The 55,979-nt window shown below is 59.0% G+C and carries 57 protein-coding genes, 4 tRNA genes, 1 rRNA gene and 1 other annotated feature (1 of these 63 running past the window's edge); of the genes, 19 read left to right on the top strand and 43 right to left on the bottom strand.

Annotated features, from left to right (window positions below):
• The 4 genes from ACJ8MK_RS11325 to rluD all read right to left on the bottom strand — a co-directional run.
• Positions 1-211 (bottom strand): 16S ribosomal RNA (locus ACJ8MK_RS11325); the annotation flags it as partial.
• A gap of 511 nt (positions 212-722) precedes the next feature.
• Positions 723-3,296: an ATP-dependent chaperone ClpB gene (clpB, locus tag ACJ8MK_RS11330; protein WP_025301647.1), complete on the bottom strand. Its 2,574-nt coding sequence runs from the start codon at positions 3,294-3,296 to the stop codon at positions 723-725.
• Between the two features lie 130 nt (positions 3,297-3,426).
• Complete coding sequence (gene yfiH / locus ACJ8MK_RS11335; protein ID WP_041033370.1) at positions 3,427-4,158, bottom strand: purine nucleoside phosphorylase YfiH; 732 nt, start codon at positions 4,156-4,158, stop codon at positions 3,427-3,429.
• Positions 4,158-5,135: a 23S rRNA pseudouridine(1911/1915/1917) synthase RluD gene (gene rluD / locus ACJ8MK_RS11340; RefSeq protein ID WP_442517755.1), complete on the bottom strand. Its 978-nt coding sequence runs from the start codon at positions 5,133-5,135 to the stop codon at positions 4,158-4,160. The genes yfiH and rluD overlap by 1 nt, the downstream gene beginning before the upstream one ends.
• Before the next feature lie 131 nt (positions 5,136-5,266).
• Here rluD and bamD point away from each other — a divergent pair, with 131 nt between their 5' ends.
• The 4 genes from bamD to pheA all read left to right on the top strand — a co-directional run bounded on the left by bamD (position 5,267) and on the right by pheA (position 8,101).
• A complete protein-coding gene (gene bamD, locus ACJ8MK_RS11345; RefSeq protein ID WP_004932456.1) occupies positions 5,267-5,998 on the top strand; it encodes an outer membrane protein assembly factor BamD in 732 nt (243 codons plus the stop codon).
• A 312-nt stretch (positions 5,999-6,310) separates the two neighbouring features.
• On the top strand, positions 6,311-6,652 hold the full coding sequence (gene raiA, locus ACJ8MK_RS11350) for a ribosome-associated translation inhibitor RaiA (protein ID WP_004932457.1): 342 nt from the start codon (positions 6,311-6,313) through the stop codon (positions 6,650-6,652).
• Positions 6,653-6,774: 122 nt separating this feature from the next.
• Positions 6,775-6,901: a sequence feature (Phe leader region), on the top strand.
• On the top strand, positions 6,776-6,823 hold the full coding sequence (locus ACJ8MK_RS11355; protein WP_101428074.1) for a hypothetical protein: 48 nt from the start codon (positions 6,776-6,778) through the stop codon (positions 6,821-6,823). Its footprint overlaps the feature before it by 48 nt.
• Positions 6,902-6,943: 42 nt before the next feature.
• Positions 6,944-8,101: a bifunctional chorismate mutase/prephenate dehydratase gene (gene pheA, locus ACJ8MK_RS11360; RefSeq protein WP_442517756.1), complete on the top strand. Its 1,158-nt coding sequence runs from the start codon at positions 6,944-6,946 to the stop codon at positions 8,099-8,101.
• Between the two features lie 58 nt (positions 8,102-8,159).
• Here the strand turns inward: pheA and tyrA are convergent, their stop codons facing one another.
• Positions 8,160-9,281, bottom strand: coding sequence for a bifunctional chorismate mutase/prephenate dehydrogenase (gene tyrA / locus ACJ8MK_RS11365; protein ID WP_193168941.1), 1,122 nt, complete (start codon positions 9,279-9,281; stop codon positions 8,160-8,162).
• Positions 9,282-9,284: 3 nt separating this feature from the next.
• The gene (locus ACJ8MK_RS11370; protein WP_016929016.1) at positions 9,285-10,361 is read right to left on the bottom strand and encodes a 3-deoxy-7-phosphoheptulonate synthase; all 1,077 of its coding nucleotides are present in this window, start codon (positions 10,359-10,361) and stop codon (positions 9,285-9,287) included.
• Positions 10,362-10,868: 507 nt separating this feature from the next.
• Here ACJ8MK_RS11370 and ACJ8MK_RS11375 point away from each other — a divergent pair.
• From ACJ8MK_RS11375 to ACJ8MK_RS11390, 4 genes are all read left to right on the top strand, one after another.
• Positions 10,869-11,633: a DUF481 domain-containing protein gene (locus ACJ8MK_RS11375; RefSeq protein ID WP_004932469.1), complete on the top strand. Its 765-nt coding sequence runs from the start codon at positions 10,869-10,871 to the stop codon at positions 11,631-11,633.
• 249 nt (positions 11,634-11,882) lie between these two features.
• Positions 11,883-12,104 carry an HP1 family phage holin gene (locus ACJ8MK_RS11380; RefSeq protein ID WP_025301641.1) on the top strand — a complete coding sequence of 74 codons (222 nt, stop codon included), beginning with the start codon at positions 11,883-11,885 and terminating at the stop codon, positions 12,102-12,104.
• Entirely contained in the window at positions 12,088-12,603 is a 516-nt protein-coding gene (locus ACJ8MK_RS11385; protein ID WP_033637184.1) for a lysozyme, read from the top strand. The genes ACJ8MK_RS11380 and ACJ8MK_RS11385 overlap by 17 nt, the downstream gene beginning before the upstream one ends.
• 63 nt (positions 12,604-12,666) lie before the next feature.
• Positions 12,667-12,894 carry an ogr/Delta-like zinc finger family protein gene (locus ACJ8MK_RS11390; RefSeq protein WP_033637183.1) on the top strand — a complete coding sequence of 76 codons (228 nt, stop codon included), beginning with the start codon at positions 12,667-12,669 and terminating at the stop codon, positions 12,892-12,894.
• A gap of 143 nt (positions 12,895-13,037) precedes the next feature.
• Here the strand turns inward: ACJ8MK_RS11390 and rplS are convergent, their stop codons facing one another.
• From rplS to ffh, 5 genes are all read right to left on the bottom strand, one after another.
• Positions 13,038-13,394, bottom strand: a complete 357-nt coding sequence (rplS, locus tag ACJ8MK_RS11395) for a 50S ribosomal protein L19 (RefSeq protein WP_025301638.1) — start codon at positions 13,392-13,394, stop codon at positions 13,038-13,040.
• Between the two features lie 48 nt (positions 13,395-13,442).
• Positions 13,443-14,210, bottom strand: a complete 768-nt coding sequence (gene trmD, locus ACJ8MK_RS11400) for a tRNA (guanosine(37)-N1)-methyltransferase TrmD (RefSeq protein WP_049196873.1) — start codon at positions 14,208-14,210, stop codon at positions 13,443-13,445.
• 52 nt (positions 14,211-14,262) lie between these two features.
• A complete protein-coding gene (gene rimM, locus ACJ8MK_RS11405) occupies positions 14,263-14,811 on the bottom strand; it encodes a ribosome maturation factor RimM (protein ID WP_033637182.1) in 549 nt (182 codons plus the stop codon).
• Positions 14,812-14,829: 18 nt separating this feature from the next.
• Positions 14,830-15,078, bottom strand: coding sequence for a 30S ribosomal protein S16 (rpsP, locus tag ACJ8MK_RS11410; protein ID WP_004932501.1), 249 nt, complete (start codon positions 15,076-15,078; stop codon positions 14,830-14,832).
• Between the two features lie 214 nt (positions 15,079-15,292).
• Positions 15,293-16,654 carry a signal recognition particle protein gene (ffh, locus tag ACJ8MK_RS11415; RefSeq protein ID WP_004932504.1) on the bottom strand — a complete coding sequence of 454 codons (1,362 nt, stop codon included), beginning with the start codon at positions 16,652-16,654 and terminating at the stop codon, positions 15,293-15,295.
• Between the two features lie 169 nt (positions 16,655-16,823).
• Here ffh and ACJ8MK_RS11420 point away from each other — a divergent pair, with 169 nt between their 5' ends.
• Positions 16,824-17,615 (top strand): cytochrome C assembly family protein, encoded by a 792-nt coding sequence (locus tag ACJ8MK_RS11420; protein ID WP_033652955.1) that lies wholly within the window; start codon positions 16,824-16,826, stop codon positions 17,613-17,615.
• A gap of 41 nt (positions 17,616-17,656) precedes the next feature.
• Positions 17,657-18,946, top strand: a complete 1,290-nt coding sequence (locus tag ACJ8MK_RS11425) for an HlyC/CorC family transporter (protein WP_442517757.1) — start codon at positions 17,657-17,659, stop codon at positions 18,944-18,946.
• Positions 18,947-19,009: 63 nt separating this feature from the next.
• On the opposite strand, the gene luxS is transcribed toward ACJ8MK_RS11425, so the two are convergent.
• The 10 genes from luxS to alaS all read right to left on the bottom strand — a co-directional run bounded on the left by luxS (position 19,010) and on the right by alaS (position 26,459).
• A complete protein-coding gene (gene luxS / locus ACJ8MK_RS11430; protein WP_019455133.1) occupies positions 19,010-19,525 on the bottom strand; it encodes an S-ribosylhomocysteine lyase in 516 nt (171 codons plus the stop codon).
• Positions 19,526-19,691: 166 nt separating this feature from the next.
• Positions 19,692-21,254, bottom strand: a complete 1,563-nt coding sequence (gshA, locus tag ACJ8MK_RS11435; protein WP_033650024.1) for a glutamate--cysteine ligase — start codon at positions 21,252-21,254, stop codon at positions 19,692-19,694.
• 82 nt (positions 21,255-21,336) lie between these two features.
• Positions 21,337-21,765 (bottom strand): YqaA family protein, encoded by a 429-nt coding sequence (locus tag ACJ8MK_RS11440; protein WP_004932520.1) that lies wholly within the window; start codon positions 21,763-21,765, stop codon positions 21,337-21,339.
• The gene (yqaB, locus tag ACJ8MK_RS11445) at positions 21,762-22,328 is read right to left on the bottom strand and encodes a fructose-1-phosphate/6-phosphogluconate phosphatase (protein WP_049234766.1); all 567 of its coding nucleotides are present in this window, start codon (positions 22,326-22,328) and stop codon (positions 21,762-21,764) included. Before yqaB ends, ACJ8MK_RS11440 begins: the two co-directional genes overlap by 4 nt.
• Positions 22,329-22,507: 179 nt before the next feature.
• A tRNA-Arg gene (locus tag ACJ8MK_RS11450) sits at positions 22,508-22,584 on the bottom strand.
• Positions 22,585-22,775: 191 nt separating this feature from the next.
• Positions 22,776-22,852 (bottom strand) — tRNA-Arg (locus ACJ8MK_RS11455).
• 58 nt (positions 22,853-22,910) lie between these two features.
• A tRNA-Arg gene (locus tag ACJ8MK_RS11460) sits at positions 22,911-22,987 on the bottom strand.
• 3 nt (positions 22,988-22,990) lie between these two features.
• Positions 22,991-23,083, bottom strand: a tRNA-Ser gene (locus ACJ8MK_RS11465).
• A 310-nt stretch (positions 23,084-23,393) separates the two neighbouring features.
• Complete coding sequence (csrA, locus tag ACJ8MK_RS11470) at positions 23,394-23,579, bottom strand: carbon storage regulator CsrA (protein WP_004091602.1); 186 nt, start codon at positions 23,577-23,579, stop codon at positions 23,394-23,396.
• A 252-nt stretch (positions 23,580-23,831) separates the two neighbouring features.
• A complete protein-coding gene (alaS, locus tag ACJ8MK_RS11475; protein ID WP_033637175.1) occupies positions 23,832-26,459 on the bottom strand; it encodes an alanine--tRNA ligase in 2,628 nt (875 codons plus the stop codon).
• Between alaS and ACJ8MK_RS11480 the strand changes: the two genes are divergently transcribed.
• Positions 26,409-26,552, top strand: coding sequence for a hypothetical protein (locus tag ACJ8MK_RS11480; protein WP_162091232.1), 144 nt, complete (start codon positions 26,409-26,411; stop codon positions 26,550-26,552). The two genes, alaS and ACJ8MK_RS11480, sit on opposite strands and share 51 nt — an antisense overlap.
• 40 nt (positions 26,553-26,592) lie before the next feature.
• On the opposite strand, the gene recX is transcribed toward ACJ8MK_RS11480, so the two are convergent.
• The 3 genes from recX to pncC form a co-directional block, all read right to left on the bottom strand.
• Complete coding sequence (gene recX / locus ACJ8MK_RS11485; protein WP_047569255.1) at positions 26,593-27,105, bottom strand: recombination regulator RecX; 513 nt, start codon at positions 27,103-27,105, stop codon at positions 26,593-26,595.
• Between the two features lie 60 nt (positions 27,106-27,165).
• Complete coding sequence (recA, locus tag ACJ8MK_RS11490) at positions 27,166-28,230, bottom strand: recombinase RecA (protein WP_004932541.1); 1,065 nt, start codon at positions 28,228-28,230, stop codon at positions 27,166-27,168.
• Between the two features lie 111 nt (positions 28,231-28,341).
• Entirely contained in the window at positions 28,342-28,830 is a 489-nt protein-coding gene (gene pncC, locus ACJ8MK_RS11495; RefSeq protein WP_060422394.1) for a nicotinamide-nucleotide amidase, read from the bottom strand.
• Positions 28,831-29,073: 243 nt separating this feature from the next.
• Between pncC and ACJ8MK_RS11500 the strand changes: the two genes are divergently transcribed.
• The gene (locus ACJ8MK_RS11500) at positions 29,074-30,453 is read left to right on the top strand and encodes an MFS transporter (RefSeq protein WP_049213106.1); all 1,380 of its coding nucleotides are present in this window, start codon (positions 29,074-29,076) and stop codon (positions 30,451-30,453) included.
• A gap of 11 nt (positions 30,454-30,464) precedes the next feature.
• Here the strand turns inward: ACJ8MK_RS11500 and chbG are convergent, their stop codons facing one another.
• From chbG to ACJ8MK_RS11530, 6 genes are all read right to left on the bottom strand, one after another.
• Positions 30,465-31,226 carry a chitin disaccharide deacetylase gene (gene chbG, locus ACJ8MK_RS11505; protein WP_060423406.1) on the bottom strand — a complete coding sequence of 254 codons (762 nt, stop codon included), beginning with the start codon at positions 31,224-31,226 and terminating at the stop codon, positions 30,465-30,467.
• A gap of 148 nt (positions 31,227-31,374) precedes the next feature.
• Positions 31,375-32,223 carry a transcriptional regulator ChbR gene (gene chbR, locus ACJ8MK_RS11510; protein ID WP_033637170.1) on the bottom strand — a complete coding sequence of 283 codons (849 nt, stop codon included), beginning with the start codon at positions 32,221-32,223 and terminating at the stop codon, positions 31,375-31,377.
• Positions 32,224-32,238: 15 nt separating this feature from the next.
• Positions 32,239-33,624 (bottom strand): glycoside hydrolase family 1 protein, encoded by a 1,386-nt coding sequence (locus ACJ8MK_RS11515; RefSeq protein ID WP_442517758.1) that lies wholly within the window; start codon positions 33,622-33,624, stop codon positions 32,239-32,241.
• Between the two features lie 43 nt (positions 33,625-33,667).
• The gene (chbC, locus tag ACJ8MK_RS11520) at positions 33,668-35,029 is read right to left on the bottom strand and encodes a PTS N,N'-diacetylchitobiose transporter subunit IIC (RefSeq protein ID WP_004932557.1); all 1,362 of its coding nucleotides are present in this window, start codon (positions 35,027-35,029) and stop codon (positions 33,668-33,670) included.
• Positions 35,030-35,041: 12 nt separating this feature from the next.
• The gene (locus ACJ8MK_RS11525) at positions 35,042-35,359 is read right to left on the bottom strand and encodes a PTS sugar transporter subunit IIB (RefSeq protein WP_004932561.1); all 318 of its coding nucleotides are present in this window, start codon (positions 35,357-35,359) and stop codon (positions 35,042-35,044) included.
• Positions 35,360-35,775: 416 nt separating this feature from the next.
• Positions 35,776-36,669: a LysR family transcriptional regulator gene (locus ACJ8MK_RS11530; RefSeq protein WP_442517759.1), complete on the bottom strand. Its 894-nt coding sequence runs from the start codon at positions 36,667-36,669 to the stop codon at positions 35,776-35,778.
• A 106-nt stretch (positions 36,670-36,775) separates the two neighbouring features.
• On the opposite strand from ACJ8MK_RS11530, the gene ACJ8MK_RS11535 reads away from it, so the two are divergent.
• The 4 genes from ACJ8MK_RS11535 to mutS all read left to right on the top strand — a co-directional run bounded on the left by ACJ8MK_RS11535 (position 36,776) and on the right by mutS (position 42,447).
• Entirely contained in the window at positions 36,776-37,576 is an 801-nt protein-coding gene (locus tag ACJ8MK_RS11535) for an SDR family NAD(P)-dependent oxidoreductase (protein ID WP_237730381.1), read from the top strand.
• Positions 37,577-37,588: 12 nt separating this feature from the next.
• Positions 37,589-38,560, top strand: coding sequence for an aldo/keto reductase (locus ACJ8MK_RS11540; protein ID WP_161725456.1), 972 nt, complete (start codon positions 37,589-37,591; stop codon positions 38,558-38,560).
• Positions 38,561-38,589: 29 nt separating this feature from the next.
• On the top strand, positions 38,590-39,582 hold the full coding sequence (locus ACJ8MK_RS11545) for a Vgb family protein (RefSeq protein WP_442517760.1): 993 nt from the start codon (positions 38,590-38,592) through the stop codon (positions 39,580-39,582).
• Positions 39,583-39,891: 309 nt separating this feature from the next.
• Positions 39,892-42,447 carry a DNA mismatch repair protein MutS gene (gene mutS / locus ACJ8MK_RS11550; protein WP_197807756.1) on the top strand — a complete coding sequence of 852 codons (2,556 nt, stop codon included), beginning with the start codon at positions 39,892-39,894 and terminating at the stop codon, positions 42,445-42,447.
• Positions 42,448-42,526: 79 nt separating this feature from the next.
• On the opposite strand, the gene rpoS is transcribed toward mutS, so the two are convergent.
• The 8 genes from rpoS to ftsB all read right to left on the bottom strand — a co-directional run bounded on the left by rpoS (position 42,527) and on the right by ftsB (position 48,832).
• Entirely contained in the window at positions 42,527-43,525 is a 999-nt protein-coding gene (gene rpoS / locus ACJ8MK_RS11555; RefSeq protein WP_442517761.1) for an RNA polymerase sigma factor RpoS, read from the bottom strand.
• Positions 43,526-43,579: 54 nt separating this feature from the next.
• Positions 43,580-44,578 carry a murein hydrolase activator NlpD gene (nlpD, locus tag ACJ8MK_RS11560; protein ID WP_033652940.1) on the bottom strand — a complete coding sequence of 333 codons (999 nt, stop codon included), beginning with the start codon at positions 44,576-44,578 and terminating at the stop codon, positions 43,580-43,582.
• Positions 44,579-44,903: 325 nt separating this feature from the next.
• The gene (locus ACJ8MK_RS11565; RefSeq protein WP_033637164.1) at positions 44,904-45,530 is read right to left on the bottom strand and encodes a protein-L-isoaspartate(D-aspartate) O-methyltransferase; all 627 of its coding nucleotides are present in this window, start codon (positions 45,528-45,530) and stop codon (positions 44,904-44,906) included.
• Entirely contained in the window at positions 45,524-46,285 is a 762-nt protein-coding gene (surE, locus tag ACJ8MK_RS11570; protein WP_033637163.1) for a 5'/3'-nucleotidase SurE, read from the bottom strand. Before surE ends, ACJ8MK_RS11565 begins: the two co-directional genes overlap by 7 nt.
• A complete protein-coding gene (gene truD / locus ACJ8MK_RS11575) occupies positions 46,266-47,312 on the bottom strand; it encodes a tRNA pseudouridine(13) synthase TruD (RefSeq protein ID WP_079656229.1) in 1,047 nt (348 codons plus the stop codon). Before truD ends, surE begins: the two co-directional genes overlap by 20 nt.
• Positions 47,313-47,316: 4 nt before the next feature.
• A complete protein-coding gene (gene ispF / locus ACJ8MK_RS11580) occupies positions 47,317-47,790 on the bottom strand; it encodes a 2-C-methyl-D-erythritol 2,4-cyclodiphosphate synthase (RefSeq protein WP_004932594.1) in 474 nt (157 codons plus the stop codon).
• A gap of 10 nt (positions 47,791-47,800) precedes the next feature.
• Positions 47,801-48,508 (bottom strand): 2-C-methyl-D-erythritol 4-phosphate cytidylyltransferase, encoded by a 708-nt coding sequence (ispD, locus tag ACJ8MK_RS11585; RefSeq protein WP_033649254.1) that lies wholly within the window; start codon positions 48,506-48,508, stop codon positions 47,801-47,803.
• A gap of 3 nt (positions 48,509-48,511) precedes the next feature.
• A complete protein-coding gene (gene ftsB, locus ACJ8MK_RS11590; RefSeq protein ID WP_016929043.1) occupies positions 48,512-48,832 on the bottom strand; it encodes a cell division protein FtsB in 321 nt (106 codons plus the stop codon).
• Between the two features lie 403 nt (positions 48,833-49,235).
• Between ftsB and ACJ8MK_RS11595 the strand changes: the two genes are divergently transcribed.
• The 3 genes from ACJ8MK_RS11595 (at position 49,236) to ACJ8MK_RS11605 (ending at position 51,660) form a co-directional block, all read left to right on the top strand.
• Positions 49,236-50,006, top strand: coding sequence for a basic amino acid ABC transporter substrate-binding protein (locus ACJ8MK_RS11595; RefSeq protein ID WP_039568898.1), 771 nt, complete (start codon positions 49,236-49,238; stop codon positions 50,004-50,006).
• A 180-nt stretch (positions 50,007-50,186) separates the two neighbouring features.
• The gene (locus ACJ8MK_RS11600; RefSeq protein WP_086556831.1) at positions 50,187-50,954 is read left to right on the top strand and encodes an amino acid ABC transporter permease; all 768 of its coding nucleotides are present in this window, start codon (positions 50,187-50,189) and stop codon (positions 50,952-50,954) included.
• Positions 50,938-51,660, top strand: a complete 723-nt coding sequence (locus ACJ8MK_RS11605) for an amino acid ABC transporter ATP-binding protein (protein ID WP_049234102.1) — start codon at positions 50,938-50,940, stop codon at positions 51,658-51,660. The genes ACJ8MK_RS11600 and ACJ8MK_RS11605 overlap by 17 nt, the downstream gene beginning before the upstream one ends.
• Positions 51,661-51,712: 52 nt before the next feature.
• Here ACJ8MK_RS11605 and ACJ8MK_RS11610 read toward each other — a convergent pair whose 3' ends face one another.
• The 5 genes from ACJ8MK_RS11610 to cysG form a co-directional block, all read right to left on the bottom strand.
• Positions 51,713-52,039: a DUF3561 family protein gene (locus tag ACJ8MK_RS11610; protein WP_004932611.1), complete on the bottom strand. Its 327-nt coding sequence runs from the start codon at positions 52,037-52,039 to the stop codon at positions 51,713-51,715.
• Positions 52,040-52,123: 84 nt separating this feature from the next.
• Positions 52,124-52,813, bottom strand: coding sequence for an adenylyl-sulfate kinase (gene cysC / locus ACJ8MK_RS11615; RefSeq protein ID WP_103798960.1), 690 nt, complete (start codon positions 52,811-52,813; stop codon positions 52,124-52,126).
• The gene (gene cysN, locus ACJ8MK_RS11620; RefSeq protein ID WP_442517762.1) at positions 52,752-54,179 is read right to left on the bottom strand and encodes a sulfate adenylyltransferase subunit CysN; all 1,428 of its coding nucleotides are present in this window, start codon (positions 54,177-54,179) and stop codon (positions 52,752-52,754) included. The genes cysC and cysN overlap by 62 nt, the downstream gene beginning before the upstream one ends.
• An 11-nt stretch (positions 54,180-54,190) precedes the next feature.
• Positions 54,191-55,099: a sulfate adenylyltransferase subunit CysD gene (cysD, locus tag ACJ8MK_RS11625; RefSeq protein ID WP_004932620.1), complete on the bottom strand. Its 909-nt coding sequence runs from the start codon at positions 55,097-55,099 to the stop codon at positions 54,191-54,193.
• 22 nt (positions 55,100-55,121) lie between these two features.
• Positions 55,122-55,979, bottom strand: the 3' portion of a protein-coding gene (gene cysG / locus ACJ8MK_RS11630; protein WP_060422416.1) for a siroheme synthase CysG. Its footprint extends 573 nt past the window's final position; the window shows 858 of its 1,431 coding nt (coding positions 574-1,431); its start codon lies beyond the right edge, outside the window; it ends in the stop codon at positions 55,122-55,124.

Here is a 55,979-nt window from a genome sequence, read left to right on the forward strand (position 1 = left end):
CGAAGGTCCCCCTCTTTGGTCTTGCGACGTTATGCGGTATTAGCTACCGTTTCCAGTAGTTATCCCCCTCCATCAGGCAGTTTCCCAGACATTACTCACCCGTCCGCCGCTCGTCACCCAGAGAGCAAGCTCTCTTGTGCTACCGCTCGACTTGCATGTGTTAAGCCTGCCGCCAGCGTTCAATCTGAGCCATGATCAAACTCTTCAATTAAAAGCTTGATGTGCTTCCACTCGAGAAGCGATGCTCAAAGATTTACTGCATGAATTTTACTTCAGTTAGTCACTCTTCAAGACTTGATATTTTTTTGCATCCGAAGATGCTGGATATCGTCTTGTGGAGTGCCCACACAGATTGTCTGATAAATTGTTAAAGAGCAGTGCCGAGAAACTCATCGGCGCGGGCTGCGTATATTACGCTTTTAGCCCGGAGAGTCAAGCGTTTATTTCGCTGTCTTCTCGCTGACCCGGCGGCTTGTCAGTCGTTGTTCCCGGTCAGTGGAGGCGCATTATAGGGAGTTCTCGGCAGGCCGCAACCCCTAAATGCAAAAAACTTTTCAAGCGCTCAAATAATCACCCAAAATGCCTTTTTAGGATGTTTATTAGTCAAAAAACACCGGTTTTAGCGCAGCAATAGCGGCAAACCCTATAAATAGAGACAAATGAAGATAAAGAAAAGGGAGCGGTCACCCGCTCCCTTTTATCTTCATGACGCTTAGTTGCCGTTATTGGCGTGCAACGATATGGTCGTTTTCCACATCCAGCGTCACCAGCTTGCCGGGAATCAGCTTGCCGGACAGGATTTGCTGCGCCAGCGGGTTCTCGATCTCCTGCTGAATCGCGCGTTTCAACGGACGCGCACCATACACAGGGTCGTAACCGGTTTTGCTCAACAAAGCCAGGGCCGGTTCGGTCATGGTCACTTCGTAACCGCGTTCTTCCAAACGTTTGTACAAACGCGACAGCTGAATTTTGGCGATTGCAGCAATGTGTTTCTCGCCCAGCGGATGGAACACCACCACTTCGTCGATACGGTTGATGAACTCAGGACGGAAGTGGTGACTCACCATCTCCATCACCGACTCTTTCATCTGCGCGTAGTTCATCTGACCGAAGTGCTCCTGGATCAGATCGGAGCCCAGGTTGGAAGTCATGATCACCACGGTATTGCGGAAATCGACGGTACGGCCCTGGCCATCGGTCAGTCGGCCGTCATCCAACACCTGCAGCAGAATGTTGAATACGTCCGGGTGCGCTTTCTCGACTTCATCCAGCAGAATCACCGAGTAAGGCCGGCGGCGCACGGCTTCCGTCAGATAGCCGCCCTCTTCATAACCAACATAGCCCGGAGGCGCGCCGACCAGACGCGAAACGGAGTGTTTCTCCATAAACTCGGACATGTCGATACGCACCATGGCGTCGTCGCTGTCGAACAGGAACGAAGCCAGCGCCTTGCAGAGCTCGGTTTTCCCCACCCCGGTCGGGCCGAGGAACAGGAACGAACCGATCGGCCGGTTAGGATCGGACAACCCGGCGCGGCTGCGGCGGATAGCATTAGAGACCGCGCTGACCGCTTCGTCCTGGCCGATCACCCGCGAATGCAGCTCTTGCTCCAGGCGCAGCAGCTTGTCGCGTTCACCTTCCAGCATTCTGGCCACCGGGATGCCGGTGGCACGCGCCAGCACCTCGGCGATCTCCGCATCGGTCACCCGATTGCGCAGCAGTTTCATGCTTTTGCCTTCGGCCTGCGTGGCGGCGGCGAGCTGTTTCTCCAGCTCAGGGATTTTGCCGTATTGCAGTTCCGACATCCGCCCCAGATCGCCGACGCGGCGCGCCTGCTCCAGGGTGATTTTGGCCTGCTCGAGTTCAGCCTTGATGTTCTGGGTGCCGGAGAGCGAGGCTTTTTCCGCTTTCCACTCTTCTTCCAGCTCCGAATATTCTCGCTCTTTCTGCCCCAGCTCATCGCTGAGCATGTCCAGGCGTTTCTTGCTGGCGTCGTCAGACTCTTTATTCAGCGCCTGCTGTTCCAGCTTCAACTGAATGATGCGGCGTTCAAGCCTGTCGAGCGACTCCGGCTTGGAATCCATCTGCATGCGAATGCTGGATGCCGCTTCGTCGATCAGGTCGATAGCCTTGTCCGGCAATTGACGATCGGCGATATAACGGTGAGAAAGCGTTGCCGCCGCCACGATGGCCGGGTCGGTGATCTGCACGTGGTGGTGCAGTTCGTAACGCTCTTTCAGGCCGCGCAGGATAGCGATGGTGTCTTCCACGCTCGGCTCCGCCACATACACTTTCTGGAAACGACGTTCGAGCGCCGCATCCTTCTCTATATACTGACGATACTCGTCGAGCGTAGTCGCACCGACGCAGTGCAGCTCGCCGCGCGCCAGCGCCGGTTTGAGCATGTTGCCCGCATCCATCGCGCCATCCGCCTTACCGGCGCCGACCATGGTGTGCAGTTCGTCGATAAACAGGATAACGCTGCCTTCCTGCTTGGCCAGATCGTTGAGCACGCCTTTCAGGCGCTCTTCAAACTCGCCGCGGTATTTGGCGCCGGCGATCAAAGCGCCCATATCGAGGGACAATACGCGCTTGTGCTTCAGCCCTTCCGGCACTTCGCCGTTGATGATGCGCTGCGCCAGGCCTTCGACGATGGCGGTTTTACCCACGCCAGGTTCGCCGATCAGCACCGGGTTGTTTTTGGTACGGCGTTGCAGCACCTGAATGGTGCGGCGGATCTCTTCGTCACGGCCGATCACCGGGTCAAGTTTGCCCTGCTCGGCGCGTTCGGTCAGATCGATCGTGTATTTCTTCAATGCTTGCCGCTGGTCTTCGGCGCCTTGGTCTTCCACGCTGTCACCGCCTCTCATCTGTTCAATGGCTTTGCTGATTTTGTCGGCCGTTGCGCCGGCCGCTTTCAACAAGTCGGTTAACGAGCCGCGGTCTTCCAGCACCGCCAGCACAAACAGCTCGGAAGAAATGAATTTGTCCGCGCGCTTCTGCGCCAGCTTGTCGCACAGGTTCAGGACGCGCACCAACTCGTGGGACGGTTGAACGTCGCCACCGGTACCTTCTACCTGCGGCAAACGGGACAGCGCCTGTTCGATCTCGGTGCGCACGCGCCCGGCATCGATACCTGCGGAAGTTAATAGTGGACGAACCGTGCCCCCTTCCTGATTGAGCAGGGCGCTCATCAGATGTAGCGGTTCAATAAACTGGTTGTCGTGCCCAAGGGCTAGTGACTGGGCATCGGCGAGGGCAAGCTGGAATTTGTTGGTAAGACGATCCAGACGCATAACACCTCCAAGATGGGTCGAAATTGCTACTGGAGATTAAATGAGGTCATCCCTCAAATTTTCAAGGTTATCTCGACGCTAAATTTTCGGTACAACGCCATGCGTCGTTGGATCGTCCTAATTCAATAGGTTATATCAGCCAGATTAAACTTGCCATACGTCCGGTTATTCCATCGCGTCGATAGGAGAAAAAATGACTCTTTTCGTTAACCGTGCAGCGGTCGCCGCCGTAGATGGCCTGCACGCCTGCCCGCAACAAACGTTGGCGGGCCAGCAAGTAGATATTAGCCAAAAACTTATCGCCGTGCGGCGTAAACGCCGCCGCGGCTTCGGCGTCTTCCGCGATAAAGGCAGCGCGCACCTCCGGCCCGACCTCAAACTGCTGCGGGCCGATCGCCGGCCCCAGCCAGGCGCTGATCTGGCTCGGCGCGGCGCTGAACGCCGCCACGGTTTGCTCCAGCACGCCATGGCATAACCCACGCCAGCCGGCGTGAGCGGCGGCCACTTCATCGCCGTGCTGCGAACAGAACAGCACCGGCAGACAATCCGCCGTCATCACGGCACACACCTGCCCCGGCACGTTGCTGTAAACCGCATCCGCCCGCAGATCGGCAGGCGCTTGCCCCGCCAACGTCACCACACGGGTGCCATGTATCTGCTCGAGCCACACCGGCATCTGCGGCAAGCCGGCGACGGTAACCAACCGTTCCCGATTGCGCTTCACCGCTTGCTCCTCGTCACCGACGTGGGCGCCGAGGTTCAGCGAGTCATAAGGCGGCAGGCTGACGCCGCCGCCGCGCGTGGTGCTGCAGGCCTTAACGCCGGGAGGCAATGGCCAGTCGGGCAGAATGAGCGAGTTCATTACCAGTCCATCTGATCTTTGAATTCTTCGGTATCCGCCTTCAGCGCGTTAATCAGATCGACCATGTCCTGCGGCAGCGGCGCATGCCACTCCATCTGGATGCCGCTGATCGGATGGTACAAACGCAGCATGGTGGCGTGCAGCGCCTGGCGGTCAAAACCGCGCAGCGTGTTGATGAAGGCTTCCGAAGCCCCCTTCGGCGGACGTGGACGGCCGCCGTACAGCGGATCGCCCACCAGCGGATGGCTGATGTAAGCCATGTGCACGCGGATCTGGTGAGTACGGCCGGTTTCCAGGCGCAGACGCAGACGGGTGTGCACGCGGAAGTGTTCCATGATGCGGTAGTGCGTCACCGCCGGTTTACCCATCGGGTGCACCGCCATGTGGGTACGCTTGGTGGAATGGCGCGCTATGGGCTCTTCTACCGTGCCGCCGGCGGTCATGGTGCCAATCGCCACCGCTTCGTATTCGCGGGTGATTTCACGCGCCTGCAGCGCTTCCACCAGCCGGGTTTGCGCCGGCACGGTTTTCGCCACCACCATCAGGCCGGTGGTGTCTTTATCCAGACGGTGCACGATGCCGGCGCGCGGCACGTCGGCGATTTCCGGGTAGTGATGCAGCAGCGCATTGAGCACCGTGCCGTCCGGGTTACCGGCGCCAGGGTGCACCACCAAATCGCGCGGCTTGTTGATCACCAGGATGTCGCTGTCTTCATAGACGATATCCAACGCGATATCCTGCGGCTCCCAACGCGCCTCTTCTTCTATCTGTGCATCGATGGCGACCGTCTCTCCGCCCAGCACCTTCTCTTTCGGTTTGTTTGACGTTTTGCCATTGACCTTCACCCGATCGCCCAGGATCCACTCTTTTATGCGAGATCGTGAATAATCAGGGAACAATTCGGCCAAAGCCTGATCTAAACGTTGTCCGAGTTGAGATTCGGCCACCGTTGCGGTGAGTTGTACTTGTTGTGCCATATGCAGCTTCTTCGTTAACGTTGGGTTTTCACGGCGATGCCGTTTAATATAATGTGCTATTGTACCTGGTCTTTGTCGGGAGCTTAACGGACAGTCTCCCGGAATAACACCCTGAGGATAATCAAAACGTCATGACGCGTATGAAATATCTGGTGGCGGCAGCCACGTTGAGCCTGGCGCTGGCAGGTTGCTCCACATCCAAGGATGCGGTTCCCGACAACCCACCTTCGGAAATCTATGCCACCGCGCAGCAAAAGCTGCAGGACGGTAACTTCAAGGGCGCGATTACGCAACTCGAAGCGTTAGATAACCGCTATCCTTTCGGGCCGTATTCCCAGCAGGTCCAGCTGGATTTGATTTACGCCTACTATAAGGCCGCCGACTTGCCGATGGCGCAGGCATCCATCGATCGCTTCATGCGCCTGAACCCGACGCACCCGAACATCGATTACGTGATGTACATGCGCGGTCTGACCGACATGGCGCTCGATGACAGCGCGCTGCAGGGCTTCTTCGGGGTTGACCGTTCGGACCGCGATCCTCAGCACGCTCGCGCTGCGTTCCGCGACTTCAGCCAGTTGATTCAGCAATACCCGAACAGCCAATACGCGACCGACGCCAACAAGCGTTTGGTGTATCTGAAAGACCGCTTGGCCAAGTATGAGCTTTCGGTGGCGGAATACTACACTAAACGCGGTGCTTACGTCGCGGTCGTTAATCGCGCCGAGCAGATGTTGCGTGAATTCCCGGATACCAAAGCGACGCACGACGTGTTGCCGCTGATGGAAAATGCCTACAAGCAGCTGCAGCTGAACGGCCAGGCTGACAAAGTGGCCAAAGTGATCGCCGCCAACCCGCAATAAGCGCGCGTCGGCAACGGCAAAAAAACAAAACGGCAGCCTCGGCTGCCGTTTTCATTGGCGTGGACCTGGTTTTCACTGGAAGAATACACAAGTAAAAACACGGTGTTAGCTAGCGCTCCTCACCGGTCAACTCATCGATAATGCGCCATCCGGCGGCAACTCTCAAGCATTAGATAACCAATTCAAATGCTGAATCACAGATTGAACTAACTTTGCAAAAAGTGACAAAAAATCGTGATTTACATCACGCATTTAAACAAAAAGCGGGGTATGCTGGGTTCACCAAGACGGAAAGACAGAGAGGTAAGTTATATGACATTGAACATTACCAGCAAACAAATGGATATCACTCCCGCAATCCGCAATCACGTCGAAGACCGTCTCACCAAACTGGAAAAATGGCAGACCCAGCTGATAAACCCGCATATCGTCTTATCCAAAGAACCGCAGGGGTTTGTCGCCGACGCTACCATTACCACGCCGAACGGCCCGCTGGTCGCCAGCGCCAAACATGATGACATGTATACCGCCGTTAACGAGCTGATCGCCAAGCTGGAGCGCCAGCTGAACAAGGTGCAGCACAAAGGCGAAGCGCGCCGCTGCAATGCCAGCGTGAAAGACATCGTGCCGGAAGTGACGCAGGAACAGGAATAACCGTCCGACTGCGGTTGCCGCATCAAACGCGCCCGAGGGCGCGTTTTTTGTCGGGTATTTTTGTTGACGGGGTAAAAGCCAGCGGTTACTTTAAAACCTGTTCGCATTAACCTTAGGTAGACCATGCCACGCACACCGTTTTTCTTCGCATTCTTTTTTACCTTCCCCTGACTGGGAGGCGTTTCGTCGTGTGAGAAAGAATGCGAAGACGAACAACAAGGCCTCCTGGAAACAGGAGGCTTTTTTTATGGCTGTTATACAACGAATAAGAACTGAAGGCGGAAGCTGATTATGACTGACAACCCGTTATTGGTGCTGCGCGAGCGCATCAGCGCACTGGATTTGAAACTGTTGGCCCTGCTGGCGGAACGCCGTGAACTGGCGATCGAAGTCGGCAAGACCAAACTGAACTCTCACCGTCCGATCCGCGACAAAGAGCGCGAGCGCGATCTGCTGGATGCGCTGATCGCCGCCGCCAAGCCTTACGACCTGGACGGTTTCTACGTCACCCGCCTGTTCCAACTGATCATTGAAGACTCCGTCCTGACCCAGCAGGCGCTGCTGCAGCACCAGCTCAATCCCGTCAGCCAACACTCCGCCCGCATCGCCTTTCTCGGCCCGAAAGGCTCTTATTCACATCTGGCGGCGCGCCAATACGCCGCCCGCCATTTCGATCGGTTGATCGAATGTGGCTGCCAGAAGTTTCAGGATATCTTCGCCCAGGTGGAAACCGGCCAGGCGGACTACGCCATTCTGCCGATCGAGAACACCAGCTCCGGCTCGATTAATGAGGTGTACGACCTGCTGCAACACACCAGTCTGTCGATCGTCGGCGAACTGACCAACCCGATCAACCACTGTGTTCTGGTGGCCGGCGACAGCGATTTGAGCCAGATTGAAACCGTCTACAGCCACCCGCAGCCGTTCCAGCAGTGCAGCCAGTTCCTTAACCGCTTCCCGCACTGGAAAATCGAATACACCGAAAGCACGGCCGCCGCAATGGAGAAAGTCGCCAAGTTGAATTCGCCGAAGGTGGCGGCGCTGGGCAGCGAGGCCGGCGGCGCGCTGTACGGGCTGCAAGTGCTGGAGCACAACCTCGCCAATCAACAGCAGAACATCACCCGCTTTATCGTCCTGGCGCGTAAAGCGATCGACGTTTCCGAACAGGTGCCGGCCAAAACCACGCTGATCATGGCGACCGGCCAGCAATCCGGCGCGCTGGTCGAAGCGCTGCTGGTATTGCGCGACAACGGCATCATCATGACCAAACTGGAGTCACGCCCGATCAACGGCAATCCGTGGGAAGAGATGTTTTATATTGATGTACAGGCCAACCTGCGTGGCGACGCAATGCAAAAAGCGCTGCGCGATCTGGCGCCCATCACCCGCTCGCTGAAAGTGCTGGGCTGTTATCCCAGCGACACCGTGGTGCCGGTCAACCCATCCTGACGCGATAAAAAAAGGTTCGGCCAAGCCGAACCCTTCATTTTTATTTACCGCCGGTATTTTACTGCCGGCTGTCGTTAGCCTGCCGCAACAGCGTGCGGCTTTCCACCAGGAAGCGCTGGGCGTAATCGCCAAACCAGTGCTCCACCTTGCGGAAGCTATCGATAAACGCCTGTTTGTCGCCGTGCTCCAACAGCTTGATCGCCTCGCCGAAGCGCTGGTAGTAGCGTTTGATCAACGCCACGTTTTCCTCCGACGACATGATAATGTCGGCGTACAGCTGCGGATCCTGCGCAAACAGGCGGCCAACCATCGCCAGCTCCAGCCGGTAGATCGGCGAAGAGAGCGCCAGCAACTGCTCCAGTTGCACGTTCTCTTCCGCCAGATGCAACCCGTAGGCGAAGGTGGCAAAGTGCCGCAGCGCCTGAATAAACGCCATGTTCTGATCGTGTTCGACCGCACTGATGCGGTGCAGCCGCGCGCCCCACACCTGCAGCTGTTCAAGCAACCACTGGTAAGCCTCTGGCCGGCGCCCGTCGCAATAGACCACGACCTGCTTCGCCACGCTGCCCACGTCCGGGCCGAACATCGGGTGCAACCCCACCACCGGGCCACTGTGCACCGCCAGCATCGCATGCAGCGGACGGTTCTTCACCGACGCCAAATCCACCAGAATACAGTCGTCGGGCAACGGCGGCAGGCGGCTTATCACCTGTTCGGTCACATGGATCGGCACGCTGACGATCACCATGCCGGCGTCTGCCAACAGCTGTTCCGCCTGCGGCCAATCTTCCTGATCCAATACCCTGACCTGATAACCCGACAACGTCAGCAGCCGGTTGAACAACCGGCCCATCTGGCCGTTGCCGCCAATGATGACGATCGGCCGCAGCTGCGGGCACAGGGTTTTAAAGCCTTTATCGTTCTCGCTGACGTACGATTCGCGCATCACGCGGCGCAAGACATCCTCGATCAAATCCGGCGGCACGCCGAGGTTTTCCGCCTCTTGACGGCGCGAGGTCAGCATCGCCGCTTCGCGCTCCGGCACATAAACCGGTAAACCGTGACGGCTTTTCACCTCGCCGACTTCCGCTACCAGATGCAGGCGTTTCGCCAGCAGATCCAGGAGCGCTTTGTCCACCTCGTCAATTTGATCGCGCAACGCGGTCAGTTCTGCCACCATAACTTACTTTTCTCCCGTGCGTGCCGTCAGCGCAGCGCCGAGTTCCTGATGCATATGACGCAGCAGCGTTTCCGTGCTTTCCCAGTTGATGCAGGCGTCGGTGACGGACACACCGTAACGCATGTCTGCACGCGGCTGCTCGGAAGACTGGTTGCCCTCATGCAGATGGCTCTCCAGCATGATGCCGGTGATCGAACGGTTGCCCGCCTTAATCTGCTCCACCACGGACTCGGCCACCGCCGGCTGACGGCGATAGTCTTTATTCGAGTTGCCATGGCTGCAATCTATCATCAAGGACGGATGGAGTCCCGCCTCGAGCATCTGTTTTTCACAGGCCGCAACGTGCTCGGCGCTGTAGTTCGGGGTTTTACCGCCGCGCAGGATCACATGCCCGTCCGGGTTGCCCTGGGTCTGCAGCAGGCAAACCTGGCCCGCCTGGTTGATGCCGACGAAACGGTGCGGCATGGCGGCGGCGCGCATGGCGTTGATGGCGGTGCCCAGACTGCCGTCGGTGCCGTTTTTGAAGCCGACCGGCATCGACAGGCCGGAAGCCATTTCGCGGTGGGTCTGCGACTCGGTGGTGCGCGCACCGATCGCCGACCAGCTGAACAAGTCCCCCAGGTACTGCGGGCTGTTCGGATCCAACGCTTCGGTAGCCAACGGCAAGCCCATGCCCACCAGATCCAGCAACAGGCGACGCGCGATATGCAAGCCTGCTTCAACGTCAAACGAACCGTCCATGTACGGATCGTTGATCAAACCTTTCCAGCCGACAGTGGTTCTGGGTTTTTCAAAATAGACGCGCATAACGATATACAGCTGATCGCTCAAGTCAGCCGCCAGGGTTTTCAAACGACGGGCGTAGTCCAGCGCCGCATCCGGATCGTGGATCGAACAAGGCCCGCACACTACCAACAGGCGATGATCGCGCCCCTGCAAAATGTTGGCGATGGTGTTGCGCGCGGTGGCGATTTCATTTTCGTCGTCGGCGCTAAGCGGGAACTGGTTCTTCAGCTCCTCCGGTGTGATGAGAACCTGTTCTGCACTGATGTGTACGTTATTGAGCGCGTCTTTTTGCATGATGCTATTCCTGTCGTTTGGCGTTATGCGTTGAAGTGGAACCTTGAGCGTTTCAGGGCTCTACCTTATCACGCAATGTAAAGTTTTCAATCCAATTTCCGTAAATAAAAAATTACCGTAATTACCCCTAAGAAAAACCATTGGAAAATGCACTTCAACAAATAAAATAAATGCAATAAATTTAATAATATATGTAAACAAAAGGATTGCCAGCGCCTCTCTACCCGCTTGCCTGGCAATAGATGGGCATCGTAAACATAAATGTACATTTGATTTTACAAGGAAGAAGCGCCCCCCACCTCAGCGCCAACGAATGGGCTGAGACAGGCATCCGCCAGACTCAGCACGAAGCGCTGCTGAAAGCGATGAATTTCAGTAGAAGAAAAGCGAATAAATAAGGAATAAAAATTAAAAACTTAAGCTAATGGCGGCTATTTTTGTCGCCGAAATGAACCGATATAATGTGACCGTCATCAACAATAACCACCCTTAACAACTGGATCCAAAATGCTCTCTTCTCGCGCTCGTCGCGCTTTTCCGCTGTATATTTGCTGCTTAACGACTTTCACCAGTGTTTCAGCTCTCGCCGACAATACGCTTTTCACCGCGATGGACGATCCGGCCACCGCCAAGAAACCGTTTGAAGGCAACGTGCAGGCGGGCTACAACGCCCAGTCAGGCAACTCGCAGAGTTCCACCCTGCTGGCCAACACCAACATGACCTGGTTCAACAGCGACGCGGCGTACAGCCTGTGGGGGGCGGCCAACAACACCACTTCCTCCAACGTGCGCTCCTCCGAAAAATACCAGGCCGGTGGCCGTACGCGCTATAACCTGACCGACCGCAACTACCTGTTCGGCCAAGCCAGCTGGCTGAGCGACCGTTTCAACGGTTACGATTCACGCTCCACGCTGACCGGCGGCTACGGCCGTCAACTCCTCAACGGGCCGCTCAGCGACCTGCGGGTGGAATTCGGTCCCGGCGTGCGCCATGACGAATACCACGGCGGCGGCCGCTCGACTAAAGGGCTGGCCTACGGTGCGGCCAACTATTCCTATCAGCTGACCGACAACACCAAGTTCATTCAGGGCGTTTCCGCGCTGGCGAACGAGGAAACCACGCTGAACTCGGAAAGCGCGTTGAACGTGGCGATCAACGATCGCTTCTCACTGCGCGTAGCCTACACCGTGACCTACAACAGCAAACCGCCGGCCTCGGCACCGAAAAACACCGACACCACCACCTCGGTCACGCTGGTCTACGGCCTGTAATCTCCCTTCCAGAATCTCTCGAAGCCCATCATCGATGGGCTTTTTTATGCCTGCCGCCCTCTTTTGCACAATCTGCTAAAAATATTCATCCCACCCATTGACGACTTTAGCAAATAGCTTAATACTGTATGCATATACAGTAATTATTGTACAGCATCGGGGCATGATGGATTTCGATAGTGAGCGGCCAGTAACGCATCGATGGCCACCACAGTTCCCGAGATGCTGTAAACAAAGCGAGCATAAGTTATGGAGAAAATCACCTCATTCATCACCTACGCCATGGCGCTGTTTCTCGCCTGGCTCGGCAAGCTCTCTCCGCAGGACATTGCCTTTTTAGTCGGTGCGGCGGTAGGCATCGGCACGTTTCTGGTGAACTGGTACTACCGACGTAAAAGCCTGCAGATCTTGAAGGCCATTGAGCGCAATGCGGCATCACGGAGGAAAATTTACGATGAGTGCAATCGTTAAGCGCTGCAGCGTCGCCGCCGTTTTGGCCATCGCGGTGCTGTTACCGTCATTTGGCGAGCTGCAAACCTCAGAAGCCGGTCTCAGGCTGATCGCCGATCTCGAAGGTTGCCGCCTGTCGCCTTACCAGTGCAGCGCCGGGGTATGGACGCAGGGCATTGGGCATACTGCCGACGTCATCCCAGGCAAGACGATCGATGAACGGCAAGCCGCGGTGGGTTTGGTCGACGATGTTCGCCGCACCGAACGCGGCATGGCCGCTTGCCTGCCGCATACGCTCTCGCAACAAACCTATGATGCGGTGATCGCCTTCGCCTTCAACGTGGGCGTCGGCGCAGCCTGCCACTCTACGCTGGTCGCGCTGCTGCAACAGCGCCAGTGGCGGCAGGCCTGCGATCAGTTGCCTCGCTGGATTTACGTAAACGGAAAGAAAAACAAAGGGCTGGAACAGCGACGCGCCACGGAACGCGCACTGTGCTTGCAGGGTATTGCCTCATCATGACGAGTTCGCTCGCCGAAGGGTGATGCCACAACAATTTCACTTAATTTGTTCAAGGGGGTTCTTATGATGCACTGTCCATTATGCGGTCACGTGGCCCACACTCGCTCCAGCCGCTATCTGAGCGAGTCGACCAAAGAGCGTTACCATCAATGCCGCAACATCAATTGCAGTTGCACGTTCGCCACGCACGAGTCCGTCGCGCGGGTGATCGTCAAACCTGGCGATGACATTGTCCCGGCGCAGCCGCACCCGCCGGAGAGTCAGCATAAACAAAGCGCCGCCGCGCTGTAATGCAAAAAGCCTGCTGATGCAGGCTTTTTAATGTCGCTGCCAGGCGGCCAAGTCTCGCAAATACGAGGTGATAGATTTTCCTGATAAAAAAAGGGGTTGGCATAATGCCAACCCCTGATAACTATTAACTTTTGGATGCAGCGTTAGCCAACGCGGTTCAGACGCTCTTTGATACGAGCAGCCTTACCAGTACGCTCACGCAGGTAGTACAGTTTAGCTTTACGAACGGCACCACGACGTTTCACAGCAATGCTGTCGATTACTGGGGAGTGAGTCTGGAATACGCGCTCAACACCTTCGCCGTTGGAAATCTTACGAACAGTGAATGCAGAGTGCAGACCGCGGTTACGGATAGCGATAACCACGCCCTCGAATGCCTGCAGACGTTTCTTGCTACCTTCAACGACCCATACCTTCACTTCCACGGAATCACCCGGACGGAATGCAGGTACGTCTTGTTTCATCTGCTCTTGTTCAAGTTGCTTAATAATGTTGCTCATAATATGTCTCTTACCCTAGGTAAACTGATATATCGGTCCCGTCTGATGTCAGACGTTTCCTTCATAGTCCTGTTGCCTGGCCTGATATTCCCGTTGGAAATCAGCCAGCAACACCGCTTGCTCGTCAGTCAGAGCTAGGCTTTCTAGAAGTTCAGGTCTTCTAAGCCAGGTTCGGCCCAGCGACTGCTTTAAGCGCCAGCGACGTATCTCGGCATGGTTGCCCGACAGCAGAACCGGCGGTACTTCCATCCCTTCCAACACCTCTGGGCGGGTATAGTGCGGGCAGTCCAGCAATCCGTCGGCGAAGGAGTCTTCCTCCGCTGAGGCCTGATGGCCCAGCACACCCGGTATGAAACGGGCGACTGAATCAATCAGGGTCATCGCCGGCAGTTCCCCGCCGCTGAGAACGTAATCGCCGATTGACCATTCTTCGTCAATTTCGGTTTGGATTACGCGCTCGTCTATCCCTTCGTAGCGGCCGCACACCAGAATCATCTTCTGATTGGCCGCCAGTTCGCACACGCCGGTTTGATCCAGCTTGCGCCCCTGAGGTGACAGATAAATCACCTTTGCTCCCTCGCCTGCCGCTGCTTTCGCCGCATGAATGGCTTCCCGTAAAGGTTGCACCATCATCAGCATTCCCGGGCCGCCGCCGTAAGGGCGATCGTCCACGGTGCGATGCCGGTCGTAGGTGAAGTCGCGAGGACTCCAACACTGCACGCTCAGCAGGCCATTTTTTACTGCCCGGCCAGTCACCCCGTAATCGGTGATAGCGCGGAACATCTCAGGAAACAGGCTTACAATACCGATGAACACAAGCCAATCCCCTTACCGTTATTCCACTTGCTTCGACCGTTTGATCCGGGGGTCAAAAACCAGGATCCCAATCTGCCTCAATCACGCGGGCAGTGAGATCGACTTTCTTGATAACCTGCCCATGAAGAAACGGAATCAACCGCTCCTTCATGCCGAACGCATCTTTCAGGTTCGCTTTCACAACCATCACATCGTTCGAGCCGGTTTCCATCATATCGATGACTTTACCCAGCTCGTAGCCGGCGGTGGTGACTACCTGGCAGCCCATCAGGTCTTTCCAGTAGTAATCGTCACCCTCCAGCGGAGGAAGTTGATCGGAATCCACCATAATCTCGCGATTAGTCAGCAGATTCGCCGCGTCCCGATCGTCAATGCCTTTGACCTTGATGATCAGATCCTGACTGTGGCGCTTCCAGTCTTCCAACTCGATATGCTGCCACTGACCCGCCTGCTGGATAAACCACGGCTGATAGTCAAAAATGCTTTCGGCGTTCTCGGTGGATGAAAACACTCTGAGCCAACCACGAATGCCGTAAGCGGACCCCATTTTACCGAGTACAATCGGCGCGATCGGCGCTACCGGTTTGAGTTGCTTGCTCATTGCCACCACCGCGACAGATTAAGCTGCTTTCTTAGCGTCTTTGATCAGCGCGTGAACGCGATCAGAAACGGTTGCACCCAGACCGACCCAGTGCTCGATGCGGTCCAGGTCCAGACGCAGTGCTTCAGCCTGACCGGAAGCGATCGGGTTGAAGAAGCCTACGCGCTCGATGAAACGACCATCACGAGCGTTGCGGCTGTCGGTCACTACTACTTGATAGAACGGACGCTTTTTAGCGCCGCCACGTGCCAAACGAATTGTTACCATAACATCCTCTTTAGTTAATAAAACAGCCGGGCCCCATTGAGGGACGGGGCCCGGTTGCAATATAAAAAGCCCGAAAATTTTACTCATTTTGGCGCAAAAAGCAATCTAAAGCGTCGATCGCAGGGGACAACTTTTGCAGCCTGTCAAATTTCGGGCGGTTTTCACCGCGAACGGCGAATGCTGAAAGCGCCCGCACTCGGCGTGCGGAGGCCTATCAGCGGCCTGGGAAGCCCGGCGGCATCATACCTTTCATGCCGCGCATCATCTTCGCCATGCCGCCTTTCTTCATCTTCTTCATCATACGCTGCATTTCGTCGAACTGCTTCAGCAAGCGGTTGACGTCCTGCACCTGCATGCCGGCCCCCATCGCGATGCGGCGCTTGCGCGAGCCCTTGATGATTTCCGGTTTGGCGCGCTCTTTCAGCGTCATCGAGTTGATGATCGCCTCCATGCGCACCAGCACTTTATCGTCCATCTGCGACTTGACGTTGTCCGGCAGTTGGCCGGCGCCCGGCAGCTTGCTCAGCATGTTGGCCATGCCGCCCATGTTGCGCATCTGCTTGAGCTGCTCCAGGAAATCGGTCAGATCGAAACCGTCGCCCTTCTTCAGCTTGTTGGCCAACTTCTCCGCCTGCTCGCGGTCGACCTTGCTTTCGATATCTTCGATCAGCGACAGCACGTCGCCCATGCCCAGGATGCGCGATGCCACGCGATCCGGGTAGAACGGTTCCAGCGCTTCGGTCTTCTCGCCCACGCCGAGGAATTTGATCGGCTTGCCGGTGATATGACGGATGGACAGCGCGGCACCGCCGCGCGCGTCGCCGTCGACTTTGGTCAGCACCACGCCGGTCAGCGGCAGCGCTTCGTTAAACGCCTTGGCGGTATTGGCGGCGTCCTGGCCGGTCATGGCGTCGACCACGAACAGGGTTTCCACCGGCTTGATCGCCGCGTGCACCTGCTTGATCTCGTCCATCATCGCTTCGTCAACGTGCAAGCGGCCGGCGGTATCGACGATCAGTACGTCGTAGAATTTCAGCTTGGCCTGTTGCAGCGCGCGATTGACGATGTCGATCGGTTTTTCTTTGACGTCGGACGGGAAGAAGTCGATGCCGACGCCTTCCGCCAGCGTTTCCAGCTGTTTGATCGCCGCCGGGCGATAAACGTCCGCGGAAACCACCAACACTTTCTTCTTCTGTTTTTCTTTCAGGAATTTGCCGAGCTTACCGACGCTGGTGGTTTTACCGGCGCCCTGCAGGCCCGCCATCAGCACCACCGCCGGCGGTTGGGCCGCCAGATTCAGCTCGGTGTTGACTTCGCCCATCGCGGCGATCAGCTCGCCCTTGACGATCTTGACGAACTCCTGCCCCGGCGTCAGGCTCTTGTTGACTTCATGGCCGACCGCGCTCTCTTTGACGCGGTTGATGAAGTCGCGCACCACCGGCAGCGCGACGTCCGCTTCCAGCAACGCCATACGCACTTCACGCAGGGTTTCCTTGATATTCTCTTCGGTCAGCCGCCCGCGGCCGCTGATATTGCGCAACGTGCGCGACAATCGATCGGTTAAATTTTCAAACATCGTCTCATGCTCAACGTGTGATGACAGGCCGCTCCGGCGACACAATTGCGCCGATGATAACACGAAGCGCGCCGGATCTCTGCCTCAGCGTTGGAGATAGGTTGGAGTGAAACGCGCGCAACGTTATACTGACACTCCAATTAACCACGCCGAAGCAAAATTAAACGCTATGCCAGTTTTCTCCATTGTGGCTTTGATGGCCTACCTGCTCAGCCTTGGACTGATCATTCCCAGCTTGTTGCGGAAGAACAGCGCATACCGTCGGCTTGCCCTCGTCTCGGCGGTGGTGGCGCTGATTTGCCACGCCATCGCGCTGCAGCAGCGCATCTTCGACGTCAGCGCCGGGCAGAATCTCAGCCTGCTGAACATTGGCTCGATCGTCAGCCTGATCATCTGTTCGGTCATGACCTTCGTCGCCTCGCGCGACCGCGGCTGGTTCCTGCTGCCGATCGTCTACAGCTTCGCGATGATCAATCTGGCCTTCGCCAGCTTCATGCCCGGCGAGTTCATCACTCACCTGGAGTCCAGCCCGGAATTGATGGTGCATATCGGCCTGGCGCTGTTCTCTTACGCCACCCTGATCATCGCCACGCTCTACGCCTTGCAGCTTGCCTGGCTCGACTACCTTCTGAAAAACAAGAAGTTGACCTTTAGCGCCGACATGCCGCCGCTGATGAGCATCGAGCGCAAGATGTTCCATATCACCCAGATCGGCGTGGTGCTGCTGACGCTCACTCTGTGCACCGGCCTGCTGTACATGGATAACCTGTTCAGCAAAGAGAACGTGCATAAAGCGGTGCTGTCGATCATGGCCTGGTTCGTGTATATCGTGCTGTTGTGGGGCCATTACCATGAAGGCTGGCGCGGCCGCCGCGTCGTCTGGTTCAGCTTCGCCGGCGCCTTCCTGCTGACGCTCGCCTACTTCGGCAGCCGTCTGATTCAGCAAGTGATGGTGCGCTAAGCCGGCCGCCTCAACTTTCCCTCTCTATAAGGAATACTGCATTGGAGCATGTGTCGACGGGGACCCTCATCATTATCCTGGTGATCATGATCGTGGTCTCCGCTTACTTCTCCGCCTCCGAAACCGGCATGATGACGCTCAACCGTTATCGCCTGCGTCACCTGTCCAAACAGGGCAATCGCTCGGCGCGCCGTGTGGAGAAGCTGCTGCAAAAACCGGATCGGCTGATCGGCCTGGTGCTGATCGGCAACAACCTGGTCAACATCCTCGCCTCGGCGCTGGCGACCATCGTCGGCATGCGACTGTATGGCGACCTCGGCGTGGCGATCGCCACCGGCATACTGACCTTCGCCGTGCTGCTGTTCGCCGAAGTGCTGCCGAAAACCTTCGCCGCGCTCTACCCGGAACGCATCGCCTTCCCCAGCAGCTTTCTGCTGGCGCCGCTGCAAAAAGTGATGTTCCCGCTGGTCTGGCTGCTCAACGGCATTACCAGTATGACGCTGCGCCTGTTCGGCATTCGCACCAACGTGCGTATCAGCGATGCCGTCAGCAAGGATGAGCTGCGCACCATCGTGCGCGAATCCCAGTCGCAAATCTCCCGACGCAATCAGGACATGCTGATCTCGGTGCTGGATTTGGAAAAGGTGACGGTTAACGACATCATGGTGCCGCGCACCGAGATCGTCGGCATCGACGTCAACGACGACTGGAAGTCGATCATGCGCCAGTTGACCCACTCGCCGCACGGCCGCATCGTGCTGTACCGCAGTTCGCTGGACGACGCCATCGGCATGCTGCGCGTGCGCGAAGCCTACCGCCTGATGACCGAGAAAAAAGAGTTCAACAAAGAGAACCTGCTGCGCGCCGCCGACGAGATTTACTTCGTGCCGGAAGGCACGCCGCTCAACGTGCAGCTGGTGAAGTTCCAGCGCAACAAAGAGAAGGTCGGCATCGTGGTCGATGAGTACGGCGACATTCAGGGCCTGGTCACGGTGGAGGATATCCTCGAGGAGATCGTCGGCGACTTCACCACCTCGATGTCACCCACGCTGGCGGAAGAGGTCACGCCGCAGAGCGACGGCTCGGTCTTGATCGACGGCACCGCCAACGTGCGCGAGCTGAACAAGGCCTTCAACTGGACCTTGCCGGCCAACGAGGCGCGCACCGTCAACGGCATGCTGCTCGAAGAGCTGGAAGATATCCCCGAAATCGGCACCCGGTTGCGTATCGGCCATTATGATATCGACATTCTCGACGTGCAGGGCAACATGATAAAACAGGTGCGGGTCACGCCGATCACCTCGCTGCAGTCCAGCGTCGGCCATCACTGACCGCTGGCCAGAACGTAAAAAAGACGCGAAATCGCGTCTTTTTTTCTCTGCGGGAACTCGCGGCTAGATATGCAGTTCCTGCAGCTTCTCTTTCGGCAGCGCCAGCTCGTCGTTGTGGTTCACCACTACGTCGTTATCCAGGATGTGCTTGGCGATCTCCTGCGCTTCTTCCAGCGAGTGCATATGGTAAGTGCCGCACTGGTACTCGTTCAGCTCAGGGATTTTGCGCTGGTCGGTCACTTTCAGCACGTCGGCCATCGCCGCTTTCCACGCATCGGCTACGCGCTGCTCTTCCGGCACGCCGATCAGGCTCATGTAGAAACCGGTACGACAGCCCATCGGGGAGATGTCGATAATCTCCACGCCCTGGCCGTTCAGGTGGTCACGCATAAAGCCGGCGAACAGGTGCTCCAGCGTGTGAATGCCGCGCTCGGGCATCACTTCCAGGTTCGGGCGGCAAAAGCGCAGATCAAACACCGTGATGGTATCGCCGTGAGGCGTCTTCATGGTTTTCGCAACGCGGACAGCCGGGGCTGCCATACGGGTATGATCGACGGTAAAGCTATCCAGCAATGGCATTTCGCTACCTCCTCGTAAAAGAGCATTTATTTCGAAACTTTTTTTCCTAACCGGGAAACCTTTTCCAACCCTGCGAGTCTCAGTATCTGAAAGACGCGCATTTGTTATCATCATCCCTGTCATCAGAGATGCATATTTGGCCACATTGATGTGGCCTTTTTCTTTTTCAGCTTCCGCCGTTTTGCTTCAGGAACGCTTCAAAGCTTAGCGTATCATTGGCTTCTATGTCGCGTTGGCGTTGCCACGAGGCTTCCCGCTCTTTATCCAGCTCGGCCTCGTTCAGGATTTCCAACGGCTCTTCCAGCAGCATCTTGCGATATTGCTCCGCCAATTGCAGGCCGACGCGCCCGGTGCCTTCCGCTTGCATCGCTTTCAGGATGCGCGCGGAGAAGGTCAGCTCAGGGTCGTCGAACGCGGCGACCAGCTCATCGCACACCTGCTGGTATTGGCGATCGCCGGCTTCGCCGTCCAACACTTCCGCCACCCGACGCAGATCGGCGAACAACGCCTTGCCCACTTTTTCGAGCGGTTCATGGCTGGCGCCACAGCCGATGCCGATGGTCTGGCCCGGCTTGCGGCCCTCCAGGATCACCCGGTTCCAGTTCTTGCGCGTGCACAGCAGTTCATCGCTGCTCATCTCCGGCGCATCGGCCAGCGCGCACCACACCAGGAACAGATCCAGGAAACGCGCCTGCACCGCATCCACGCCGATCGGCGAGAACGGGTTGATGTCCAGCGAACGCACTTCGATGTATTCGATACCACCGCGCAGCAGCGCGTCCGACGGCGTCTCGCCGCTTTTGGTCACGCGCTTCGGCCGGATCGGCGCATACAGCTCGTTCTCGATTTGCAGCACGTTGCTGTTCAGCTGCAGGTAACGGTCACCCTCTTTCACGCCCAGCTTGGCGAACTCTTCGGAAGGCGTCGCGATCGCCCGTTTCAGACCGGCCACATAGCTGTGCAGATCGTTAAAGGTGATGCCCAGATTGCTCTGCGACTTGTTGGTATAACCCAGGTCGCTCAGGCGCAGCGAAGTGGCGTACGGCAGGTAGCACATCCCCTGCTCGGTGCGCTCGAACGGCAGATTGGTCTCGCGCCCCTTGAGGAACGAAGAACAAATGGCCGGCGATGCCCCGAACAGATACGGGATCACCCAGCCGAAACGATAATAATTGCGGATCAGGCGGAAATAGCCCGCCGAGATCTGCTCTTTACCGCTTTCTGCGTCCTGCACGCCGGCCCAGGCCTGCCAAAACTCCAGCGGCAGCGAGAAGTTGTAGTGCACGCCGGAAATGGTCTGCATCAGCGCACCGTAGCGATTCTTCAACCCTTCGCGGTACAGCGTCTTCATGCGGCCGATGTTCGACGAGCCGAACTGCGCCAGCTCGATATCCTGCTCAGCTTCGATAAAGCACGGCATGCTGAGCGGCCACATGCGCTCATCGCCGATATTGCGCGCCACGTAGCGATGAATATCGCGCAGGAATGTCAGCAGGTGATCGATATTGTCATCAACCGGCGTAATGAACTCTAACAGCGCTTCGGCGAAATCCGTGGTGATCCAGTGGTGCGTCAATGCCGCGCCCAGCTTTTCCGGATGCCCGGTGGTCGCCAAGGTGCCGTTCGGCGTGACCCGCAGCGTTTCACGCTCGATGCCGCGACGAATGCCTTTTAATGCCTGGGGATGGGCTTCCAACCAAGAAAGCGCCTGTGATACGTCCGGGATCAAATTGACCTCCCGCTTCTAAAAACAATAACTCGTAAGCATACTGAATCCGCACCCGAGAGAATATTGAGTTATATTCACTTGGTTACTGCCACCAGGCGATGCCCTGTACCGTTATCATAGCCAAAACGATGTAACGCAGCGCCTTTCCGATACACAGAAACAGCGCGACAGAGCCCCAGGGCATGCGCAGCCAACCTGCCAACACGCACAACAAATCGCCCACCACCGGCACCCAGCTGAGCAACAGCGCAGCCGGGCCGAAGCGTTGCAGCCACCCGAGCGCCGTTGCCAGCCCCCGCTGTGGTTTCAACGCCGGTAACAGGCGCCCGATAATGACATTGGTCAAGCCACCCAGCGTGTTGCCCAGGGTCGCTGCCAGCACCAGCAACTCCGGCGAGACGCGACTCTGGGTCAGCAAGGCGACCAGAACGATTTCTGAATTTCCCGGCAGCAGCGTCGCACTGAGGAAGCTACTGCCAAATAACGATATTACGGCTAGCGTACTACTCACAGCGTACGGACGTCTACCACCGCCATACCGGCGCTTTTCGCCGCCTGAATGCCGAAATCAGCGTCTTCAAACACCACGCATTTTTCCGGCGGCACGCCGATCAGTTCGGCGCAGCGCAGGAAGGTGTCCGGCTCCGGTTTGTGGCGCTGCACGTCGTCCGCACCGACGATCGCGTCGAAGCAGTTGAACAGGCCGAGATGACGCAGCAGCATTTCCGCCATGCGGTGCTCGCTGCCGGTGCCGACCGCCATCGGACGGCGGCCATGATAGGACTTCACCACCTCGATCAGCGGCAATGGACGCACGCTGTCCAGCAGCATCGCTTCCACCGCGCGGGTTTTCTCCGCGGCCAGGTGATGAGGATCGAGATCGGCCTGATGGCTGGCGATAATCGCCTGCGCGATGCGCCAGGTCGGCGAACCGCTCAGCGCCACCATGGCCGCTTCATCAAACGTCATGCCATAACGGGACAGCACTTCACGCCACGCTTTACGGTGCGTTGGCTCGGTGTCCAGAATCGTGCCGTCCATGTCGAAAATAAGACCCTGATAGCGGTCGAACATCGTTACTCCATGATCGTTGAGGAAAGAAAACTACTTTAGCGTAAAGCCGTTGGGTTGTCGCTGACTGCGTCATAACGGAATGTGCTGTGCCCTATCGGGCGCAAAGGAGGACAGGGGTGAAGTAGAGAATGGTTAAATGCTGAAAAGCGAAAAACCCGCCGAAGCGGGTTTCTCTTAGATGGTGCATCCGGGAGGATTCGAACCTCCGACCGCTCGGTTCGTAGCCGAGTACTCTATCCAGCTGAGCTACGGATGCATTACTGTTTTTACTGCTTGCCTGCTTCGCTAATGAAGCCAGACTTAAAGAATGGTGCATCCGGGAGGATGATTCGGCGCTTGCGCCTCACCCTGCGGGCCGTTGCTGAAGCAACGTTATCCTCCCTAAGGGACACTTTCTTTTTTACTGCCCGCCTGAAGATTTCTCTTCGCAGTACGGGAAGTGAAGAATGGTGCATCCGGGAGGATTCGAACCTCCGACCGCTCGGTTCGTAGCCGAGTACTCTATCCAGCTGAGCTACGGATGCACAGTAATTCTTTGATACCCTATGGTACTTTGTTCCCAACTCTACCATACGGCTAATATGGTGCATCCGGGAGGATTCGAACCTCCGACCGCTCGGTTCGTAGCCGAGTACTCTATCCAGCTGAGCTACGGATGCAAATGGCGGTGAGGCGGGGATTCGAACCCCGGATGCAGCTTTTGACCGCATACTCCCTTAGCAGGGGAGCGCCTTCAGCCTCTCGGCCACCTCACCAAACGCTTCTTTCGAATTGTGCCTAACTCGCTTTAGAGAAGCTCATCGGCACTGCGTGGCGCACATATTACTTTCTCCGACTTTTAAGTCAAACAATTTTTCCCAACTCATGCGCGTTTGCACAATTCGCACCCAACATGGGCGATTTCACGGCAAAAAGGGCGTTTTATCAACAGGCAACCGCCGCGTCTGTAGCAACAAAGCAGGAAACTAACCGGGAAAATAATCACGAAAAAGAAGAGGGAGGGCGAAGGAAGTGGGTAAAACGATGCAGTAGCGTCTCGTCTGGCAACGAGACGCTGCTTCGGAATCAGTAAGTCGTCTGCTGAGACTTCTCTGCCTGAATGCGCTGATAGATTTCTTCACGGTGAACCGAAACCTCTTTGGGGGCGTTCACACCAATACGCACCTGGTTGCCTTTTACCCCTAGCACAGTAACCGTAACCTCATCGCCAATCATGAGGGTTTCACCAACTCGACGAGTCAGAATTAACATTCTTTGCTCCTTGAAAGATTAAAAGAGTCGGGTCTCTCAGTTTCCCCGTCATTATCCATCATATGTGGTGAAAACGTAAGCCGCGCAACCCACAATAAGTGTAAGCAGACTTGGTCCCACCTCAGATAATGGTAAGTTTAGCCGACCTGAAAAACTTTGTTCCCGCAATTGTAACTAAATTGTGTTAGCACAGTATGAAAACGCCATAATCAACAAAGTATTATGGCGTTTGTGCGTGCTATTTATTTATATTCACAGCTTCGAGGCCACCCAGGCTTCTACGCTGTTTAACGCCGCTGGCAGGGCGTTGATATCCGTCCCCCCCGCCATCGCCATATCCGGGCGACCACCGCCCTTGCCGCCGACCTGCTGCGCCACGTTGCCGATCAACTCGCCGGCTTTCACGCGGTCAGTCAGATCCTTGGTCACACCAGCAACCAGGCTGACTTTGTCATCAGCCGTCGTTGCCAACACGATGATGGCCGAACCCAATTGATTTTTCAGGTCATCTACCATGGTGCGCAGCATTTTGGCTTCGACATTGTCCAACTGGCTGACCAACAGCTTCACGCCGTTAACCACTTTTGCCTGGCTGGACAACGAAGCGCTCTCCTGCGCCGCCTGCTGATCTTTCAACTGCTGCAGTTCTTTTTCCAGCGCGCGCGTGCGATCGAGCACCGAGCGCACTTTATCGGTCAGGGTGTTACTGTCGCCTTTGACCAACTGAGCAACGTCTTGCAACAAATCGCTTTGCTGATGCAGCGTAGCGATAGCGCCAGCGCCGGTCACCGCTTCAATACGGCGGATGCCCGCCGCGGTGCCCGACTCGCTCAGAATGCGGAACAGGCCGATATCGCCGGTGCGGCTGGCATGGGTGCCGCCGCACAGCTCGGTGGAGAAGTCGCCCATGGTCAGCACGCGCACGTTGTCATCATACTTCTCACCGAACAGCGCCATCGCGCCCTTCTCTTTGGCATCTTCCAAGGCCATCAGCTCGGTCTGCACCGGCAGGTTACGACGCACCTGCTGGTTCACCAGATCTTCCACCGCGCGGATTTGCTCCGGCTTCATCGCTTCGAAGTGCGAGAAGTCGAAACGCAGGTATTTGTCGTTAACCAGCGAGCCTTTCTGCGCGACGTGGTCGCCCAACGTTTGGCGCAGCGCGGCGTGCAGCAGGTGAGTTGCGGAGTGGTTCAGACGAATGCTGTTGCGGCGCTCAGCGTCGATCTGCGCGTCCACGCGATCGTTCAGCTTCAGCGAACCCTGCGCCAGTTTGCCCTGATGGCCGATAGCCTGACCGTATTTCTGGGTATCGTTGACCGTAAACTCAGCGCCGGCGGCTTTCAGCACGCCTTTATCGCCGACCTGGCCGCCGGATTCGCCATAGAACGGCGTCTCATCCAGCACCACCACCGCCTCTTCGCCGGCGTTGATCTGATCGACCGGCTGGCCGTCGCGGAACAGCGCGATGACCGTCGCCTGCTGCTCGTCGTGATCGTAACCGCTGAACTGGCTGCTGCCATCCACGCGGATCAGGCTGTTATAGTCGGCGCCAAAGCCGCTGGATTCGCGCGCACGGCGGCGCTGTGCTTCCATCGCCTCTTCAAAGCCCGCTTCGTCGACTTTCAAACCGCGCTCGCGGCAGACGTCAGCGGTCAGATCGATCGGGAAACCGTAGGTATCGTACAGACGGAAAGCGGTTTCGCCGTCCAGGGTATCGCCCTGCAGCTTGGCCAGCTCTTCGTCCAACAGCGCCAGGCCACGCTCCAGCGTGCGGGCAAACTGCTCTTCTTCGGTTTTCAGCACCTGCTCCACCAGCGATTGCTGGCGTTTCAGTTCGTCGGCCGCCGGACCCATCACTTCGATCAACGGCGCCACCAGTTTGTAGAAGAAGGTGTCTTTCGCGCCCAGCATGTTGCCATGGCGGATCGCGCGACGAATGATGCGGCGCAGCACATAGCCGCGGTTTTCGTTAGACGGGATCACGCCGTCCGACACCAGGAAGGCACAGGAACGAATGTGGTCAGCGATAACGCGCAGGGATTTGTTGTCCAGATCGGTTGCGCCGGTCACTTTAGCCACGGCGGCGATCAGGGTACGGAACAGATCGATTTCATAGTTGGAGTTCACATGCTGCAACACCGCCGCAATGCGCTCCAGACCCATACCGGTATCCACAGAAGGTTTCGGCAGCGGCAGCATGGTGCCGTCGGACTGACGGTTGAACTGCATGAAAACGATGTTCCAGATCTCGATGTAGCGGTCGCCGTCTTCTTCCGGGCTGCCTGGAGGGCCACCCCAGATGTGATCGCCGTGATCGTAGAAAATCTCGGTGCACGGGCCGCATGGGCCGGTGTCGCCCATCTGCCAGAAGTTATCGGAAGCGAAAGGCGCGCCCTTGTTGTCGCCGATGCGGATAATGCGCTCGGCCGGTACGCCGATTTGCTTCTGCCAGATGTCGAACGCTTCGTCATCGGTTTCATACACGGTGACCCACAGTCGCTCTTTCGGCAGGTTGAACCAGTTTTCACCGGTCAGCAGTTCCCATGCGTAGCCGATCGCGTCGTGCTTGAAGTAATCGCCGAAGCTGAAGTTGCCCAGCATTTCAAAGAAGGTGTGGTGACGCGCGGTATAACCGACGTTTTCCAGGTCGTTATGCTTGCCGCCTGCGCGCACGCAGCGCTGCGAGGTGGTGGCGCGGGAATAGGCGCGTTTGTCGAGCCCCAGGAAAACATCCTTAAATTGGTTCATGCCGGCATTGGTAAACAGCAATGTCGGATCATTGTTAGGCACCAGGGAGCTGCTCGCTACAACCTGATGACCCTTACTATGAAAGAAATCGAGAAACGCTTGACGGATCTCAGCGGTGCTCTTGCTCATAATTTTCCTGGAAAGGCTAGAATAACGACACGTGAGCCGGTGACGCGTCATCCCGACGATGACAACCAGCTCACGAACAAAAAGTGGGGATAAGATAAATTTTCTTCAGAGGGAAGTAAAACCCCGTGTGCGCTCATTGCGCAAAATCACGGTAAATTGACTGAATTTCTTCCTGGAAGAAGCCGCGATAGAGCAGATAACGCTGCACTTTGGCTTTCTCTTTCCAGTCGGTTGGCAACGCATCGCCAAATTTTCGCTGCGCCACCTGTTTTGCCTGTTCACACCAGTCGATGTCGCATTCCGCCAGCGCGTCCTGCACCAGCGCTTTGTCGACGCCCTTTTGCATCAGTTCGCTGCGGATGCGCTGCGCACCGTAACCTTTACGGCTGCGGCTGCCGATGTAGCTGTGAGCGAAACGCTTATCGTCCAGCCAGTTATGCTGGTAACAGTAGGCGATAACCTGCTCGATCAGCGCAGGATCCACCGGCTCTTCAACCACCGGCGGTGATGCCGGCGCATGTGGCCCCTTGCTGCCAAAACGGGCTTTCGCCACAAACGGCTGCGCCGCAAGTTTGCGGCGCAGTTCAGCTTCACTATGATCGCGTTGCGACAGCAGGCGCATGGCGCGGCTTAGCAAGTCATTCATCATTCAAGCCTGAATTTATGGGATATGCGCCACACGAACGGCGGCGCACATCTTCAGCGATTAGAACTGCTCGCTGGTTTCCGCTTCGTCGTCTTCGAAGTCGTCACCGGAAGCGGCCACCAGCTCACCGCCGCTGTGCAGCAGCAAATCGCGCAGCTTCTTATCCAGCTCGGCGGCGATAGCCGGGTTTTCTTTCAGGAAGTTACAGGCATTCGCCTTGCCCTGACCGATTTTCTCGCCGTTATAGCTGTACCAGGCGCCGGCTTTTTCGATCATCTTGTGCTTCACGCCCAGATCGACCAGCTCGCCACGGCTGTTGATGCCTTCGCCGTACATGATTTGGAATTCAGCCTGTTTGAACGGCGCAGCGATTTTGTTCTTCACCACTTTCACGCGGGTTTCGCTGCCCACCACTTCGTCGCCCTCTTTAATGGCGCCGATGCGGCGGATATCCAGACGCACCGAAGCGTAGAACTTCAGGGCGTTACCGCCGGTCGTGGTTTCCGGGTTGCCGAACATCACGCCAATTTTCATACGGATCTGGTTGATGAAGATCAGCAGGGTATTGGCGTTTTTCAAGTTGCCGGCCAGCTTACGCATCGCCTGGCTCATCATGCGCGCCGCCAGACCCATGTGAGAATCGCCGATTTCACCTTCGATTTCCGCCTTCGGCGTCAGCGCCGCCACGGAGTCGACGATGATGACGTCAACCGCGCCGGAGCGGGTCAGCGCATCACAGATTTCCAGCGCCTGCTCGCCGGTGTCCGGCTGGGAGCACAGCAGGTTGTCGATATCGACGCCCAGCTTTTTCGCATAGATAGGATCCAGCGCGTGCTCGGCGTCGATGAACGCACAGGTTTTGCCTTCGCGCTGCGCAGCGGCGATCACCTGCAGCGTCAGGGTGGTTTTACCGGAGGATTCCGGGCCGTAGATTTCGACGATGCGGCCCATCGGCAGGCCGCCGGCGCCCAGAGCGATATCGAGTGACAGTGAGCCGGTGGAGATCGTTTCCACGTCCATGGAGCGGTCTTCACCCAGGCGCATGATGGAGCCTTTGCCGAACTGTTTCTCAATCTGGCCCAGTGCCGCAGCTAACGCCTTTTGCTTGTTCTCATCAATAGCCATTTTTGCTCCTTCGTTTCGCAATGCCGGTGTTACCCCACACTGCCACTGAATGTATGTTGTGCAGGAAATGTCACTAATTATACTGTATGGTCATACAGTATCAAGCCTAATTTACAAAAATTCGTCGATGGCGGTTTGCAGCGCGAAAATCGTCGCCTGCAGCCGCACCGCATCGCGATCGCCCTCGAATTGCATCTTGCGTGACAGCCCCCGGCCATCGCTGCTGGCGAAGCCGAACCACACGGTGCCGACCGGCTTTTCCGCGCTGCCGCCGTCCGGGCCGGCGATGCCGCTTACCGAGAGCGCCAGATCGGCCCGCGCCGCACGCAGCGCCCCTATCGCCATCTCGCGCACCACCTCTTCGCTGACCGCGCCGTGCGCCGCCAACGTGGCTTCGCTCACCCCCAGCAGGTCGTGCTTCGCCGCATTGCTGTAGGTGACGAAACCGCGATCGAAATAGGCGGAGCTCCCCGCGATATCGGTAATGGCCTTGGCAATGCCGCCGCCGGTGCAGGATTCCGCGCAGGTGATCCAGCGGCCCTGAGCCTTCAGTTTTTCCCCCGCCAGCACGCTGAGCCGGCGCAGTTGGTCGTCACTCATAACCCCTCCCTCGCGAATTCAGGTATATGCGCCCGATAGTAGCATTTATCAAGGCGGCGCGACGGCTGGCGCGCAGAAATGCGCAGCGCCTCGCAGGAGGTGCGGTTTTAAGCGCCCGGCCAAGCTGCTAGTATCAAAAGAAGCGCCCCAGCGAGCGGCGGCGCACCAGCACAAGGAACATCACGGAGGCGGCACGCTGCGGCGGCGGCCTCAGGGCGCACCAGAAGAGATTAGGACGATAGCGTGAAAAAAACGTTGGGCGTATTCTTGCCGTTGTACACCACCACCCTGCTGCTGCTGTTGGGCTCGGGTCTGCTCACCACCTACGTCTCGCTGCGGCTGGCCTCCATCCACGTCAGCAGCGCGCTGATCGGCGCCATCATCGCCGCCAACTACATCGGGTTGGTGATCGGCGGCAAGGTCGGCCACTTTCTCATCGCCCGCGTCGGGCATATCCGCGCCTACGTGGCCTGCGCCGGCATCATTACCGCCGCGGTGCTGGGGCACGGCCTGACGGCGTTCATTCCCGCCTGGGTTGCGCTGCGCCTGGTGATCGGGCTGTGCATGATGTGTCAGTTCATGGTGCTGGAAAGCTGGCTGAACGACCAGGCGGAATCCAACCAGCGCGGCATGGTGTTCGGTTTCTATATGGCGGCGACCTATCTCGGCATGTCGCTGGGCCAGATCGTGCTGATGCTGCAAAGCAATCTGGGCATCGCCACGCTGCTGGTGATCGCACTGTGCTTCGCGCTCTGCCTGGTGCCGATCGCTCTCACCACCCGCACCAATGCGCGCCACATGTCGCCGGCGCCGATGGAACTGCGTTACTTTGTCGGCGCTATTCCCAAGGTGCTGGCCACCACGCTGGTGATCGGCATGGTGGTAGGTTCGTTTTACGGCCTGGCGCCGGTCTACGCCAGCCTGCAATCCTTAAGCACGCAGCAAACCGGCCTGTTCATGGCGCTGGCCATCTTCGCCGGGCTGGTGGCGCAATTCCCGCTCAGTTGGCTGTCGGATCGCTATAACCGCCCCTTGCTGATGCGCCTCAACGCCATTTTTCTGATCGTGGCGGCGCTGCCGCTGGCGCTGCTGCCGCACATCGATTTCCCGCTGCTGCTGGCGGTGGGGTTCGTCGTCAGCATGCTGCAGTTTACGCTCTACCCGCTGGTGGTGGCATTGGCCAACGATCTGATCGAGCCGGAGCGTCGCGTCTCGCTGGCCGCCTGCCTGCTGATGGCGTTCGGCGTCGGCGCCAGCATCGGGCCGCTGGCGGTCGGCGCGCTGATCGAGCCGCTTGGCGGCAATATCCTGTACGCCTTCTTCGCCCTGTGCGGCGTGCTGCTGGCGGCCCTCAGCCGCACGGCGAAAGCGGAGGAGCCGCAGCTGGCGCAGGACGCGCCGGTGCCGCACATTCCGCTGCCGGACAGCCTCGCCAGCTCGCCGCTGTCGCCGGCGCTCAATCCGACCTTTGATGAGCAGATCATTCACGACACCATGCCGCCGCCGGAAGCGGCGCCCGATGTCGACGAGCCGCAGCCTGAAGAACAGGAAACGGAGCACTTGCCTCAGGGCGCCGATCCGCAAGAGGACACCGGCCTGAAAAAGGCGCACGCCATGCTGTAAACGGCGCGGAGCTACAGATCCAGGAAAGAGCCAAGCAGAAAACCGCGTTCGGCGATCGCCGCTTTCAGCGTCGGCGCGGTCAACACATCCAGCTCGACGAGGCGCGGGTGGCAGTATTTGCTCTGCAGGATCGTCGCGTCGAGGAACGCCGGGTGGCACATCATTTCCAATGACTCGGCGCCCTGCTCGTCGGCACGCGCCAACCGCTGCAGGAACAAGGCTTCGGAAATCGTTTCGCCGTAGAATCCCGCGTCAAACGCGTCGGTGCTGCAGGGCGTCTGCAACGCAATATCGCGCCGTTTCGCCTCTTCGCGATCGAGGCGCAGCGGCAGACCCTGCGCCTGCGCAAACGCCTCCACCAGCGGGTAAATCTGCGGCTGCATATGTACATGGTGGTGGCTGTCGATGTGCGTCGGCGGCCTGCCGAACAGCGTCACAAACCGCGCGAACTGGCGCTGCAGCTCCTCCTGGATCTCGTCCAGCTGCAGCTCGCCGGCCTCGGCGCGGCGCCACAGCCATTTACCCAATTCGCCATGCTCGTTGACCAGCGAAGGCATGGCGCCCAGCGGCCTGCCATGGGTCAAAACGAAATGCAGCCCGATCGGTAACCCCGGATATTGCCGGCTGAGCGCCGCCGCGTGCTGTGCGCCGCCGCCGTTCACCATCGCCGTGGTAGAGGAAACGACGCCATGCTGATACGCCTCGATAACACCGTAGTTTTGTCCCTTGCTCAGGCCGAAGTCATCGGCATTCACGATCAGTAGTTTTTCCATAGTGGCTCCCACGGGATGAATTTTTGGCAAGGGAAGCCCGACCGACCGGCGCGGCATTCCCCTTCGCTAAGGTAAAAATCGAATGATTAACCGGCCGGCGGCCTGAAGCTCATCGGCATATCGGCGTTGATACTGATCGGGAGCGGCCCTAAAGAGGGCCGTAGCACTTTTTTCGGTAGTTGCCTGGGGTCACATCGGTGAGCCGCTTGAAGTTTTTAATGAACAGGCTGACATCGCCATAGCCGGAATCGAAGGCGATATCGGAAACCGAATAGTTGGTGACCTCCAGCTGCGTCTTGGCGAAGTTGATGCGGATCTCATTGATCACCTGCATCGGCGTCTTGTGGTAGTAACGCCGCATCGCCCGGGTCAGATACTCCTGGGTTTTCCCCGACAGCGCCACCATGTTAGCCAACGCCCTTTCACCGAACATCGCCTTGTCATGCATGCCGGCCAGGGTGTTCTTCAGCCACTGCGGGATATCATCGCCGCCGTCGTTTTCTTCTTTATGGTGACGAATACGGCTGATCACATAGAAGGTCAGCGTTTCGAGAAATTCGGCGAAGTCGTCCTCGCGAAACTGCGGCGAACTCACCACCGATTCGATATAGGCCAAAAACTCGTTTCTCAGGCTGTAGGCCTGCGAGGCGACGAAGCAGCGCGGCAGCTGCTGCAAATAGTGCTCTTCAAAGAACGCTTTGCTGACCGCCACGTTGAAGATTTTCGTCGCGCCGAACTCGTAAAAGCTCTGGTGGTAGGAGCCGATGGGGATAAAGACGAAATCCCCGCGCTCCAGCAGCACCCGCTTGCCGTTGATCTCCTGATAGCATTTGCCGCTCAGCACGATGGTGAACTCGTAATAGTCGTGCTGATGCAGCCCGGTGGCGCTTTCCACCTTGTTGTAGATAAACAGGTGAAAATCTTTGCAGTTAAAAAAATCCTGCTCGCGAATCAGCTTCACGTCGTTGGCACTCAGCGAAATTCGGTTGTCGGACACGGCGCCGGCCTCCCGTTAGTCAAATCCGTTGCGTCTGGCCGCCTCGGCAAACCAGTAGCCGCTTTTCTTGATGGTGCGGCGCTGATCCGCCCGATCCAGCCGCACCAGCCCATAACGATTCTTGTAGGCGTTCAGCCAGGACCAGCAGTCGATAAAGGTCCACAGATGATAGCCTTTGCACTGCGAGCCTTCCGCCAGCGCGCGGTGCAGCCACTTCAGGTGCTCGCGAATAAAGTCGATGCGGTAATCGTCCTCCACCCGCCCATCGGCGCCGATAAACGCCTCTTCGCCCTCAACGCCCATGCCGTTTTCCGAAATATAACAAGGCAGGTTGCCGTAGTTCTCTTTCAGATCCATCAGGATGTCGTACAGCCCCTTTTCGTAGATCTCCCAGCCGCGGTGCGGATTGATTTTGCGACCCGGCATTGCATAGTAACTGAACAAATCCTCCGGCGATGCGATCGGCCCCTCGGCACGACGCCCCTCTTTCGCCTGCACCCTGCGCGGCTGGTAATAGTTGACGCCGAGGATGTCCACCACGCCGCCTTCAATCAGCGGCGCATCCTGTGGCTCGCAGCAGGGCATCAGCCCATGCCGCTCCAGCAGCTGCAGCAACGCCGCCGGATAACGCCCTTTGGCGACCGGATCGAGGAAACTGCGGTTGAGCAGCAGATCGGCGTCGTGCGCGGCCTGCCGATCCTCCGGCGCGTCGGAACGCGGATAGGTCGGGCTCAGATTCAGAATGATGCCGATGCTCCCCGGCAGCTCCCGCGCTCTGAAACGCTGCACCGCCATGGCGTGCGCCAGTACGCTGTGATACGCCACGGTGACCGCCCGTTTGAAGTCCACCACGCAAGGGTAATGCAGGTCATTCAGGTAACCGGCCTCCACCGGCACGATCGGCTCGTTGAAGGTGAACCAGTGGGTAACCCGATCGCCAAACAGGCCGAAGCAGATATCGGCGTAACGCGCATAGGCTTCGACCACCGCCCGGCTTTCCCAGCCGCCGCGCTGCTGCATGCACAGCGGCATATCGAAGTGGTAGAGATTGATAAACGGGGTGATGCTCTGCGCCAGCAGCTCGTCGATCATCGCGTTATAGAACGCCACCGCCTGCGGGTTCACCTCGCCGTCACCGTCCGGGATCAGCCGCGACCACGAGATAGACGTTCTGAAGGTATTGTGGCCCAGCGTTTTGAGCAGCCCGATATCGGTGCGGAAATGGTCGTAAAAGGTCGAGGCCTCGGCCGGCCCCACCCGATCGTGAAAGCGCTCGGGCGCGATCTCGTACCAATAGTCGAAGATGTTGCGGCTCTTGCCGTCCCGCGCGGCCGCCCCTTCAGACTGCGGCGCGGAGGTGGCGCTGCCCCACCAGAACCCGTCGGCAAATTGATATTCCATACTCGCGTCCCTCGCAGGGCGGCCGCGCCGCCCCGTTCCACAGTTAGAATTTCAGCGCCTTGGCGATGTCTTCTTCGCTTTCCGTCGCCGCGTCGATCTGGCTCTGCGCCTTGTTGGAGATCGCCACGAACGGCAGATAAATCACGGTGGCGACCGCCAGGTTAAACAGGCTCAACAACATGGCCATGATGCTGCCGTTGGTGTTGAAGAACGCCCCCAGGCCGACCGGCATGGTCCAGGGCGCGATGTTGGTGATAGGCGGGATCAGCCCGGAATAATAAGCCAGCGAGGTGATAATGGTCAGCACCGGCTGCACCAGGATGAACGGAATGAACATCACCGGGTTCATGATCACCGGCAGGCCGAACAGAATCGGTTCGTTGATCTGAAAAATGCCGGACGGCGTCGCCAGCTTGGCGACCTGGCGGTAATCCTCGCGGCGCGAGGCGATGAAGATGGCGATGATCAGGCCCAGCGTCGAGCCGGTGCCGCCGAGGTAAATGTAGGAGTCGACGAACGGCTTCGCCCACATGTGGAACTCTTTCCCGGCGGCCACCGCCGCTTCGACCGAACCGTATTTGTTGTACAGCTCCACGTTTTCCAGCGCGAACGGCGTCATGATGCCGCTGTCCAGCGCCGCCAGCGCCATGGAGCCGTGCACCCCAAAGAACCACAGCAGCGAGGAGAACAGCACGTACACCCAGCCCACCACGCTGCCCATCTTGGCCAGCGGTGCCGAAATGCCGTCCATGATGATCTGGTGGAAGTTGGTGCCCCAGTGCGCCAGCGCGAACGCCACCAGCCCCATGATGGAGAGGATGATGAAACCGGGGATCAGCGCCGAGAAGGAGCGCGACACCGAAGCCGGCACGCTGTCCGGCAGGCTGATCACCCAGTTGCGCCGCACGATGAAAGCAAACATCTCGGCCACCACCAGCCCGATCACCATACCGGAAATGATGTTGGCGCCGCCCAGCCAGTTGGCGCCCACCGCATAGGCCTCGCCGACGTTGAACGGTGTGACGGTCATAAAAGCAGCCACCGCCAGCAGCGCCGAGGCGAGCGGATCGACCTTGCGCTCTTCGGCCAACGCCATGCTGATAAAGAACGGCGTCATCAGGGACATGATCCCCAGCGTGCCGTTGTACACGCTGCCGCCAATGCTCTTCAGGCTATTGAGCGTCTCGATGGTGGAGGCGTCCAGGCGCACGCCCAGCGAATAGAAGAACGATCCTTCGCCGAAGCTCAGGAACACGTTGTTGATCAACACGAACATCGCCCCGGTCAAGGTCAGCGGCATCAGGCGGATAAAGCCGTTCTTGATGGCGTTGACGTGGGGCTGCTTGCCGATTTTTACGGCGAAAGGCAGGATAACCTTCTCGAGCGAGGCAATGAGGGTATTCACGGCGGCCTCCTGTTATTGGTTGGCTTTCTTGATGGCGGCCACCGCGGCCTTCAGCACGCCCAGCCCATCGACCTTGCCGTACAGCAGCGGATCGATGACTTCAACGGGTTTGTTGGGCAGCTGTTTTTGCACTTCCGGCAAGGTGTAGGCAATCTGCGGCCCCAGCAGGATCAGATCCGCTTCAACGCCTTTCTCCGCAGCCAGCGCTTCCGGGTAGGCGGCGATGATCACCGGCACTTCGTATTTCTCGGCCTGCGCCTTCATTTTTGAAACCAACAGGGAAGTGGACATACCGGCAGAACAAAACAGATAGATTTTTTTCTTTTCCATACCAAGCACCTCAGATAATCAAAAAAACCCCGTGTTATTTGTATGCCAGATGCAATCACGATTGCTTCACGCACATTCCTTATGAAAATTTCCGTCACGTTGCCCTGGTTGCAGACAGTATACGGAGCATGAAAAACGGATCGGTAAGCCAGGGGAGAGAATAACCGTCTCTCCTTGACCTGATGGCTTGACCCCCTTCACATTTCGCATAAAAAAATAGTGTGACCGGGCTCTCAAATAACCGATATAAACTCAGAATATTCGCAATAAATACTCAAATAACAATTATAAACAGACAGTTATAAACACGCCGAGAATTTAAGGGTTTATTTGCGCCTGAACAAACGAAAAGAGAATAAAATAGTTCAAGCTTGATTCGCCTGCTGCTCTCCGAACGCGATGGCAGGCGAAGAGGATTAGGTGGGCAGACGCAGCAACTCGATCACCGTGGCCAGCGCCACGGAATGGTTCCTGCGGTTGGGGTAATAGAGGTAAAAACCGGGAAACGGCGCGCACCAGTCGGCCAACACTCGCCGCAGCCGCCCGCTCGCCAGGTGTTCTTCCACCTCCTGTTCGATGGCGAAGGCGATGCCGACGTGCGCCAGCGCCGCCTGCAGCAGCAGCCTGGCGTCATCCACGATCAGCGGGCTGTTGACCGCCACGGAAAACCGCTGCTCGCCCTGCTGAAAAGCCCATTTGTAGCGCTCGCCTGAAGAGCTCTTGCGCCAACCGATGCAGCGATGCTGCAGTAAATCCTGCGGATGCGTCGGTTCACCGTGCCGTTGAAAGTAATCCGGCGTGGCGACGATGGCAAAACGCAGATCCGGCGTCAGACGCACCGCGCGCATATCGTTGTGCAGATCCTCGCCGAGCCGAATACCGGCGTCAAAGCCTTGCTCGACGATGTTGGCGAACCCTTCGTCCGCCACCACCTCCAGCGTAATGCCGGGATATTCGCTGGCCAACCGCCCCAGATGCGGCACGATGGCGAGATCGATCGCCGAACGCGGCGCGTTGATGCGCACCAGGCCGCGCGGCCCTTCGCGAAACGCATTCAGGCTCTCCAGCGCGGCGTCGATGTCGGTAAAGGCCGGCACCAGCTGTGCCAACAGATGCTCACCTGCCTCCGTCGGCGAAACGTTGCGGGTGGTGCGGTTCAGCAGGCGAATGCCCACCTGCGCTTCCAGTTCGCGCAGGGTGTGGGTCAGCGTCGGCGGCGTCACGCCCAATCGGGCGGCGGCGCGGCGGAAGCTGCGTTCACTGGCGATAGCCACGAAGGCCGCCAGGCCGGACAATTCGGGTTTCTTCATGCTATTAATATAAATTATCTAATAGTGAGATGAATTTTTAGCGGATAGTTATCCGTTATCTAACAACATAGCATTACGATCGAACCCATTACCAGGTATCGATGCGATGATTAATGCTACAACTCCAACTCATGAAACGCCGCGCCGTCTGGCGGACAAAGTCGTGCTGGTGAGCGGCGGCGGCACAGGCATCGGCCGCGCCGCCGCGCTGGCCTATGCCCGCGAAGGCGCCAAAGTGGCGCTGGCCGGCCGACGCGCGGCGGAAATCGAAGCCACGGCGCGCGACATCGCGCTCGCCGGCGGCGACGCCCTGCCCATCGTGGCCGACGTCTCCCAGGAAAACGATATCCGCAGGCTGCTCGCCACGGTGACCGCCCACTACGGCCGGCTCGACGTCGCCTTCAACAACGCCGGCATCATCGGCAACTTCGCTCCCATCACCGAACAGAGCAGCGAAGATTTTGACCGGGTGATCGCCATTAACCTCAGAGGCGTCTGGCTGGCGATGAAATACGAGATTGAAACCTTCCTGGCTCAGCGCTCGGGCGGCGTGATCGTTAACACTTCCTCCTGGCTGACCCACGGCGCGCTGGCCGGCTCATCCAGCTATTCCGCCAGCAAAGGCGCGCTCGATGCGATGATCCGCGCGGTGGCGCTCGAATACAGCGGCCAGGGCATCCGCGTCAACAACATCAACCCCGGCATCATCGACACGCCGATGGCGCGCGGCAGCGTGGCCGACAGCGCGGCGTTCGCGCCCTTTATCGCCCATACGCCCGCCGGCCGCCTGGGCGAATCGGAAGACATCGGCGATGTGGCGCTGTGGCTGGCGACGGACGAAGCCCGCTTCATCACCGGCCAAAGCCTGCTGGTGGACGGCGGTTACACCATCGCCGGCATGCGCTGAGGAGACGACGCCATGAACTACGTTCGGCTTGGCGACAGCGGCCTGATGGTGTCCCGCCTCTGCCTGGGCGGCATGACCTACGGCGATCCGGCCTGGCGCCCCTGGGTGCTGAAGGAGGATGAAGCGCGCCCCTTTATCCGCGAGGCGCTGGAAGCGGGCATCAATTTCTTCGATACCGCCAACATCTACTCCGGCGGAGAAAGTGAACGCATTCTCGGCCGCGCGCTGAAGGCGTTCGCCCGTCGAGAAGACGTGGTGATCGCCACCAAGGCTTACTTTCCGATGGACGCGCAGCCGAACAGCCGGGGGCTGTCGCGCAAGCACCTGCTGCACAGCATTGACGCCTCCTTGCAGCGGTTGGGAACGGATTACCTCGATCTGTTCGTGCTGCACCGCTTCGACACCGAAACGCCGATCGAAGAAACTGCCGATACCCTCGATGGCCTGGTGCGGGCGGGCAAGATCCGCTATCTCGGCGCGTCTTCACTGCACGCCTGGCGCCTGATGAAAATGCTGGCCTTTCAACGTCAGCACCGCCTGGCGCCGTTTATTTCGTTGCAAAGCCAATACAACCTGGTGACGCGTGAAGACGAAGAGGAACTGATCCCGCTGTGCCTGGAGGAAGGTCTTGGCCTGACGCCCTGGTCGCCGCTGGCTCGCGGCGTGCTGGCCGGCTCCGGCAGTGGCGGCACGCTGCGCGCCGCCACCGACGAGCAGGCCCCCCGTTGGTACGGCGGCAGAAACGAGGTCGAACGCACCGTCGCTGCGGTAGCGGAGGTGGCGGCCGCGCGCGGCGTTCCCCCGGCGCAGATTGCGCTGGCCTGGCTGTTGGCCAAACCCGGCGTGGCATCGCCGCTGGTGGGCATGTCCAAGCCACACCATCTGCAGGATGCACTGGCGGCGCTAGACCTCAGGCTATCGCCGGAAGACGTGGCCGTGCTGGAAGTGCCCATGGCGCACGCTGCCCGCCCCGAGCGCTGGTAACCCCTTTTCCTTCATTCCAGGAGAAAGACATGGCATACGCTGTGACCGCGCGAGCGGTGTTATTCACCCTCGCTACTGCACTCACCCTCAGCACGCCGGCGCAGGCCGCCGTCGATACACACTGTACGGAAAGCAGTATGACGCTGCCGCCCGGCGCGCTTTACCCCAACGGCATCGCCCGCGCGGCGGACGGCACGCTGTATGTCGGCCTGATCACCAGCGGCAACGTGCTGCGCAAACGGCCGGGTAAAGCGTGGGAAACCTTTTTCCCCGGCGCTGACACGGTGTTCGCCTCAAACGCGCTGCGGCTGGACGAACGGCGCGGGCTGCTGTGGGGCAATTCGCCGGACTTCCTCTCCGGCGGCAAAACGCGCGCCAACCGCATCTACGCGCTGAACGTCGCGGATGGCACGCTCAACCGCAGCCTGGCGCTGCCGGCGGGAGAAATGGGCAACGATATCGTGCTCGGCGCAGACGGCACAGTGTACGTGACGGAAACCCGCGGCGGCAGCATCCTGCGCCTGCGGCCGGGCGAAGCGGCATTCAGTACGCTGTATCAGGATTCACGCTTAGCGGCCCCTAGCGGGCTGGGCGCCGCCGGGATCGTGCTGCTCGACGACCGGCTGCTGGCTGTCGCCAATTTCGGCACCGGTAAGCTCTACACCCTCAGCTATAACGATCCAAAGCCGCAGCTGACGGAAATGCAGCTGCCGCGCCTGATTGAAAACCCGGACGGGATGGGGTTGGCACCGGACGGCGCGCTGATCGTGCTGGAAAACGGGATCCAGAGCGGCCAGGGGCGGATCCTGCGGATCCCGTCTCCCAAGGCGGCAGGCATGCACCGGATTGAGGTCTTGCGCGAAGGCATGGAATCGCCGGTCAATCTGACTATCACCCCACAAGGCTGCGCCTTCGTCAGCGAATCGCGCATTCGCCACCGCCTGCTGCCCGGCCATGAATCCGAAGTGCCCGACAGCTTCCGTCTCTATCAACTGCCCCTGCCCCTCACCGCCGCGCAATAAACTCCACGCCGCCTCAGCGGGCGGCGACTTGCGTTGTTGCCCGCAGGCGAACGACAATCTCGCTTCGTTACAACTCCTCCTTGCGCAGCGCTTCCCATTTTTACCTGTGACAGCCGATTGCCCGCTGGGCTAGTATAAGCGTCTGTGCAAACCTCGGGTTTGAGCGCGCCGTTTGGCGTTTTGATGATTTGATTTGCGCCGCCCGCCAAGCGCTGAATGGGGCGGTGCCTGCTGAAACAATGTGATAGCGAATGACGACAATGAAAATCACAGTTCCCTTTACATTCAATGGATTGGAAAAATAATCGCATGAATAGCACCGATAAACTCGATTCGCATACGCCGATGATGCAGCAGTACCTGCGCCTCAAGGCCCAGCATCCTGAAATCCTGCTGTTCTACCGCATGGGCGACTTCTACGAGCTGTTTTACGACGACGCCAAGCGCGCTTCCCAGCTGCTGGATATCTCGCTGACCAAACGCGGCGCCTCGGCGGGTGAACCGATCCCGATGGCCGGCGTGCCGCACCACGCTGTAGAGAACTACCTGGCCAAGCTGGTGCAGCTCGGCGAGTCCGTCGCCATCTGCGAGCAGATCGGCGATCCGGCCACCAGTAAAGGGCCAGTCGAGCGCAAAGTGGTGCGTATCGTCACCCCCGGCACCATCACCGACGAAGCGCTGCTGCAAGAGCGCCAGGACAACCTGCTGGCGGCGATCTGGCAGGACGCGCGCGGCTTCGGCTACGCCACGCTGGACGTGAGCTCCGGCCGCTTCCGCGTCGCCGAGCCGCAGGATCTGGAAACCATGGCCGCCGAGCTGCAGCGCACCAATCCGGCCGAGCTGCTCTACCCGGAAACCTTCGAACAAATGGCGCTGATCGAACAGCGCCACGGCCTGCGCCGCCGCCCGCTGTGGGAATTCGAGCTTGAGACCGCGCGTCAGCAGCTCAACCTGCAGTTCGGCACCCGCGATTTGACCGGTTTCGGCGTCGAGCAAGCGCACCAGGCGCTGCGCGCCGCCGGCTGTCTGCTGCAGTATGTCAAAGATACTCAGCGCACTTCGCTGCCGCACATTCGCGGCATCACCATGGAGCGCCAGCAGGACGGCATCATCATGGACGCCGCCACCCGCCGCAACCTGGAACTGACGCAGAGTCTGTCCGGCGGCAGCGACAACACGCTGGCGGCGATCCTCGATCGCACGGTCACGCCGATGGGCAGCCGCATGCTGAAACGCTGGCTGCACATGCCGACCCGCGATATCAAGGTTCTCACCGCCCGCCAACAGGCGATCGGCGCATTGCAGGAGCTGTGCACCGATCTGCAGCCTTCGCTGCGTCAGGTGGGCGATCAGGAGCGAATTTTGGCGCGTCTGGCGCTGCGCACCGCCCGGCCGCGCGATCTGGCGCGCATGCGCCATGCTTTCCAGCAACTGCCGGACATCCGCGCGCTGCTGCAAGATGTGGATACCCCGCACGTGCAGCAGCTGCTGTCGCAGGTAGGGCAGTTCGACGAGCTGCGCGAGCTGCTGGAACGCGCGGTCATTGAATCCCCGCCGGTGCTGGTGCGCGACGGCGGCGTGATCGCCCCCGGTTACAACAGCGAGCTGGACGAGTGGCGCGCACTGGCCGACGGCGCCAGCGATTACCTCGATCGGCTGGAGATCCGCGAGCGTGAAAAGCTGGGGCTGGATACGCTCAAGGTCGGCTTCAACGGCGTACACGGCTACTACATTCAGGTCAGCCGCGGCCAAAGCCATCTGGTGCCGATCCACTATGTGCGCCGTCAGACGCTGAAAAACGCCGAGCGCTACATCATCCCGGAATTGAAAGAGTACGAAGACAAAGTGCTCACCTCCAAGGGCAAGGCGCTGGCGATCGAGAAAAGCCTGTACGACGAGTTGTTCGATCTGTTGCTGCCACACCTGGCGGAACTGCAGCAAAGCGCCGCCGCACTGGCCGAGCTGGACGTGCTGGCCAACCTGGCCGAGCGCGCCGATACCCTGAACTACGCTTGCCCGACCATGAGCGAGCAGCCGGGGATCCGCATTACCGAAGGCCGTCACCCGGTGGTGGAGCAGGTGCTGAGCGAGCCGTTTATCTCCAACCCGCTCACCCTGTCGCCACAGCGCCGTATGCTGATCATCACCGGCCCGAACATGGGTGGTAAAAGCACTTATATGCGGCAAACGGCGCTGATCGTGCTGATGGCGCACATCGGCAGTTACGTGCCGGCCACCAAGGCCACCATCGGCCCGGTGGATCGCATCTTCACCCGCGTCGGCGCGGCGGACGATCTGGCTTCCGGCCGCTCCACCTTCATGGTGGAGATGACCGAAACCGCCAACATCCTGCACAACGCCACCGAGCATAGCCTGGTGTTGATGGATGAAATCGGCCGCGGCACCTCCACCTACGACGGCCTGTCGCTGGCCTGGGCCTGCGCCGAGAACCTGGCCAACCGCATCAAGGCGATGACGCTGTTCGCCACCCACTACTTCGAGCTGACGACCCTGCCGGAGAAAATGGAAGGCGTGGTCAACGTGCATCTGGACGCGCTCGAACATGGCGACACCATCGCCTTCATGCACAGCGTGCAGGACGGTGCCGCCAGCAAAAGCTATGGCCTGGCGGTCGCCGCATTGGCCGGCGTGCCGCGCGACGTCATCAAGCGCGCCCGCCAGAAGCTGCGCGAGCTGGAGTCTATCTCCAGCCACACCGCCTCGGGCAGCGTCGATGCCACCCAGATGACGCTGCTGCAGGAAGAAACCTCGCCGGCGGTTGAAGCCCTGGAAGCGCTGGATCCGGATTCCCTGTCGCCGCGCCAGGCGCTGGAATGGATCTACCGGCTGAAAAATATGGTGTAGTCTGGCGCCAAACGCGGGCATAAAAAAACGGTGAGCATGACGCTCACCGTTTTTATTTGATGCGGTTCAACAACCGGCGTTATTCGCGGAACAGCGCCTCAATGCTCAGGCCCTGCGTCTGCAGAATCTCACGCAGACGGCGCAGACCTTCAACCTGAATCTGACGGACGCGCTCGCGCGTCAGGCCAATCTCCCGGCCTACGTCTTCCAGCGTCGCCGCTTCATAGCCCAGCAGGCCGAAACGACGCGCCAACACTTCACGCTGTTTGGCGTTCAGTTCGAACAGCCATTTGACGATGCTTTGCTTCATATCGTCGTCTTGCGTGGTGTCTTCGGGCCCGTTGTCCTTCTCGTCGGCCAGAATGTCCAGCAGCGCTTTCTCCGAATCCCCGCCCAGCGGCGTATCCACCGAGGTGATGCGCTCATTCAGACGCAGCATGCGGCTGACGTCATCCACCGGCTTGTCGAGTTGCTCGGCAATCTCTTCAGCGCTCGGTTCATGATCCAGCTTGTGGGAAAGCTCGCGCGCGGTGCGCAGATAGACATTCAGTTCTTTGACGATATGGATAGGCAAACGAATGGTACGGGTTTGGTTCATGATCGCCCGTTCAATCGTCTGACGGATCCACCAGGTTGCGTAAGTGGAGAAGCGGAAACCGCGTTCCGGGTCGAATTTTTCCACTGCGCGAATCAGACCGAGGTTACCCTCTTCGATCAGATCCAGCAGCGCCAGACCGCGGTTGCTGTAGCGGCGGGCGATTTTCACCACCAGCCGCAGGTTGCTTTCAATCATGCGGCGGCGGGACGGCACGTCACCGCGCAGAGCACGCCGCGCAAAATAGACTTCTTCCTCTGCGGTCAGCAGAGGTGAATAACCGATCTCACCCAGATAGAGCTGCGTCGCATCCAATACGCGTTGCGTAACGCCTTGAGACAACAGCTCTTCTTCCGCTAAATCGTTCTCGCTGGTCTCTTCTTCTACCAGCGCTTTTTCATCAAACGACTCGGCCTCAGCTCCATTCTCGTCGAAATCCGCATCATCATGTAACTCGTTAACTTTCAGCGTATTTTGGCTCATATGCTGCTCCTACCCGTGATACCGCGAGCAGAATCTCAGCGTATTCTGCCCAATCTATCGCTGCGGAAGATAACGCAGCGGGTTTACGGATTTCCCCTTGTAACGAATTTCAAAATGCAAACGTACTGAACTGGTACCGGTGCTACCCATGGTGGCTATTTTTTGACCCGCCTTCACTTCTTGTTGTTCCCGGACCAGCATTGTGTCGTTATGAGCGTAGGCGCTCAGGTAATCATCATTATGTTTGATGATGATTAGATTACCGTAACCCCGTAAAGCGTTGCCTGCATACACTACGCGGCCATCGGCGGTAGCGAAGATCGGCTGCCCACGGGAACCGGCGATATCGACACCCTTATTCCCACCTTCTGATGAGGAAAAGTTATCAATAACCTTACCGTCAGTCGGCCATCTCCAGGTACTGACCGGAGCGCTGTTGCTGACGGTGCTGCTCACTGGTGGAGCGGCTTCCGGCGCGGTAACAGGCGCAGCCGCGGTCCCAACCGCTGCGGCCCCTGCTGCAGGTAACATCTTACCTACATTCTGTTTACCCGAGTTTTCAGAATACGCGTTAGTTGATTGAGAATCAACCGTTGCCGTCTGGATCTGGGAGGTGGAAGGTGGCTTCGGAACGCCGCCTTGGGTCGCGTCAGTCGTCGCCAACATACCGCCGCCGCCGTTGGCGGAACCATTACCAAGCTGAATGGTTTGGCCAACATTCAGGCTGTATGGCTCGGGAATATTGTTGCGCTGCGCTAGGTCGCGGAAATCGTTGCCGGTGATCCAGGCAATATAAAACAGCGTGTCGCCGCGCTTGACCGTATAAGTTTCGCCGCCGCTGTAACTCCCTTTAGGAATGGCGTTATAACTGCGGTTATAGACAATGCGGCCCTCTGGACTGGCCTGCTGCGCCCCGCCATTATTATTGCCGGATGGAACGGCGCCGCCGCCACCCACGCTGCTGATAGGGGCCGACGTTGAGGCATTGTTCGTACAACCCGCCAACCACAAACTTACCATCGTACACACCGCAACCCGGCGTAACGTAATCATTGGGCTTCCCGTGCTCATGCTTCCCCCATGACAGCAATATCAGTGATATATCCAAAATACCCTTTACATCGTAGCCGAGCTTTTGCCACTTCCCAGTTTCTGCGATGTAAAGGCGCCGCCGGCCGATCCCTGAATGCCAGGTCATCTCGCGCCGGAGCATCAAAACGCGCGCCAATGCTAACCAGATTGGCGTTGCCGCACCATAAGACAACTACGTAGAAAGGCCAATTCTAGTGAAAATTAACCTGATTGGAACGAGAAAACCTTATCCGGGCATGATGAAAGTGCAACAGATTTTGCCGACGGTCGAAAAATCAGACGATCGCTAGGCCAATTCGCCTTTCACCAGCGGCACAAAGCGCACCGCTTCTACCGCATCGACAACGAACTCGTTGCCATGACGCTGAATGCGTTTGAGAGTTTGAGCCTGCTCCCCCACCGGCAACACCAGAATACCGCCGTCGTCCAACTGTTCCACCAGCGCCTGCGGGATCTCCGGCGGCGCGGCAGTGACGATGATCGCATCGAACGGGCCGCGCGACGCCCAGCCCTGCCAGCCATCGCCGTGGCGGGTGGAAACATTGTGGAGATCGAGCTGCTTCAGGCGGCGCTTGGCCTGCCACTGCAACCCCTTGATGCGTTCGACGGAACAAACGTGTTGCACCAGATGCGCCAGGATGGCGGTCTGATAGCCGGAACCGGTGCCGATCTCCAACACCCGCGAGGTGGGCGTCAGATTCAGCAGTTCGGTCATCCGCGCCACCATATAAGGCTGGGAAATGGTCTGGCCGGAGCCGATCGGCAATGCGGTGTTTTCGTAGGCCTTATGATCCAGCGCTTCGTCGACAAAACGCTCGCGCGGCACCGCCTCGATCGCCCGCAGCAGCTTTTCGTCCCGGATCCCCTGCTGCCGCAGCTGCGTCAGCAATGTTTGCATGCGCTTGTTCACCATTCCCCGCTAACCTCTGCTTTGGTTAACCATGTTTTCACGACTTCTTGCGCCGCGTAGGCGGTTAAATCCACCTGCAGCGGCGTTATCGCCACATAGCCTTGTTCCACCGCCGCAAAGTCGGTATCCGGCCCGGCATCAAATTTATCACCAGGCGGCCCGATCCAGTAGATATTTTGTCCGCGCGGATCCTGCTGGCAGAAGACCTTGTCGGCTGGATGGCGGCTGCCGCAGCGGGTCACGCGCAGGCCTTTGATCTCCGCCAGCGGCAGATCCGGTACGTTGATATTCAGGATTTTTCCGGTTCGCAACGGTTCGCGCTGCAGCGCGCGCAGGATGCGGCAGGTAATGACGGCGGCGGTCGCGTAGTGCCGGTGGCCGTTCAGCGACACCGCCAGCGCCGGCAGCCCCAGGTGCCGGCCCTCCATCGCCGCCGCGACGGTGCCGGAATAGATGACGTCGTCGCCTAAATTCGGCCCGGCGTTGATGCCGGAGACCACGATATCGGGCGCCGGGCGCATCAAGGCGTTGACGCCAAGGTAAACGCAGTCGGTCGGCGTCCCCTGCAGCACTGCAATATCCCCGTTGGCCAGCGTCTGCGTGCGCAGCGGCGACTCCAGCGTTAAAGCATTGGAAGAGCCGCTGCGGTTACGATCCGGCGCCACAACCTGCACTTCGGCGAATTCCCGCAGCGCCGCCGCCAGCACCTGAATGCCCGGAGCGCTGACGCCGTCATCGTTACTCAGCAATATCCGCATCGCTGTCATCCTGCTGCATGATCTCGCGAACCACGCTGGTGGCGAAGCTGCCTGCCGGCAGCCAAAAGCGCAGTTCCACGGTAACGTCATCCCACCAGCTCCACCGCATATTTTGCGGCTGCAGCAGCAGGGCCCGACGAGCGGGGTCGACACGCTCGCGCTTTAAAAGCGTAAGCAATTCCGGCTGCTCCGCCAAGCATTGTTGTTCAAATGCCAACGCGCTGCCGGCGGTGCCCGGCTCGCCGTCGCCCGGCAATGTCGCGGTGACAACCAGCTCACCGGCATCCAAGCGCTGTTGCAACGTCTCCAGCTCATCGGCTTTGGCGACAAACCAGCTGCCGCGGCCGCTCAGCTGCAGGGCGTCACCTTCCAGCACGGTGCGCTGCAGGCCGTCCGCCAGGCGCCTGCTCGCGACCAGATTAAACAGCGCGCTACGGCTGGCAGAGAGGTAAAAACTGCGCTTGCTGCGCTCTTTGACGCGAATTTCATCATTCGCCCAGCGGCGCGCCATCACCAGGTTGTTGCCGCCACGGCCGAAACGCTGGCTGCCGAAGTAGTTCGGCACGCCCTGCGCGGCGATGGCCTGCAGGCGGTGTTCCACATCCTGCCGATCGGAAATATGGCGCAGCACCAGCGTAAAGTGGTTGCCCTTCAGGTTGCCGATGCGCATTTTACGCAGGTGGCGGGCGTACGAGAGCACCTCGCAGCCTTCCAGCGCAAACCGGGAGAAATCCGGCGTGTCCTTGCCCGGCATATGCAGGCAGAACCACTGTTCGGTCACCGCGTGGCGATCCTTCAAGCCGGCATAGCTGACGGAACGGGCGTGAATACCGGCGAAGCGCGCCAGATAGTCGGCCACGAACTGGGTATTGCAGCCGTTTTTGCGGATGTTCACCAGCACGTGCTCGCCTTCACCGTCCGGTGCAAAACCCAGATCTTCCACCACCACGAAATCTTCCGGATTGGCTTTCAACACCCCGGTGCTCTGCGGCCGGCCATGCAGCCAGGTCAGATTCGCCATATCCATGCGGTTATTCCTTGATCAGCAAGGCAACCGCTTCGCAGGCGATGCCCTCACCGCGCCCGGTGAAGCCGAGCTGCTCGGTGGTGGTGGCCTTCACGTTGACGTCATCCATATGGCACTGCAGATCTTCCGCCAGGAAAACGCGCATCTGCGGGATGTGCGGCGCCATTTTCGGCGCCTGGGCGATAATGGTGATATCGAGGTTGCCGAGGCGATACCCTTTGGCGCGAATGCGTTTCCAGGCTTCGCGCAGCAGTTCGCGGCTGTCGGCGCCTTTGAACGCCGGATCGGTATCGGGGAACAGCTTGCCGATATCGCCCAACGCCGCCGCGCCCAGCAGGGCATCGGTCGCGGCGTGCAGCGCGACGTCACCGTCGGAGTGGGCCAGCAAACCTTTGTCGTAAGGGATGCGAACACCGCCGATCACCAACGGGCCTTCGCCGCCGAATTTATGTACGTCAAAACCGTGACCGATACGCATGATGCGCTCCTTAATTGTCTAACTGAGTCAAATAGAACGCCGCCAGCGCCAAATCCTCCGGCCGCGTTACTTTAATGTTGTCCGCCCGGCCGGCGATCAGCAGCGGATGATAACCGCAATGCTCCAGCGCCGAGGCTTCGTCGGTGACGTTCGCGCCTTCATCCAGCGCGCGCTGCAGGCACTGCTTGAGCAACGGCAGCGGAAACAGCTGCGGCGTCAGCGCGTGCCACAGATCCTGCCGATCGACGGTATGGGCGATGGTTTCGCGGCCGGGTTCGGCGCGTTTCATGGTGTCGCGCACCGGCGCGGCGAGAATGCCGCCGACCTTGCTGTGTGCGGTAATCGCCAGCAGGCGCTCGAGATCGTCGGCGTGCAGGCAGGGGCGCGCGGCGTCGTGCACCAACACCCAGTCCGCATCGCCCGCCAGATTCAGCCCGGCCATCACCGAATCCGCGCGCTGCTTGCCGCCCTCGGTGACGATCACCCGCGGATCCTGGGCGATCGGCAACTGTTCGAACTGGCGATCTTCGGGGCCGATCGCCACAATCACCCGCTCGATGCGCGGGTGGCGCAACAGGGCATGGATGGCGTGTTCGACGATACTATGCCGGCCGATGGTTAAATATTGCTTCGGGCATTCCGCCTGCATGCGGCTGCCGATACCGGCAGCGGGCAGGACGGCAATCACCGAGGGAAAGGTGCCTGCGGAGTGATTCATGCGTTATTTTTGTGCGTTGTTTTGCGAGGAAGACGCCGCGTTGCGTCTGGATTGGTCAGGAACCAGACGATAGAAAGTCTCACCGGGCTTGATCATGCCCAGCTCATTACGCGCACGCTCTTCGATCGCTTCCTGTCCGCCGTTCAAATCGTCGATTTCGGCAAACAGCTGATCGTTACGCGCTTTCAACTTGGCGTTGTTGCCCTGCTGGACCGCAACGTCTTCATTGACCCGCACGTAATCGTGAATACCATTTTTGCCCAGCCACAGTGAATACTGTAACCAACCGAGCAATGCCAGCAATAGCAGCGTAAGTTTTCCCATCTCCGCCCCCTGAAAAACCGACCAATCATCCCACAACTTCTCGTTGGACTCCACACTGAGAGCGGCATTTCAACGCCAAATTCAGAATACGGATGAAGGGTTCCCGAGTTTATAACCCAAATCCGCGGCGAAAGCGGCAAAAAAAGCCCCTTTTACCCGACGCGCGCGGCGTGTTTTCCGATGAGAGACACACTGCCCTTCCTCCATTATGCAGCAAGAATCACTGTACCGTCGCTTACCGGCCCATCGCTTACGCCACAGCAATGCAAAAAATGAATATTTACCACCATAGAAAGAATAATCCTCATGCAGCGGTTGCACTTTCATTCATTGAAGCTTATTTTTATGCACTACTAGTGCATAAATAATTCCAATGTATAACCTTTCATTATCGGGGATCGCGATGTTAAAACGTTTAGTTCTGATCGGCGCCTGCCTGGCCGCCACCTTCTCCACCGCCGCGTTGGCGGCTGAACCTACCTACGTCGTCGGCTCCGGCGGCACCTATCGGCCGTTCGAATTTGAAAACAGCCAAAAACAGCTGGAAGGGTTCGACATCGACATCATCAAAGCGGTGGCCAAGGCCGAAGGCTTCCAAATCAAACTGATCAATACGCCGTGGGAAGGGATCTTCGCCACGTTGAATTCCGGCGATCGCGACATCATCATTTCCGGCATCACCATCACCGACAAACGCAAGCAAATGGTTGATTTCTCGGCGCCTTACTTCCCGGCCGAACAGGCCATCGTCGTGCCGCAGGACTCGACGGTCGATTCTATCGCCGCGCTGAAAGCGCTGAAGGTCGGCGTGGTGAACTCCAGCACCGGCGACATCGTGGTATCCGATGTGCTGGGCAAAAACAGCACCGCCATCAAGCGCTTCGACAATACGCCGCTGATGCTGCAGGAGCTGTATGAAGACGGCATCGGCGCGGCGGTCGGCGACGTCGGCGTGGCCAAGTTCTATATCAAAACCCACCCTGAGAAAGCCTTCAAGCTGGTGCCCGACGCCAAGTTCGAGCGCCAGTATTTCGGCATCGCCGTCGCCAAAGGCAACGACGAACTGCGTAACAAGATTAACGCCGGCCTGAAGAAGATCGTCGCCGACGGCACCTACGCCAAGATCTACCAAACCTGGTTCGACAGCAACGTACCGACGCTGCCGGCGGAATAATCAACTGGCGCGCCTCAGCGCAGTCGGCCAGTAAATAAACAGGCGTAGCGAGCTAAGTCATATTGGGTGCGGCCAGCGCACAGCCACCGGAGTGGACACGCAGTCCATGAGGATGGCGAGCACTGCCCAATCCCAAGATGACAACGCGCAGTAGCCTTAACACGCTTAAATAAGGATCTGATCTTGAACTTCCGCTGGGAGATTATCCAGGAATACGCGCCGCTGTTTATGGAAGGCGCCTGGATGACCATCAAATGCACCATTATCTGCGTGCTGCTGGGCACCACCTGGGGATTGATCCTCGGGCTGGGTCGTTTGGCGCAGGCGCCGCACGGCATCTGGAAACCCATACTGCATTACGGCGTTCAGTGGCCTGTGCGCATCTACATCAGCGCCTTTCGCGGCACGCCGCTGTTCGTACAAATCATGGTCGTGCACTTCGCGCTGGTGCCGCTGTTCATCAACCCGCGCGACGGCCTGCTGGTCACCAGCGGCCTGATGAGCGTCGATTTCGCCCGCGCGCTGCGTGCCGACTACGGCGCCTTTCTCTCCTGCGTGGTGGCGATCACGCTCAACGCCGGCGCCTATGTGTCGGAAATCTTCCGCGCCGGGATCCAGTCTATCGACCGCGGCCAAATGGAAGCTTCGCGTTCGCTGGGCATGAGCTACGGCAAGACCATGCGCCAGGTGATCCTGCCGCAGGCCTTCCGCCGCATGCTGCCGCCGCTGGGCAACAACGCCATCGCCATCGTCAAGGATTCGTCGCTGGCCTCCGCCATCGGCCTGGCGGATCTGGCCTATGCCGCCCGCACCGTCTCCGGCGCCTACGCCACCTACTGGGAGCCCTACCTGACCATTTCGCTGGTCTATTGGGTCATCACCTTCCTGCTCTCGCTGCTGGTGCAACACATGGAAAAGAGGTTCGGTAAAAGTGATTCGCGTACATAACCTGCAAAAACAGTTCGGCGAGAGCCACGTGCTGCGCGGCATTTCCTGCCGGATCGCCACCAACGAAGTGGTGTGCGTCATCGGCCCTTCCGGCTCCGGGAAGAGCACCTTCCTGCGCTGCATCAACGCGCTGGAAACGCTCTCCGGCGGCGAGATCGAGGTCAACGGCTTCGCCATCCACGATCAGAAAACCGACCTGAACAAGATGCGTGAAAGCGTGGGCATGGTGTTCCAGCGCTTCAACCTGTTCCCGCACATGACGGTGTTGGAAAACATCATCATGGCGCCGGTGAGCGTGAAGAAACGGCCGCGCGCCGAAGCCATCGCGCAAGCCGAACAGCTGCTGCGCAAGGTCGGCCTGCTCGACAAGATCGACGCCTACCCCAACAGCCTCTCCGGCGGCCAGCAGCAGCGGGTGGCCATCGCCCGCGCGCTGGCGATGGAGCCGAAGATCATGCTGTTCGACGAACCCACCTCCGCGCTCGATCCGGAGCTGGTGGGCGAAGTGTTGGCGGTGATGAAATCGCTGGCCCACGAGGGCATGACCATGGTGGTGGTCACGCATGAGATGGGCTTTGCCCGCGAGGTGGCCGATCGGGTGCTGTTTATCGATCAGGGGATCATTCAGGAGGAAGGTGCGCCGCAGCAGATCTTCAGCCATCCGGCCAATCCGCGCACACAGGCGTTTCTGAGCAAAGTTTTGTAACCTTCGGCACCGCTTTGCAATCCTTCGGGCGCCGGCATCGGCGCCCGCTCTCTCACCACCCGGTCAGGAAGCTGAACACCAGCCAGAACAGGCACAGCACGATGGCGCCGGTCAGCAACAGCGTCAGGATCAGACGGCCGCGCAACAGCATGCTGAGGGTGATGCCGATCAGCACCGACAGCGGCATCAGCGCCAGGAAGAACGGCCAGGTATAAAGCAGGAAAAACAGCGTGTTGGAACCGTAAACCAGAAACGGCAACGCGAACGCCAGCCAGTAGAAAACAAAGCCGCTGACGCCGCCCAGGAAAGAATAAGAAGGCTCCTCTCTCTCCTGTTTTGACTGCTTGGAGTCGATCAAGATAGGCGTGACATTTTGCATAGTGATCCCTGGTTATTCGGCTCGCTCTGCGGCGGCTTAGAGTAAAAAGCGCATGGCGAAAAACGCCACACGCTTTTTTTGAATTCAGGGTTTGATAATAGCCTGACCACGCAACACGTCTAACAATTGCGCAATCAAATTTGTTACCAATTGTTGGCCATCGAGGTGGATTTCCGGCTGCTGCGGCGCCTCGTAAACCGCGTCGATGCCGGTGAAATTGCGCAGCTCGCCGACGCGCGCTTTTTTATACAATCCCTTCGGATCGCGCGCCTCGCAGATCGCCAACGGCGTGTCGACGAACACTTCGATAAAGCGATCGTCGCCGAGCATTTCGCGCACCATCTGCCGCTCGGCGCGGTGCGGCGAAATGAACGCGGTCAGCACCACCAGCCCGGCATCCACCATCAGTTTGGCCACTTCCCCCACCCGGCGGATGTTCTCGCGCCGATCTTCGTCCGAGAAGCCGAGATCGCGGCACAAGCCGTGGCGCACGTTATCGCCGTCCAGCAGATAGGTGCTGACGCCGAGCCCGTGCAGCGCCTGCTCCAGCGCGCCGGCGACGGTGGATTTGCCCGAGCCGGACAGCCCGGTAAACCACAGCACCGCGCCGCGGTGGCCGTTGCGCGCTTCGCGATCCGCGCGCGTCACCGCGTGCGGATGCCAAACCACGTTCTCATCGTCCGGCCCGGTCGCCCTCAGTTCAGCGGCCACCTTATCGGCCACCGAGCAGATCGCGTGCGCCCCAGTGCGGGAAGTGCTTGCGCACCAGCGCATTCAACTCCAGCTCGAAAGCGCTGAACTCGCCGCGTGCCGCCGATGCGGCCTGCAGCGTTTCGCGTACCAGACCGGCGCCCACCGTGACGTTGCTCATGCGATCGATAAAGATCAGCCCGCCGGTGTCGTGATTGCTCTGATAGCTGTCCAGCATCAACGGCTCGTCGAAGGTCAGCTCCACCAACCCGATACCGTTGAGCGGCAACGTGTCGGCCGAGTGTTGCGCCAGCGTATTGATCTCCACCTGATGGCGGATGCTCTCCACGCGGGCGCGGGTCTTTTTACCGGCGATCTTGATGTCGTAGCTCTGGCCCGGCACCAGCGGCTGCTCAGCCATCCATACCACGTCCACCAGCGCGCTCTGCGCCGCCTGCAGGCTTTCACCGGCGTCGACCAGCAGATCGCCGCGGCTGATGTCCACCTCATCCTTCAGCACCAGCGTAATCGCCTCGCCCGGCACCGCCTCTTGCAGATCGCCGTCGAAGGTCACGATGCGCGCCACGCTGGACTCCACGCCGGAAGGCAGCACCTTGACCCGTTGCCCCACCCGCACCACGCCGGCGGACAGCGTGCCGGCATAGCCGCGAAAATCGAGGTTCGGGCGGTTGACGTACTGCACCGGGAAGCGCAGCGGCTGGTTTTCTCGCTCGCTGACCACGTCCACGCTCTCCAGCACTTCCAGCAGCGTCGGGCCGCTGTACCACGGCATATGGGCGCTTTCGCTCGCCACGTTGTCGCCGTCCAGCGCCGACAGCGGTACGAATTTGATGTCCAGATCGCCTGGCAGCTGCTGGGCGAAGGTCAGGTAATCCTGTTTGAACTGCTCGAACACCGCTTCCTGGTAGTCCACCAGATCCATCTTGTTCACCGCCACCACTAGGTGGCGAATGCCCAGCAGGGTCGCGATAAAGCTGTGGCGGCGAGTCTGGTCCAATACCCCTTTGCGCGCGTCGATCAACAGGATCGCCAGATCGCAGGTGGAGGCACCGGTGGCCATGTTGCGGGTGTACTGCTCATGCCCCGGGGTATCGGCGATGATAAATTTGCGTTTTTCGGTCGAGAAATAGCGATAGGCCACGTCGATGGTGATGCCCTGCTCGCGCTCGGCTTGCAGGCCGTCCACCAGCAGCGCCAGATCGAGCTTCTCGCCCTGGGTGCCGATGCGTTTGCTGTCGCTGTGCAGCGTCGACAGCTGATCCTCGTAGATCTGGCGGGTATCGTGCAGCAGGCGGCCAATCAGGGTGCTTTTGCCGTCATCGACGCTGCCGCAGGTCAGAAAGCGCAGCAGGCTCTTGTGCTGCTGCGCGTGCAGATAGGATTCGACGCCGCCCTGGTCGACTATTTGTTGTGCGATTGCGTTGTTCATCCGGCGGCTCCTTAGAAATACCCTTGACGCTTTTTCAGCTCCATCGAGCCGGACTGATCGCGATCGATCATCCGCCCCTGGCGTTCACTGGTGGTGGAGACCAGCATCTCTTCGATGATCTCCGGCAGGGTTTGCGCCTGCGAGTCCACCGCGCCGGTCAGCGGCCAGCACCCCAGAGTGCGGAAACGCACCATGCGCTGGCTGATCACTTCACCCGGCTGCAGATCGATGCGATCGTCGTCCACCATCATCAGCATGCCGTCGCGCTCCACCACCGGGCGAGGTTTCGCCAGGTACAGCGGCACGATGTCGATCTTTTCCAGGAAGATGTACTGCCAGATATCCAGCTCGGTCCAGTTCGACAGCGGGAAGACGCGGATGCTCTCCCCTTTGTTGATCTGGCCGTTGTAGTTGTGCCACAGCTCCGGCCGCTGGTTTTTCGGATCCCAGCGGTGGAAGCGATCGCGGAACGAATAGATGCGCTCTTTGGCGCGCGATTTCTCCTCGTCGCGCCGCGCACCGCCGAAGGCGGCGTCGAAACCATACTTGTTCAAGGCCTGCTTCAGGCCCTCGGTCTTCATGATGTCGGTATGCTTGGCGCTGCCGTGCACGAACGGGTTGATGCCCATCGCCACCCCTTCCGGGTTTTTATGCACCAGCAGCTCGAAGCCGTACTCCTTCGCGGTGCGATCGCGGAATTCGTACATTTCGCGGAACTTCCAGCCGGTATCGACGTGCAGCAGCGGGAACGGCAGCGTGCCGGGGAAGAACGCCTTGCGCGCCAGATGCAGCATCACGGAAGAGTCTTTACCGATGGAATACAGCATCACCGGGTTGGCGAATTCAGCGGCGACTTCACGGATGATATGGATACTCTCCGCCTCCAATTGCCGCAAATGAGTGAGTCGTTTTTCGTCCATAACAGATCCTTAAAAGCCTTGCCTATGCCAAATTCACGACGGCCGGGCGCGCGGCCCCTTCCGTCTGCGATTGATGCCCGAACCAGGCGATTTGATGGTGCAGTTCCACCACTTCGCCAATCACCAACAGCGCCGGCAGCGGCGCCCGTTGGGCCAGATGTTCCAGTTGATCCAGCGTGCCGATCTGCACCTGCTGATCGGCGCGCGTGCCGCGGCTGATCACCGCCACCGGCGTATCGGCAGCGCGGCCGTGGGCGATCAGGCGTTGGCTGATGTCCGCCGCCTTCATGGTGCCCATGTAGATAGCCAGCGTCTGCCGCGCCCGGGCCAGATCGGCCCAGTCCAGGCCATCGCCGTCGGGGCGGCAGTGGCCGGTGATAAAGGTCACGCTCTGCGCGTGGTCGCGGTGCGTCAGCGGAATGCCGGCGTAGGCGGTCGCCCCCGCGGCGGCCGTGACGCCCGGCACCACCTGAAACGGAATGCCGGCGGCGGCGGCCACCTGCAGCTCTTCGCCGCCGCGGCCAAAGATGAACGGATCCCCGCCCTTCAGGCGCACCACGCGTTTGCCCTGCTGCGCCAGCTCCACCAGCAGCCGGTTGGTCTCTTCCTGGATCACCGAGTGCGCGCCGGCGCGCTTGCCCACGCAGATGCGCTCGGCGTCGCGGCGCACCAGATCGAGGATCTCGCCGCTGACCAGGTGGTCATACAGCACCACGTCCGCCTGCTGCATCACCTGCAGCCCGCGCAGGGTCAACAGCCCCACGTCGCCTGGCCCGGCGCCCACCAGGGCTATCTCGCCCTGCACGCCTTCATCGCCTGCGGCGAAGCTTTGCAAATCCTGCTCCAGCTGCCGCTCCGCCTGCGCCGTCTGGCCGTTGGC

This window comes from Serratia sp. CY38905 (assembly GCF_052168875.1).
In the GTDB taxonomy this organism is placed as follows: domain Bacteria; phylum Pseudomonadota; class Gammaproteobacteria; order Enterobacterales; family Enterobacteriaceae; genus Serratia; species Serratia sarumanii.

Bases quoted from the DNA above. Each gene is read 5' to 3' on its own strand.
- clpB (WP_025301647.1), bottom strand. From the start codon at position 3,296: ATGCGTCTGGATCGTCTTACCAACAAATTCCAGCTTGCCCTCGCCGAT.
- yfiH (WP_041033370.1), bottom strand. From the start codon at position 4,158: ATGAACTCGCTCATTCTGCCCGACTGGCCATTGCCTCCCGGCGTTAAG.
- rluD (WP_442517755.1), bottom strand. From the start codon at position 5,135: ATGGCACAACAAGTACAACTCACCGCAACGGTGGCCGAATCTCAACTC.
- bamD (WP_004932456.1), top strand. From the start codon at position 5,267: ATGACGCGTATGAAATATCTGGTGGCGGCAGCCACGTTGAGCCTGGCG.
- raiA (WP_004932457.1), top strand. From the start codon at position 6,311: ATGACATTGAACATTACCAGCAAACAAATGGATATCACTCCCGCAATC.
- pheA (WP_442517756.1), top strand. From the start codon at position 6,944: ATGACTGACAACCCGTTATTGGTGCTGCGCGAGCGCATCAGCGCACTG.
- tyrA (WP_193168941.1), bottom strand. From the start codon at position 9,281: ATGGTGGCAGAACTGACCGCGTTGCGCGATCAAATTGACGAGGTGGAC.
- ACJ8MK_RS11370 (WP_016929016.1), bottom strand. From the start codon at position 10,361: ATGCAAAAAGACGCGCTCAATAACGTACACATCAGTGCAGAACAGGTT.
- ACJ8MK_RS11375 (WP_004932469.1), top strand. From the start codon at position 10,869: ATGCTCTCTTCTCGCGCTCGTCGCGCTTTTCCGCTGTATATTTGCTGC.
- ACJ8MK_RS11380 (WP_025301641.1), top strand. From the start codon at position 11,883: ATGGAGAAAATCACCTCATTCATCACCTACGCCATGGCGCTGTTTCTC.
- ACJ8MK_RS11385 (WP_033637184.1), top strand. From the start codon at position 12,088: ATGAGTGCAATCGTTAAGCGCTGCAGCGTCGCCGCCGTTTTGGCCATC.
- ACJ8MK_RS11390 (WP_033637183.1), top strand. From the start codon at position 12,667: ATGATGCACTGTCCATTATGCGGTCACGTGGCCCACACTCGCTCCAGC.
- rplS (WP_025301638.1), bottom strand. From the start codon at position 13,394: ATGAGCAACATTATTAAGCAACTTGAACAAGAGCAGATGAAACAAGAC.
- rimM (WP_033637182.1), bottom strand. From the start codon at position 14,811: ATGAGCAAGCAACTCAAACCGGTAGCGCCGATCGCGCCGATTGTACTC.
- rpsP (WP_004932501.1), bottom strand. From the start codon at position 15,078: ATGGTAACAATTCGTTTGGCACGTGGCGGCGCTAAAAAGCGTCCGTTC.
- ffh (WP_004932504.1), bottom strand. From the start codon at position 16,654: ATGTTTGAAAATTTAACCGATCGATTGTCGCGCACGTTGCGCAATATC.
- ACJ8MK_RS11420 (WP_033652955.1), top strand. From the start codon at position 16,824: ATGCCAGTTTTCTCCATTGTGGCTTTGATGGCCTACCTGCTCAGCCTT.
- luxS (WP_019455133.1), bottom strand. From the start codon at position 19,525: ATGCCATTGCTGGATAGCTTTACCGTCGATCATACCCGTATGGCAGCC.
- yqaB (WP_049234766.1), bottom strand. From the start codon at position 22,328: ATGTTCGACCGCTATCAGGGTCTTATTTTCGACATGGACGGCACGATT.
- csrA (WP_004091602.1), bottom strand. From the start codon at position 23,579: ATGTTAATTCTGACTCGTCGAGTTGGTGAAACCCTCATGATTGGCGAT.
- ACJ8MK_RS11480 (WP_162091232.1), top strand. From the start codon at position 26,409: ATGAAAGAAATCGAGAAACGCTTGACGGATCTCAGCGGTGCTCTTGCT.
- alaS (WP_033637175.1), bottom strand. From the start codon at position 26,459: ATGAGCAAGAGCACCGCTGAGATCCGTCAAGCGTTTCTCGATTTCTTT.
- recX (WP_047569255.1), bottom strand. From the start codon at position 27,105: ATGAATGACTTGCTAAGCCGCGCCATGCGCCTGCTGTCGCAACGCGAT.
- recA (WP_004932541.1), bottom strand. From the start codon at position 28,230: ATGGCTATTGATGAGAACAAGCAAAAGGCGTTAGCTGCGGCACTGGGC.
- pncC (WP_060422394.1), bottom strand. From the start codon at position 28,830: ATGAGTGACGACCAACTGCGCCGGCTCAGCGTGCTGGCGGGGGAAAAA.
- chbG (WP_060423406.1), bottom strand. From the start codon at position 31,226: ATGGAAAAACTACTGATCGTGAATGCCGATGACTTCGGCCTGAGCAAG.
- ACJ8MK_RS11515 (WP_442517758.1), bottom strand. From the start codon at position 33,624: ATGGAATATCAATTTGCCGACGGGTTCTGGTGGGGCAGCGCCACCTCC.
- ACJ8MK_RS11525 (WP_004932561.1), bottom strand. From the start codon at position 35,359: ATGGAAAAGAAAAAAATCTATCTGTTTTGTTCTGCCGGTATGTCCACT.
- ACJ8MK_RS11530 (WP_442517759.1), bottom strand. From the start codon at position 36,669: ATGAAGAAACCCGAATTGTCCGGCCTGGCGGCCTTCGTGGCTATCGCC.
- ACJ8MK_RS11535 (WP_237730381.1), top strand. From the start codon at position 36,776: ATGATTAATGCTACAACTCCAACTCATGAAACGCCGCGCCGTCTGGCG.
- ACJ8MK_RS11540 (WP_161725456.1), top strand. From the start codon at position 37,589: ATGAACTACGTTCGGCTTGGCGACAGCGGCCTGATGGTGTCCCGCCTC.
- ACJ8MK_RS11545 (WP_442517760.1), top strand. From the start codon at position 38,590: ATGGCATACGCTGTGACCGCGCGAGCGGTGTTATTCACCCTCGCTACT.
- mutS (WP_197807756.1), top strand. From the start codon at position 39,892: ATGAATAGCACCGATAAACTCGATTCGCATACGCCGATGATGCAGCAG.
- rpoS (WP_442517761.1), bottom strand. From the start codon at position 43,525: ATGAGCCAAAATACGCTGAAAGTTAACGAGTTACATGATGATGCGGAT.
- nlpD (WP_033652940.1), bottom strand. From the start codon at position 44,578: ATGATTACGTTACGCCGGGTTGCGGTGTGTACGATGGTAAGTTTGTGG.
- ACJ8MK_RS11565 (WP_033637164.1), bottom strand. From the start codon at position 45,530: ATGGTGAACAAGCGCATGCAAACATTGCTGACGCAGCTGCGGCAGCAG.
- surE (WP_033637163.1), bottom strand. From the start codon at position 46,285: ATGCGGATATTGCTGAGTAACGATGACGGCGTCAGCGCTCCGGGCATT.
- truD (WP_079656229.1), bottom strand. From the start codon at position 47,312: ATGGATATGGCGAATCTGACCTGGCTGCATGGCCGGCCGCAGAGCACC.
- ispF (WP_004932594.1), bottom strand. From the start codon at position 47,790: ATGCGTATCGGTCACGGTTTTGACGTACATAAATTCGGCGGCGAAGGC.
- ispD (WP_033649254.1), bottom strand. From the start codon at position 48,508: ATGAATCACTCCGCAGGCACCTTTCCCTCGGTGATTGCCGTCCTGCCC.
- ftsB (WP_016929043.1), bottom strand. From the start codon at position 48,832: ATGGGAAAACTTACGCTGCTATTGCTGGCATTGCTCGGTTGGTTACAG.
- ACJ8MK_RS11595 (WP_039568898.1), top strand. From the start codon at position 49,236: ATGTTAAAACGTTTAGTTCTGATCGGCGCCTGCCTGGCCGCCACCTTC.
- ACJ8MK_RS11610 (WP_004932611.1), bottom strand. From the start codon at position 52,039: ATGCAAAATGTCACGCCTATCTTGATCGACTCCAAGCAGTCAAAACAG.
- cysC (WP_103798960.1), bottom strand. From the start codon at position 52,813: ATGCGCTGGTGCGCAAGCACTTCCCGCACTGGGGCGCACGCGATCTGC.
- cysN (WP_442517762.1), bottom strand. From the start codon at position 54,179: ATGAACAACGCAATCGCACAACAAATAGTCGACCAGGGCGGCGTCGAA.
- cysD (WP_004932620.1), bottom strand. From the start codon at position 55,099: ATGGACGAAAAACGACTCACTCATTTGCGGCAATTGGAGGCGGAGAGT.